The 41,593-nt window shown below is 57.0% G+C and carries 38 protein-coding genes, 1 tRNA gene and 3 pseudogenes; 30 read left to right on the top strand and 12 right to left on the bottom strand.

The features are described from left to right. Positions 1–1,114, bottom strand: a 1,114-nt coding sequence (locus tag NKH89_RS34100) for a calcium-binding protein (protein ID WP_352911705.1), incomplete at its 3' end; no start/stop codon positions are given. 734 nt (positions 1,115–1,848) lie between these two features. On the opposite strand from NKH89_RS34100, the gene NKH89_RS34095 reads away from it, so the two are divergent. From NKH89_RS34095 to NKH89_RS34085, 3 genes are all read left to right on the top strand, one after another. After that, complete coding sequence (locus NKH89_RS34095; RefSeq protein WP_352911703.1) at positions 1,849–2,547, top strand: IS3 family transposase; 699 nt, start codon at positions 1,849–1,851, stop codon at positions 2,545–2,547. Beyond that, the gene (locus NKH89_RS34090; protein ID WP_352911701.1) at positions 2,544–3,149 is read left to right on the top strand and encodes an IS3 family transposase; all 606 of its coding nucleotides are present in this window, start codon (positions 2,544–2,546) and stop codon (positions 3,147–3,149) included. Before NKH89_RS34095 ends, NKH89_RS34090 begins: the two co-directional genes overlap by 4 nt. Positions 3,150–3,306: 157 nt before the next feature. After that, entirely contained in the window at positions 3,307–4,494 is a 1,188-nt protein-coding gene (locus NKH89_RS34085; protein ID WP_502896984.1) for an integrase core domain-containing protein, read from the top strand. A 37-nt stretch (positions 4,495–4,531) separates the two neighbouring features. Here NKH89_RS34085 and NKH89_RS34080 read toward each other — a convergent pair. Further along, positions 4,532–4,606 (bottom strand) — tRNA-Gln (locus tag NKH89_RS34080). 121 nt (positions 4,607–4,727) lie between these two features. Further along, positions 4,728–5,065, bottom strand: a pseudogene (locus NKH89_RS34075) (VOC family protein). A gap of 192 nt (positions 5,066–5,257) precedes the next feature. Between NKH89_RS34075 and ppdK the strand changes: the two are divergent. From ppdK to NKH89_RS34050, 5 genes are all read left to right on the top strand, one after another. After that, a complete protein-coding gene (ppdK, locus tag NKH89_RS34070; RefSeq protein ID WP_352911695.1) occupies positions 5,258–7,954 on the top strand; it encodes a pyruvate, phosphate dikinase in 2,697 nt (898 codons plus the stop codon). A 5-nt stretch (positions 7,955–7,959) separates the two neighbouring features. Then, positions 7,960–8,304 (top strand): hypothetical protein, encoded by a 345-nt coding sequence (locus tag NKH89_RS34065; protein ID WP_352911692.1) that lies wholly within the window; start codon positions 7,960–7,962, stop codon positions 8,302–8,304. Between the two features lie 140 nt (positions 8,305–8,444). Then, a complete protein-coding gene (locus NKH89_RS34060) occupies positions 8,445–8,627 on the top strand; it encodes a hypothetical protein (RefSeq protein WP_031194824.1) in 183 nt (60 codons plus the stop codon). A 180-nt stretch (positions 8,628–8,807) separates the two neighbouring features. Continuing rightward, entirely contained in the window at positions 8,808–8,975 is a 168-nt protein-coding gene (locus tag NKH89_RS34055; protein ID WP_352484420.1) for a hypothetical protein, read from the top strand. 159 nt (positions 8,976–9,134) lie between these two features. Further along, positions 9,135–9,305, top strand: a complete 171-nt coding sequence (locus NKH89_RS34050) for a hypothetical protein (RefSeq protein ID WP_352911689.1) — start codon at positions 9,135–9,137, stop codon at positions 9,303–9,305. Positions 9,306–9,545: 240 nt separating this feature from the next. On the opposite strand, the gene NKH89_RS34045 is transcribed toward NKH89_RS34050, so the two are convergent. Further along, positions 9,546–9,671 carry a hypothetical protein gene (locus tag NKH89_RS34045; protein ID WP_352911687.1) on the bottom strand — a complete coding sequence of 42 codons (126 nt, stop codon included), beginning with the start codon at positions 9,669–9,671 and terminating at the stop codon, positions 9,546–9,548. A 430-nt stretch (positions 9,672–10,101) separates the two neighbouring features. After that, entirely contained in the window at positions 10,102–10,386 is a 285-nt protein-coding gene (locus NKH89_RS34040; protein ID WP_352790585.1) for a hypothetical protein, read from the bottom strand. 47 nt (positions 10,387–10,433) lie between these two features. On the opposite strand from NKH89_RS34040, the gene NKH89_RS34035 reads away from it, so the two are divergent. Next, the gene (locus tag NKH89_RS34035) at positions 10,434–10,682 is read left to right on the top strand and encodes a glycosyltransferase family 9 protein (protein WP_352494391.1); all 249 of its coding nucleotides are present in this window, start codon (positions 10,434–10,436) and stop codon (positions 10,680–10,682) included. A gap of 345 nt (positions 10,683–11,027) precedes the next feature. Then, positions 11,028–11,765: a polysaccharide deacetylase family protein gene (locus NKH89_RS34030; protein WP_352911685.1), complete on the top strand. Its 738-nt coding sequence runs from the start codon at positions 11,028–11,030 to the stop codon at positions 11,763–11,765. On the opposite strand, the gene NKH89_RS34025 is transcribed toward NKH89_RS34030, so the two are convergent. Together NKH89_RS34025 and NKH89_RS34020 are read right to left on the bottom strand one after the other, a co-directional pair. After that, the gene (locus NKH89_RS34025) at positions 11,766–12,155 is read right to left on the bottom strand and encodes a DUF427 domain-containing protein (RefSeq protein WP_352911682.1); all 390 of its coding nucleotides are present in this window, start codon (positions 12,153–12,155) and stop codon (positions 11,766–11,768) included. Between the two features lie 126 nt (positions 12,156–12,281). Then, entirely contained in the window at positions 12,282–12,668 is a 387-nt protein-coding gene (locus NKH89_RS34020; RefSeq protein ID WP_352484425.1) for a hypothetical protein, read from the bottom strand. A 178-nt stretch (positions 12,669–12,846) separates the two neighbouring features. On the opposite strand from NKH89_RS34020, the gene NKH89_RS34015 reads away from it, so the two are divergent. Continuing rightward, complete coding sequence (locus NKH89_RS34015) at positions 12,847–14,475, top strand: fatty-acid--CoA ligase (protein ID WP_352911679.1); 1,629 nt, start codon at positions 12,847–12,849, stop codon at positions 14,473–14,475. A gap of 83 nt (positions 14,476–14,558) precedes the next feature. Continuing rightward, complete coding sequence (locus tag NKH89_RS34010; RefSeq protein ID WP_352911678.1) at positions 14,559–15,344, top strand: DUF1499 domain-containing protein; 786 nt, start codon at positions 14,559–14,561, stop codon at positions 15,342–15,344. 12 nt (positions 15,345–15,356) lie between these two features. Here the strand turns inward: NKH89_RS34010 and NKH89_RS34005 are convergent, their stop codons facing one another. Continuing rightward, a complete protein-coding gene (locus tag NKH89_RS34005; RefSeq protein WP_352911675.1) occupies positions 15,357–16,265 on the bottom strand; it encodes an MBL fold metallo-hydrolase in 909 nt (302 codons plus the stop codon). A gap of 114 nt (positions 16,266–16,379) precedes the next feature. On the opposite strand from NKH89_RS34005, the gene NKH89_RS34000 reads away from it, so the two are divergent. The 18 genes from NKH89_RS34000 to NKH89_RS33915 all read left to right on the top strand — a co-directional run bounded on the left by NKH89_RS34000 (position 16,380) and on the right by NKH89_RS33915 (position 38,498). Continuing rightward, complete coding sequence (locus NKH89_RS34000) at positions 16,380–16,970, top strand: biotin transporter BioY (RefSeq protein WP_352911672.1); 591 nt, start codon at positions 16,380–16,382, stop codon at positions 16,968–16,970. 446 nt (positions 16,971–17,416) lie between these two features. Continuing rightward, positions 17,417–17,980, top strand: a complete 564-nt coding sequence (nusG, locus tag NKH89_RS33995; RefSeq protein ID WP_352911669.1) for a transcription termination/antitermination protein NusG — start codon at positions 17,417–17,419, stop codon at positions 17,978–17,980. A 145-nt stretch (positions 17,981–18,125) separates the two neighbouring features. Continuing rightward, positions 18,126–19,445, top strand: a complete 1,320-nt coding sequence (locus NKH89_RS33990) for a UDP-glucose dehydrogenase family protein (RefSeq protein ID WP_352911667.1) — start codon at positions 18,126–18,128, stop codon at positions 19,443–19,445. 40 nt (positions 19,446–19,485) lie between these two features. Then, positions 19,486–20,763, top strand: a complete 1,278-nt coding sequence (locus tag NKH89_RS33985; RefSeq protein WP_352911664.1) for a sugar transferase — start codon at positions 19,486–19,488, stop codon at positions 20,761–20,763. 114 nt (positions 20,764–20,877) lie between these two features. Next, on the top strand, positions 20,878–22,383 hold the full coding sequence (locus tag NKH89_RS33980) for a lipopolysaccharide biosynthesis protein (protein WP_352911661.1): 1,506 nt from the start codon (positions 20,878–20,880) through the stop codon (positions 22,381–22,383). Further along, entirely contained in the window at positions 22,380–23,771 is a 1,392-nt protein-coding gene (locus NKH89_RS33975; protein WP_352911659.1) for a hypothetical protein, read from the top strand. The genes NKH89_RS33980 and NKH89_RS33975 overlap by 4 nt, the downstream gene beginning before the upstream one ends. A gap of 58 nt (positions 23,772–23,829) precedes the next feature. Next, positions 23,830–24,792 (top strand): glycosyltransferase family 17 protein, encoded by a 963-nt coding sequence (locus NKH89_RS33970; protein WP_352911656.1) that lies wholly within the window; start codon positions 23,830–23,832, stop codon positions 24,790–24,792. A 47-nt stretch (positions 24,793–24,839) separates the two neighbouring features. Further along, entirely contained in the window at positions 24,840–25,526 is a 687-nt protein-coding gene (locus NKH89_RS33965; protein WP_352911653.1) for an FkbM family methyltransferase, read from the top strand. Between the two features lie 123 nt (positions 25,527–25,649). Next, positions 25,650–26,405 (top strand): FkbM family methyltransferase, encoded by a 756-nt coding sequence (locus NKH89_RS33960; RefSeq protein ID WP_352911651.1) that lies wholly within the window; start codon positions 25,650–25,652, stop codon positions 26,403–26,405. 42 nt (positions 26,406–26,447) lie between these two features. Further along, the gene (locus NKH89_RS33955) at positions 26,448–27,614 is read left to right on the top strand and encodes a glycosyltransferase family 4 protein (protein ID WP_352911650.1); all 1,167 of its coding nucleotides are present in this window, start codon (positions 26,448–26,450) and stop codon (positions 27,612–27,614) included. A gap of 58 nt (positions 27,615–27,672) precedes the next feature. Continuing rightward, positions 27,673–28,713 (top strand): CgeB family protein, encoded by a 1,041-nt coding sequence (locus tag NKH89_RS33950; protein WP_352911648.1) that lies wholly within the window; start codon positions 27,673–27,675, stop codon positions 28,711–28,713. Positions 28,714–28,746: 33 nt separating this feature from the next. Further along, on the top strand, positions 28,747–29,763 hold the full coding sequence (locus NKH89_RS33945; protein WP_352911645.1) for a glycosyltransferase family 4 protein: 1,017 nt from the start codon (positions 28,747–28,749) through the stop codon (positions 29,761–29,763). A gap of 30 nt (positions 29,764–29,793) precedes the next feature. Next, a complete protein-coding gene (locus NKH89_RS33940) occupies positions 29,794–30,960 on the top strand; it encodes a glycosyltransferase family 4 protein (RefSeq protein ID WP_352911642.1) in 1,167 nt (388 codons plus the stop codon). 14 nt (positions 30,961–30,974) lie between these two features. Then, a complete protein-coding gene (locus NKH89_RS33935; protein WP_352911640.1) occupies positions 30,975–33,104 on the top strand; it encodes a bi-domain-containing oxidoreductase in 2,130 nt (709 codons plus the stop codon). A gap of 8 nt (positions 33,105–33,112) precedes the next feature. After that, entirely contained in the window at positions 33,113–34,210 is a 1,098-nt protein-coding gene (gene wecB / locus NKH89_RS33930; RefSeq protein ID WP_352911639.1) for a non-hydrolyzing UDP-N-acetylglucosamine 2-epimerase, read from the top strand. Next, positions 34,200–35,843 carry a heparinase II/III family protein gene (locus NKH89_RS33925; protein WP_352911638.1) on the top strand — a complete coding sequence of 548 codons (1,644 nt, stop codon included), beginning with the start codon at positions 34,200–34,202 and terminating at the stop codon, positions 35,841–35,843. Before wecB ends, NKH89_RS33925 begins: the two co-directional genes overlap by 11 nt. A gap of 34 nt (positions 35,844–35,877) precedes the next feature. Next, complete coding sequence (locus NKH89_RS33920; protein WP_352911636.1) at positions 35,878–37,131, top strand: glycosyltransferase family 4 protein; 1,254 nt, start codon at positions 35,878–35,880, stop codon at positions 37,129–37,131. Between the two features lie 17 nt (positions 37,132–37,148). Next, a complete protein-coding gene (locus tag NKH89_RS33915; protein WP_502896983.1) occupies positions 37,149–38,498 on the top strand; it encodes a nucleotide sugar dehydrogenase in 1,350 nt (449 codons plus the stop codon). Between the two features lie 161 nt (positions 38,499–38,659). On the opposite strand, the pseudogene tnpB (NKH89_RS33910) reads toward NKH89_RS33915, so the two are convergent. From tnpB (NKH89_RS33910) to tnpA, 4 genes and pseudogenes are all read right to left on the bottom strand, one after another. Then, positions 38,660–38,779 (bottom strand): annotated as a pseudogene (tnpB, locus tag NKH89_RS33910) (IS66 family insertion sequence element accessory protein TnpB); the annotation flags it as partial. Between the two features lie 265 nt (positions 38,780–39,044). Further along, positions 39,045–40,575 (bottom strand): annotated as a pseudogene (gene tnpC / locus NKH89_RS33905) (IS66 family transposase). Between the two features lie 48 nt (positions 40,576–40,623). After that, positions 40,624–40,980 (bottom strand): IS66 family insertion sequence element accessory protein TnpB, encoded by a 357-nt coding sequence (gene tnpB / locus NKH89_RS33900; protein ID WP_263791208.1) that lies wholly within the window; start codon positions 40,978–40,980, stop codon positions 40,624–40,626. After that, positions 40,977–41,423 (bottom strand): IS66-like element accessory protein TnpA, encoded by a 447-nt coding sequence (gene tnpA / locus NKH89_RS33895; protein WP_352483797.1) that lies wholly within the window; start codon positions 41,421–41,423, stop codon positions 40,977–40,979. Before tnpA ends, tnpB (NKH89_RS33900) begins: the two co-directional genes overlap by 4 nt. Positions 41,424–41,593: the final 170 nt, after the last annotated feature.

The following is a 41,593-nucleotide window of genomic DNA, read 5'->3' as shown; positions in this document are numbered from 1 at the left end:
TGTCGTTGCCGCCATAGCCGATCATCCTGTCGGCACCTCCGCCACCATTGATGATGTTCGCGCCGGCATTGCCCTGGATGGTCTGAGCGAACTCGTTGCCGGTCAGATTGATTGCCGTTGTGCCGGAGGGGTTCGCAGTGGCGAGAAGTTCGATTTCCGAGCCGGCCGCAAGAGCATGGCTCACCGACGCGAGGACTCTGTCGGTACCGCCGGCTGCTGCCTCAATCTCCTTATCGCGGACATCTTCGACATAATAGGTGTCATTGCCGCCATAGCCGATCATCGTGTGGCCGCCGGCTCCGTGGAACACATCGTCGCCGCTGGTGCCGTACAAGGTGTCGCTTGTGTCGACGGGGGGCGGAGCGGTCCCAATCGTTGCGAGGTTGTGTTGCCGGAAAACGGCCTGCAGTTCCGACGAGCTCTCCAACGCTGTGTCGCCTCGCTGCGAACCCCAGGCGTATGCGTAGTCGAAGGCGGGTGACGGAACCAGCCTGGCCCAGTGTTCCATCATGGTTTCCATCTGGGCGGCGGTGGGCACGACATATTTGCCACCCATGTCGGTGTTGTACTCGCCACCTCCAAACGCCTGGTAGCCCGGAATGATCTGGCTCGTCGGGATGCCCGATGCCTGAGCGGCGGCCACGAATTTATCGATCATGTTGTAGTCGACCGGGCCATCCGTGCGGACGGGATAGACATCTATGCCGTAGTAATCGATACCCGTATTGGCGGGATTGTACGTGCCCCTAAAATCCGGATTCGCCGACGTCCCCAAGCTCATCATTGTGATGTAGGTCTTGGCGCCTGGAAAATGCTCATGGATCCAGTCGGATTCTGCCTTCAGATTCGCGGCAGAGGCGTAGGTACCCCATTGGCCGGTGGGATCCGGCTCGTCAACCAGGAAGAACCCAAATACGTTCGGATTGCCGAGGAAAGGAGTAACCTTGTCGATAAAGGATTGGGTTACGCCGTTGGCCTCGTCGAGGTAGACCAAGCCTTTCATGCCCTCTGGCAGCTCGTTGACCTGGTCAACATATTGCACGCTAGCCAGATTGAATCCGGCTTTTGCAATGTCCGTGCCCGATCCACCTGACGTGTAATGGAGAGTCGCCATCCATAATCCCTCTTTTTGATTCGATAGCGCCCCGCGGATGTCTGCCTACTAGAAGGTGTATATTAGCGCCAAATCACATACCTGCACGCCCTGATAGAATGGTTGATCGGCGGCAGGATTGTCACATTGCGGATAAAAATATACTTCTTTGCAGTCGGAGTTGTTGATAAGAAGCAAATTAAATTTCAGGGATATTCCCGCGTTGTCTGAGAGATGCTAATCGATAACCTTCAAACAATCCGATTTTCCGCCGACAGTACATAATAACCTGCTTTGCAGTTATTAATAAATAAGCTAACTGTTATAAAAAAAATTTATCATACACTTACGCAATTTGTACAAAAGAACAATTGGACGTATTGTAACTCTGAAGAATGGAGAAAAACTTGAATATTTTTTACTATGAAAATCTTCTGACTATAAGATAGTGCCAGAGCGCGGCCAGAAACACAGCTTTCATTCACGAGATGCATTTGTATGCCGGCCAATTGAGTCGACATTAAGCTAAGATGCCAGCCGGATCGCGCTCTCTTCCGGCGACACCAATTTGTTGTGGACAGATGCCGCAGGTGCCAGTCCGCGACCAAGGTGTCTGCAACTGAGATTACGACTCGGGAGATCGTCAGAGATCTGAGCGACCCGAGACATAGGTGACGTTTTGTATCGGACACATGGTGTAGTGCACCCCTGAACTGAGACACAAAAAGGGTAACAGTTCTCCGCAAGGAGGACTGATGAGGAAAGAGGATTCGGGGCGACGGTTCAGTCGCGAGTTGAAGCTTGCCGCGGTGCAGCGGATGGCGATGGGCGCGAACGTGAGCAAGCTATCGCGGGAACTCGGCGTCTCGCGCAAGGGTCTCTATCAGTGGCAGAAGCAGTTTCGCGTTGGCGGGTCTTCGGCGCTGCGTGGTGCTGGGCGTCCGCAGCGCGTCGAAGCGGTGCGGCGGCAAGCAATCGATCCTGCAGTGCCTGCGCCGTCGGATACGTCTGACGAGCGTCGAAGGCATTGGCTCGCATCGCCGATTTGGAACGATTGGTCGGACAGAAGACCGTCGATCTCGATTTTTTTCAGCAAGCCTTGCAGCACGTCGGGGAAGAACGCCAGCAGAGCGGCGCGCCTGGCGGGGACGGTCATCCAGGCGATGATGGCGTCCGGGCTGCAAGGCGTGATCGGGATCGAGCGGATGTGCAGGCTCGCGGGCGTGAGCGGCACGGGCTACTATCTGCATTGGCAGGTATCGTCTCCACGCCGTGAGGAGGCAGGTCTGCGTGATGTGATCCAGCGCCTGGCGCTGTCCAATCCGCATTACGGCTATCGCCGGATTGCCGTGCTGCTCGGCCGCGAGAGCTGGCGGGCAAACCACAAGCGCGTGCTGCGGCTGATGCGCGAGGACAATCTGTTGTGTCTGCGCAGGCAGGTTTCGTGCCGATGACGACGGATTCCAGGCATGGCTGGCGGGTCGTTCCCAATCTGGCACGAGGCCTCCAACTGACCGACATCGACCAGCTCTGGATCGCCGACATCACCTATGTCCATCTTGCCGAGGAGTTCGCCTATCTGGCGATCGTGCTTGACGCCTACAGCCGCAAGGTCATCGGCTGGGCAATGGCAACCCATCTCAAGGCCGAGCTGGCGATCGCTGCGCTCGACCAATCGATTGCGGTGCGCCGGCCTCCGCCGGGCAGCGTCATCCATCACAGCGATCGCGGCGTGCAATATGCCTGCGCTGAACACGCTGCACGACTTGCGGCGCATCGCATCCAGCCGAGTATGAGCCGGATTGGCAATCCCTGTGACAATGCCAAGGCTGAGCGCATCATGCGAACGCTAAAGGACGAAGAGGTCGATGGCCGAGCCTATTGCGACATCATCGATGCCAAGAAAAGCATCGGCGAATTCGTCGAGCGGGTCTACAACAGGCATCGCCTGCATTCAGCGCTCGACTATCTCTCGCCGGATGAATACGAAGCCGGCCTAACGCGATTGCGCCAGGATCCCCCAGCCGCAATGCAAAACCTGGAGAACTGTCCCTAATTAGTGTCTCACCCAAGGGGTGCAGTCCACAATTGTCTTAGGTACATTCTGTTACCCATGTCTCCGGGCCGTACTATCTTGCCCTTCCCGAGAGATGGGTGACAGTTCATTCCGGGCACATGGGTTACACAATCGGGGCTTTTTGCGGGAGAGCAAAATGCCCTGGAAGGAGTGTAACCCGATGGATGAGCGTCTCAAGTTCGTCGCCCGCCTACTGGACGGCGAGAAGATGGCACAGCTATGCCGTGAGTTCGGCATCTCACGCAAGACCGGCTACAAGATTCTTGGCCGCTACAATGATTGTGGGCTGGAAGGGCTGACGGATCGCTCGCGCCGACCTTACCGCCACGCCAATCAGCTTCCTTTCCCAATCGAGAAGCTGATTGTGCGTGCCAAGCAGGACAAGCCGAGCTGGGGCGCGCCGAAGATGAGGGAGCGGCTGGCTCGGCTCTACCCGGATGTCCACACGCCGGCGATCTCGACGGTGCACGCGGTGCTCGACCGCCATAGCCTGGTCAAACGCCGCAAGCGCCGCCGCAACAGGGCGCAAGGGACGGCGCTCTCGCATGGCTGCCAGCCCAACGACCTATTGTGCGCCGATTATAAGGGCGAGTTTATGCTGGCCGACCGGCGTTACTGCTATCCGCTGACGATCAGCGATTTCGCCAGTCGTTATCTGTTGGCCTGCGCGGCGCTTCACACCACCAAGGAGGCCTATGCCTTCACCGTGTTCGAGAGAGTTTTCAAGGAGTTCGGCCTGCCCAGCGCGATCAGGACCGACAACGGTGTGCCTTTCGCCAGCCCCAATGCCCTCTTCAACCTGTCCAGGTTGTCGGTCTGGTGGCTGAGGCTCGGCATCGAGATCGAGCGCATCAAGCCCGGCAATCCCCAGCAGAACGGCCGCCATGAACGCATGCATCTGACGCTCAAGCTCGAAACCACCAAGCCGGCCGGAAGCAACTTCCTGCAGCAGCAGGCTAGGTTCGATGACTTCGTTCAGGAATTCAACACCGAACGCCCGCACCAGGCGCTCGATATGGCTTGCCCAGCCGAGCGCTACAGCGCCTCACCACGGCCCTATCGCGGACTACCCGACCTCGAGTATCCCTTCCACGACAAGGCCGTCACCGTCACCACCTGCGGCCGCATCTGCTTCGACCGTAAGAAGATCAATCTCAGCCTCGTCTTCGCTGGCCAAAAAGTCGGCATCAAACAGGTCGACGACCGAATCTGGCTGGCTAGCTTCATGGATTATGATTTGGGATACTTCGACGATGAGACATGCAGGCTCGAACCACTTCAAAACCCCTTCGGGCCAAAAGTGTTACCCATGTCTCCGGTATAAACCGTAACCTATGTGTCCAGAATGGACCTCTGAGAATTGGCTGGGGCGCCAGGATTCGAACCTGGGAATGTCGGTACCAAAAACCGATGCCTTACCACTTGGCGACGCCCCAACAGCCGGAGCGTGCCCGCTGTGCGCGCGGCCTTATAGGACGAGCCGGGAGAAAGCTCAATGCCGACATATCGACTATGCGCGACCGATTCACCAGTTTTGCAATCGTCACTTTGACGGACCTATTCACCCCAGACAGCCATTTCATTGCCGGCCGGATCGACGAACTGGAACCGCCTGCCGCCGGGGAATGAAAAGATCGGCTTCACGACTGTGCCGCCGGCATTCTCGACGGCGCTTAATGTTTCCTCCAGCCTTCGGAATAGAGCACGGGCAGCGGCTTGGCCGGCGCATCTTGGCCATCCGCCTGAAAACCGCCGTCCAGCCCTTCGGCAAAAGCTGAATAGGTCGGCCCGTAATCGGTGAACGACCATGAGAAGGCCGCGCTGTAGAAAGCCTTCAAGCTGTCCAGCGTTCCGCCTGTCGCTGGCATTTCCAGATAATCGAGCTTGCCGGTCATTCTCGTCGTTCTGCCCTTTGTTCTCGTTATGTTCTGCAACAAAGCCTTCCAAAAAGCAAGTCTTTTCGACGCCGCTTTTCATTAATCGATTGTAGAGGCCGGCCGGCTTGGTCGATGCCTTGCCTTTCGCACTGCAGCATCATATCGCTCGATTTGTCAGTATTTCCAATCTCCTGCAACCGGGGAGCAAGCATGACCAAGTGGGTCTACATTTTTGGCGACGGCGCCGCGGAAGGCCGTGCCGGCGACCGCAATCTGCTCGGCGGCAAGGGCGCCAACCTGGCCGAAATGTGCAGCCTGGGCCTGCCGGTGCCGCCGGGCTTCACCATCACCTCCGAGGTCTGCAACGCCTATTACGCCAACGGCCACACGTACCCGGCTTCGCTCGAAGCGGACGTTGCGGTCGCGCTCGAACATGTCGGTCGGCTGACCGGGCGCCGTTTCGGCGATCCCTCGAAACTGCTTTTGGTGTCGGTTCGCTCAGGTGCGCGCGCCTCGATGCCAGGCATGATGGACACCGTGCTCAATCTCGGCCTGAATGACGAGACGGTCGAAGCCTTGGCCGCCGATTCAGGCGATCCGCGCTTTGCCTATGACAGCTACCGCCGTTTCATCCAGATGTATTCCGATGTCGTCATGGGCCTCGACCATGAGGTGTTCGAGGAAATCCTCGAAGACCAGAAGGGCGGGCTTGGCCATGAGCTCGACACCGAGCTGACAGCCATCGAATGGCAAGGCGTGATTGCGCTCTATAAGGCGAAGGTCGAGGAGGAGCTCGGCAAGCCGTTTCCGCAGGATCCGCACGAGCAGCTTTGGGGCGCCATCGGCGCGGTGTTTTCCAGCTGGATGAACAACCGCGCGATCACCTATCGGCGCCTGCACGACATTCCCGAAAGCTGGGGCACTGCGGTCAATGTCCAGGCCATGGTCTTCGGCAATATGGGCGATACCTCGGCCACCGGCGTTGCCTTCACGCGCAATCCGTCGACCGGCGAAAAGCAGCTCTATGGCGAGTTCCTGGTCAATGCGCAGGGCGAGGATGTCGTTGCCGGTATCCGCACGCCGCAAAACATCACCGAGGCGGCGCGCATTGCGGCCGGCTCCGACAAGCCGTCGCTGCAGAAACTGATGCCGGACGCCTTCCAGGCTTTCGTCAGTATCTCCGACCGCCTGGAAAAGCACTACCGCGACATGCAGGATCTCGAATTCACCATCGAGCGCGGCAAATTATGGATGCTGCAGACCAGGTCCGGCAAGCGCACCGCCAAAGCGGCGCTGAAGATTGCCGTCGACATGGCCAGGGATGGACTGATTTCGAAGGAGGAGGCCGTCGCCCGCATTGATCCGGCCTCGCTCGATCAGTTGCTGCATCCGACGATTGGTCCGACGGCGGCGCGCGACATCATAGGCGTCGGCCTGCCGGCTTCGCCGGGTGCTGCCACCGGCGAGGTCGTCTTTTCCTCCAATGACGCCGAGGAGGCCAAGGCGCAAGGCCGCAAGGCGATCCTGGTGCGCATCGAGACCAGCCCCGAGGACATTCACGGCATGCATGCGGCCGAAGGCATCCTGACAACGCGCGGCGGCATGACCAGCCACGCCGCCGTGGTGGCGCGCGGCATGGGCAAGCCTTGCGTTTCGGGCGCGGGCTCGCTGCGCGTCGACTACAAGGCCGGCACGCTGATGGCGATGGGCGCGACCTTCCGCAAGGGCGACATCATCACCATCGACGGCTCCAACGGCCAGGTGCTGAAGGGCGCCGTGCCGATGCTGCAGCCCGAACTCTCGGGCGATTTCGCCGCCATCATGGAATGGGCCGACGGCGCGCGCCGCATGAAGGTGCGCACCAATGCCGAGACGCCGGTCGATGCGCGCATGGCGCGCTCCTTCGGCGCCGAAGGCATCGGGCTTTGCCGCACCGAGCACATGTTCTTCGACGGCGATCGCATCATTGCCATGCGCGAGATGATCCTCGCCGATACGGAAAAGGACCGGCGAACGGCGCTGGCCAAGCTGTTGCAGATGCAGCGCTCGGATTTCCTCGAACTGTTCGAGATCATGGCCGGGCTGCCGGTGACGATCCGACTGCTCGATCCGCCGCTGCACGAATTCCTGCCAAAATCCGAAGAGGAGGTGGCCGAGGTGGCCGCGGCCATGAACGTGTCCCCGGACAAGCTCCGGCGCCGCACCGAGGCGCTGCACGAGTTCAATCCGATGCTCGGCCATCGCGGTTGCCGGCTTGCCGTCTCCTATCCCGAGATCGCCGAGATGCAGGCGCGCGCCATTTTCGAGGCGGCCATCGAGGCCGGCAGGAAGGCCGGCGCGCTGGTGGTGCCGGAGATCATGGTGCCGCTGGTGGGGCTGGTGAAGGAACTCGACTTCGTCAAGGCTCGCATCGACGCCGTCGCCAAAAGCGTGATGCAGGAGACCGGCGTCAGGATCGATTATCTGACTGGCACGATGATCGAACTGCCGCGTGCCGCGATCCGCGCCCACGTCATCGCCGAGGCGGCCGAATTCTTCTCCTTCGGCACCAACGATCTGACCCAGACTACGTTTGGCATCTCGCGCGACGATGCGGCTTCGTTTCTCGAGACTTACCGGAAAAAAGGCATCATCGAGCAGGATCCGTTCGTGTCGCTTGACATAGACGGCGTCGGCGAGCTGGTGCGGATGGCGGCAGAGAAGGGCAGGGCGACGCGGCCCGACATCAAGCTCGGCATTTGCGGCGAACATGGCGGCGACCCGGCGTCGATCCATTTCTGCGAAAAGGTCGGCCTCGACTACGTCTCGTGCTCGCCCTACCGGGTGCCGATCGCCAGGCTGGCTGCCGCGCAGGCGGCGGTACTGGCTGCGAAAGCCAAATCTGATCGAAGGGATTCGGACAGATAAGCACGGTGACCACGGAAATTCTTGCTGCCTGGCGCCGAGCTTGGGGCATCGCGACCCTTTGGATGCACAGCAAGAATATTGCACAGCATAGTGGATCCCTCCGCGCAGCAAGCAAGGTTGATGTTTTCGACCCGCCGTGTGAAATGGGGCGCGGGATGGTGAACATGTCTGATGATGAACAAACCGCTGCGGCCCGCTGGACGGTGAAGGCCGAACTCCGCGCGGTCGGCCGCGACAAGCCGCTGCTGCTGGTGCTGGCGGCGATCCTCTGCCTCTATTGCGCATTTGTCGCCGGTCCGATCGTCTATGTAGTGCTGGCCATCAACGGCATTGCGGATTTCTTCAAATGAAGCCGGTTCCGGCGATCTCGCTGTGGTCCGGCGCGCTGCGTCTACCGGCCCCGAAATTGCTCGACCTGGACGAAATTACTTAGCCGGGATGAAACCGTTCCCGTCTATCGTTCGTACCTTGGGGGGTACGGGGAGGACACGTGACGATAAGAATCAGGCTTCCGGGCGGGACTTTGAAGATCAAGAAGAGGGACGAGCTGCGGCGTCGCGAGCAGAAGCGCGAGGTGCCGGTTTGGCAGGTCGGCAATTATTTCGTCATCTGGTGGCCGAGCGGCATGTCCGATCGCCCATCCTCGCCCAACAAGTCCTCGCCCAGGAAATAGCCCCCGCACCCGACGATCCCGGCTGGGCATGAGGCCCCGGTGCAGGATCAGGGACCGCCGTGCGCGCCAAAAACGTCCGGGACCGCTCGACTAACCCCAGAAATAGTCCGCGGACAGGCGTTGACTCTTCCGAGACGGAAGGTCTCTTGTGCTGCATTGCACAATGGGGCGGCGGAATCGATGGCGGTGCGTATCAGGATGCCTGGCGGCACGCTGAAGGTGAAGGTGTATCGCGAATTGCGCGATCGCGAGCGCGCCCGCCGCATACCCGTCGTCAAGATCGGCCGGGTTTATTTTACTTGGTGGTCGAACCGCCAGCGCCTGATTGACGATCAGTCGCCAGGGTGACGCCCCAATTCTTTCGGCCTGGCATGCGCCTGCCCGCCCGCCTGCGCGGGCCAGCTCGCAAAATAAGTTGATGATGATGCTGTTGACTCTTCCGTAACGGAAGGTCTCTATTCACCGCATTGCATAAAATTGCTGCGTTGCACAACGGGAGTTGGACCGATGGCAGTGCGTATCAGGTTGCCGGGCGGCACTCTGAAGATGAAGACCTATCGTGAGTTGCGAGCCAGGGAACGCGACCGCCGCGTGCCTGTGATGAAGATGGGATCGCTGTATTTTGTCTGGTGGTCGAAGTCTCAAGGCCAACAAAAGCCACAGGACAACCCTCGGTAAACTAACAAGTCTGCAACAGGATCAGCATCAGTGCCGGCTCATACGACGGCAGGTTTGAGCCGGCGCTTCGGATGGCAATAGTCTGTCGTGGAGCAGGTTTGATCCATTTTATAGTATGCGTGACCAAGGAACTGGCAGTGAGAACAAAACCTGCGTCTGACGACTTGGGATCGATCGGATGTTAGCGCGGTGACGAGAGCCTTTAACGCACGGTTGCTGACTTGCAGCACGCACTGTGACCTAGCGCCGTGATGGCGCTTTTGGGATCGCTGCCTCGACTTTGATCTGCTCGATCTGGAACAGATGCGCCGCGCAATCGGCGGCGCAGGCTGCAAAGAACGGCTGCGGATCAGCGTTGGAATCCACCAGCTTCTGTCCTTACCAATTCGTAACCAAATTCACGCGAACGTTCGCGTGACGGCTCCAAATCCCGACATCATTTCTGCCCAGTTTCCAGGCCCCAAACCCGTCCCGGTGCCAGAAACAGGTGTTGCAGTACCCGCCCACGCACGTCCGCTCGATTCCTCCAGACGAATTCATTGGCGATCTTGTCCTCGCCTCCGCGCTCGCCAGTAACCTGCGCCTCCAATATCCAAGGGCCAGGATCGTGTTCCTTTGCGAGGCGGACTTTTGCCGGTGCCTGATGGCTCATGGCGTCGCCTCGGACGTGGTGGCGTTCCGGCGCGCACGGATGCGTTGCACTCCTGTGCAGCGTGGTCGCGAGCCTTACACGTTGGCGCGCGCTCCGCGCCGGTTACAGTTCGATCTGACCATCGACGTGGCCGATTCCAAAATCTCACGCACCATCGGTCAGGCTCGTCAATGCCAAGACCCGCGTCGGATACGATCCTCCCGAAAGCCGTTGCGCTGGCTGGAACGCCAGCCCGCCAACGTCGCAGCCAAGCCGTTTGGCTTTGGTGGCCAGTATTATCTCTACCGATATCTTTCGCCGCTTGAGGCGCTTGGCGTGGAGTTGCGTGCGCAGGTCCCAACGATTGAGCCGCTGCCGTTGGAGACCGCCAGGGCATTGGCGCTTCTCGACCGGGATCATAATCGGCGTAACGCCTTCATAGCCGTTCATGCGGGAGCGAGCTTCCGGGGAGGCAATGGCAACCGGAACGTTTTGCGCTGGCGATCGACGAGATCTCGCGACAGACCGGGTTGGACTTCCTGCTTGTCGGCGGCCTCGATGAACGGGCATCTGCCGAGCGCATCGCCGCCAAGGCCGGTTCGCCGGTCGTCAACGTGGTCGGGGCTCTGTCACTGGCAACGCTGCTGGCTGTCCCCGGCCAAGCACGCCTGTTTCTGGGGCACGAGAGTGGCCCAAGCACATGGCCGCCGCCGCGGGAACGCCGGTTGTCGGTCTCTTCGGCCTGACCGACCCGGCCGTCTGAGGTCCTGTCGCCGTGGCCAGGGTTACGCCGCGGCCCTCGATACTTGCGAGTCCATAGCCAGGAGCCTGTGCCGCCGGACCGATGCGAGCAAGGCTTGCGGCGTCTGGCGACTTGAGGTCAAAGCGGTTGCCGGCGCGGTGCGCACGATCCTTTCACGTACGGTTAAGGACGTGGAGCACGCATTGTGACCTCGCGCTTGCCAAAGCTCAGGCCGGCGGTCAAATTGCCGCTGCAGACGCTTTTGCAGGGGCATCGTCCCGATTTCCGCCTTGATGCGGGTCCTGGGGTCGCCGCTTCACTCTTGATCTGGCCGACCCGGAAACAATCAATGCGCCTGTTCCAAAAGCATTTTTGCGTGGTTGCGATATCGCTGTCGGCTATCTCGCCTGGCAACGCCCAGTTGCTCGTCGAACCGACGCTGCACATCAAGTCCGAGGCAGGTAGCGGCCGCGTCGCGCTGACGCTCGATGCCTGCGGCGGAAAGACCGACACACGGATTCTCTCGGCGCTGGTGGAAAACGAGATTCCCGCCACCATTTTCGTCACCGGCATCTGGCTGAAGCACAACGCCGCCGCCATCGAGATCATGCGGGCGCATCCCGAACTGTTTGAATTGGAAAACCATGGCGGCCGCCACATCCCGGCCGTCGACACGCCGCAAAAGATCTACGGCATTCGCAGTGCCGGCAGCCCGGAGGCCGTGCTGGCCGAGGTCGAATCCGGCGCCGCCGCTCTTGCCGTGACCGGCGAGCCGGTGCCGAAATGGTTTCGCGGCGCAACCGCCGAATACAGCTCGTCGGCAATCGCGATGATACGCAAGCTTGGCTTCAAGATCGCCGGATTCTCGGTCAACGGCGACGGCGGCTCATTACTTGGCGCAAAGGAAACCGCCAGGCGCATCGCCGCGGCAAAGGACGGCGACGTCATCATCGCTCACATCAACCAGCCGACCCATGCGGCCGGCGAAGGCGTAGTGCAGGGGCTTCTGGAGCTGAAGGCCAAGGGCCTCACCTTCGTGCGGCTCGACGATGCCGACGGTGTCGGCGATGAGGGCACCACCGACTGATCAGTCGGGCGTGGCCTCGATGGTCACCTTGCTTGGATAGAACGCGCCGTGATCGCGGATATCCGCCATCTCGTCGAAAGGCCGCTCATAGGCCCACATCGCATCCTTGCCTGCATCGCCGGCGGGCAGCACGCTCCAATAGCTGGCATCGCCCTTGTAGGGGCAATGGGTCGAGTGCTCGGTCTTGCCAAGCTTGTTGAAGTCGATGTCGTCGAACGGAATGTAGAAAACGGGGGGATAGGGCGATTCGGTCAGCACCTTGACCATTCTGGACGAGGCGATGACGACATCGCCGGCGCGCACCGTCACTGTGCCCTTGTAAGGCTCGACGGGCATAATCTTGCCCGGATTGCGCTGAAAGCCGGGTGACGGGTTTGCGATCTGGTCCATGTCGGATCTCCTTGCCTCAACCCCAAATGTGTCTGGCAAGCGCGTTGTGCAAGACCTGCCTGCCGCGACGCCAAAGCGTCGACCGCGGGGGCAAGTCTCACCTCTTTCTTCCGCTTCGCCGAAAACTCAGGCGGCGGCCTGGAATGCGTCCATCAGCCCGGCATAGGCGGCGGCAATGCCGGCCACCGGATTGGTGCTTTTCGAGGTGGTCTCGACCTTCAGCGCACCACCGCTGGCAGGCAAGGTGAGCAGCAGGAACTGGCGATTGCCGCCATCGCCGACGCAGGCGGCAGCGACGTGCTGGCTTTCGCCCTCGTTCTCGACGCACATCTTGAACAAGAGCGTGCCGCCGACCGCTTCGAGAGCGCCACCGACGACCTCGACGAATTCATCTTCGGAAATGGTTTTGGCGTCGGGCACCAGATCGGCCTGCGCGCCATCGGCCGCCACCAGATCGGTCAGACTTTCGGCAAGCGTATTTTCGAGGGCTTTGTCGTCGAGCTGCGCGTCCATGCGAACCTCTTTCATTCGCCAATCGCGCCCCGCCTGTTAATCAACGTTAACGCCGAGCATGGCCGGATTGTGGCGAATTCGCCCTCGTTTGGCTCTATGCACCGCTTCAGCCCGGTTCTGGCTAGACAATCCGCCGATTCGTCCCACAATGGCGCAAAAAAATTACGGGAGGAGCACGATGCTCGGGCTGATGCAGGAATGGCCGCTGCTTTGCCACAAGCTGATCGACAACGCCGAGCGGCAGCACGGCAGCCGCGAGATCGTGTCGCGTTCGATCGAGGGGCCGATCGTGCGCAGCACATACGCCGAAATCCATGATCGTGCCCTGAAGGTCGCCGAGCGGCTAGAGCGTGACGGTTTCGGGCTTGGCGACCGCATCGCGACCCTGGCCTGGAACACCGCGCGCCACATCGAGGCGTGGTACGGCATCATGGGTGTCGGCGCGATCTATCACACGCTCAACCCGCGGCTCTTTCCCGAGCAAATCACCTGGATCATGAACAATGCCGAGGATAAGGCAATCTTCGTCGACCTGACCTTCCTGCCGCTGCTTGAAAAGATCGCCGGCGCGGTCAAGTCGCTGAAGCAGGTTATCGTGCTGACCGACAAGGTGCATTTGCCCGAGACTGCGCTGCCCAATGTCGTTGCCTATGAAGAATGGCTTGCTCAAGCCGACGGCAACTTCGCCTGGAAGACAGTCGATGAAAACACCGCCGCCGGCATGTGCTACACCTCCGGCACGACGGGCGACCCGAAGGGCGTCCTCTACAGCCATCGTTCGAACGTGCTGCACGCCATGATCGAAGCGATGCCCGACGCCATGGGCCTGTCGTCGCGCGATACCATATTGCCGGTCGTGCCGATGTTTCACGCCAATGCCTGGGGCCTTGCCCAGAGCGCGCCGATGATTGGCGCCAAGCTGGTCATGCCCGGCTGCAAGATGGATGGCGCTTCGATCTACGAGCTGCTCGACACCGAGAAGGTGACCTTCAGCGCCGCCGTGCCGACGGTGTGGATGATGCTTCTCCAGCATCTGGAAGAGACCGGCAAGAAACTACCCTATCTGCAGAAAGTCGTCATCGGCGGCGCGTCCTGTCCACGCGCGATCACGACGAAGTTCCAGGACAATTACGATGTCCAGGTCGTCCACGCCTGGGGCATGACCGAGATGTCGCCGGTCGGCACGCTGTGCACCCTGAAGCCGGACTATGCTGGGCTGAAGGGTGACGCCCGCCTCGCCGTCCAGCAGAAGCAGGGCTTTACGCCGTTCGGCATCGAAATGAAGGTGACGGACGACGCCGGCAACGAACTGCCATGGGACGGCAAGACCTTCGGCCGACTCAAGGTCCGCGGGCCGACCGTCGCGCGCGCCTATTATGGCGGCATCGGATCCGAACAGTTCGATGAAGACGGCTGGTTCGATACCGGTGATATCGCGCATATCGATCCCGGCGGCTACATGCAGATCACCGATCGCGCCAAGGACGTCATCAAGTCGGGCGGCGAATGGATCTCGACCATCGAGCTCGAGAACCTCGCGGTCGGCCATCCCGATGTGGCGGAGGCCGCCGCCATCGGCATTCCGCATTCGAAATGGGGCGAGCGGCCTTTGCTCGTGGTCGTCCGCAAGCCGGGTAGGGAGCCGACCAAGACGGATATTCTCGCTTTCATGGACGGCAAGGTGGCGAAGTGGTGGATGCCGGATGACGTCGCTTTTGTCGGCGAAATCCCACACACCGCTGCCGGCAAGATTCAGAAGATTACCCTGCGTCAGCAGTTCCGGGATTATCATCTGCCGACGGATTGACTGGAGATGCGGCGTCTTTGTGCCTTCAAGCCGCCGCTGAAAGGCACTATGCCTTTGTTCGGGTTGGGGCAGCGCGGAAAGCAATGACGGTAATTGCCGAGCGACAGACATCGAGGGCTGCCGGTTGGTCGCGGCGCACCGGCGCTTTTTCGGCGGTCCTGCTGCTGACGGTGCTCATCGGCTACCGATATGACCTCGTCGACACGCCGACAATCCTGTGGGTGCTCGGCATTGTCGCGTTGCTGGCGGCGTTTGCGCTTCTGTTCGCCGGGTTTGCCTTCGCGCGATTGTGGAACTTCGGTGATCGTGGCGGCCAAGACCTGACCGCCGGCGCCTTGCTGGCGCTTCTGGTGCTCATCCCTTACGCTGTCGGGGCCTATTGGGCGGCGACCTATCCGCCGCTGCGCGACATCTCGACGGATTTCGACGACCCGCCGGCGCTCGATATTTCTACCCGGACAAAGGATATGAACGAGCTTTTGCCGCCGACGCCGGGCGAGCAGCGCCTGCAAACCGAAGCTTATCCGCTTGTCACCGGACGCAGCTACAGCTTGCCTTTCGATCGCGTTCTGGAGGCGGTCAAAACCGTACTCGATCGGCGGGGCTGGCAGCTCGCGGGGCCATTTCCCGAGGCAATAGGGCAAAGCGACGTGACGATCGATGCGGTGGCCAAGAGCTTGCTGCTTGGCCTTCCCGCCGATGTCGCCATCCGTGTGACCGACGACGGCGATGCGGTCATCGTCGATATGCGCTCGGCCTCGCGTTACGGCCGCTACGACCTTGGCGACAATGCAGCGCGCATCACCGATTTCCTTGCCGAACTCGACCAGGAAGTCGCCGGCCAAGTGGGCGTGGCGCCGGCGGAATGATATTTGATCGTGTTACTTTGCCGGCGCAAAAACGCCGTCGATAACCGGCGCGCCATCGGTGTGGACTAGGCCGCGCGCCACCAGATCTTCCAGATGGGCAAGCACCGACAGGCCGGCGGCGCCATGCAGGCGCGGATCGGTATCGCGATAGATCGCCTCCACCATCGTCCTGATCGTGCGGTCGCCGCTGTTGATCCGCTTCAGAATCGCCCGTTCGCGCATCTTGCGATGCGTTTTCAATCCGCGCATGAAGTTGCGCGGCTCAGTCACCGGCCCGCCATGACCGGGCAGCAGCAGCCGGTCGTCGCGCTCGATCAGCCGATCGAGCGATGTCATGTAGTCGGCCATGGCGCCGTCCGGCGGCGCGACGACCGTCGTTGACCACGCCATGACGTGATCGGCCGAGAAAAGAATGCCGGTCCCCTCCAGCGCGAAGGCCGCGTGATTGGCGGTATGGCCGGGCGTCAGCACCGTCCGGATCGCCCAGCCGTCACCGTCGATCACCATATCGTCCAGCAGCGCGATGTCTGGAACGAACTCGATATCGGCACTGGCATCGAGCGGATTGACCTCGCCGGTGCGCAGCGGCCGCGCTGGGCGATGCCGGCCTTCCGCCAGAACCACCGCACCGGTATGCTGCTTCAGCCGCGCCGCCAGCGGCGAATGGTCGCGATGCGTGTGGCTGACCAAGATATGGCTGACCGGCCTGGTCCCGATCGCTTCGAGCAGCGTTCGAAGATGCGCCTCGTCATCCGGACCCGGATCGATAACCGCGAGCGTCTCGCGTCCGACGATATAACTGTTGGTTCCGTGAAAGGTGAACGGGCCTGGATTCGGGGCCGTGATCCGAAGCACGTCTGCCGCAACGGCCACGCCCTGGCCGTAGGCCGGGTCGAAGCTGGTATCGAATTTCAGCGCCATGCGAACGTCGCGACCTTTTTTGGGGCGAGGGCAAAACCGATTGCCGCATAGCACGGAAGCCAATATAGGAAAACGCAAGGCCGCGTTCGGCGGCAATCCGGAACGGGGAAGACCATGGCAATTGCAACGACGATGCGTCCGCTTATTTCTCTCGCTCTGCCTGAAAAGGGCGCGGCCCGGCTGGCGGGCCAGCTTTTGCTGGCGATCGCCGGAACGCTGCTGCTGATCTTGTCGGCCAAGACGAAGGTTATCCTCGGACCGGTCGATATCTCGATGCAGACGCTTGCTGTCTTGCTGATTGCCGCCGCGTTCGGCATGCGCCTCGGCGTCGCCACGCTGCTTCTCTACATGGCCGAGGGCGCACTGGGCGTTCCCGTCTTCCAGAGCACGCCGGAAAAAGGCATCGGCATTGCCTACATGCTCGGTTCGACCGGCGGTTATCTAGCCGGCTTCGTCGTCATGGCAGCGATCGTCGGTTGGGCTGCCGACCGTGGCTGGGATCGCCATCCCATCAAGCTGTTCAATGCGATGCTGGTGGCCGAGATCGTCATGATGGCGATGGGCTTTGCCTGGCTGGCGCTGTTGATCGGCCCGGAAAAGTCGTGGCAGTTCGGTGTGCTCCCCTTTATCGTCGGTGATCTGATCAAGGTTGCGCTGGCTGCGAGCCTGGTGCCGGCTGTCTGGTCGCTGCTGAAACGTTCGTGAAGCCGCTCAAGAATCGGCATCGCTGTGCCATGACCTCGGTCTCGCGGCTTACTGGCAGTTGTGTCTCAGTGACGGCCTGTCGAAACAGCTTTTTATCGCAAACCGGAATGGCTCCGCAGGTATCCTGCCGCCGGCGGGCGCGACGACATGCCGGCGACCCGTCACATTAGCTTCAAGTCGGTCGACTAAGCACCAGAACAACCGGGGTCGCCGCGCCAATGTAACCAAAGAGCTACGCGTCACAGTGAATGCCGGCTATCGAACATCGGGCAGCTGAAAAAGAAAACGGCCCGATGACTATTTAGGCACAGCTAATTTCATGGACAATTCGCGGACCATTTTTTTGATGAACCGTTCTGATTCTCGCGGCATGGTTGCTTGCTGGCATCGACACACTGTCGTAACCCTTGGCGCCGATATACCCGCCCGCCCTGAGAGGGAGACACGTGATTAGCGCGGAAAAAACAACGAGCAAGGCAACAACCCTCTCGCCTGAGCTGACCGCCGCGCCGGCAACTCGCTGGTACGCGGCCAGCGTTTTTCCTGGAAAGGAGCATGTCGCCGAACGGCATCTCCGGATCCAGGGATTTCAGCCGTTTGTGCCTCGCTGCGAGAAAACCGTGCGTCATGCCCGGCGGCTCGAAACACGAGCTGCGGCTTATTTCCCGGGCTATATGTTCATCGCCCTTGACGTGGGCCTGCAACGTTGGCGGTCCATCAACGGAACATTCGGTGTGCGCTCCCTCGTCATGCAAGGCGACCGGCCTTTGCCGGTCCCCTCGGGTCTGGTAGAGCGCCTCATTGCGTTAACCGGCAGGCACGGCCTGCTTGATTTCAGCGGCGGCCTCGCAGCCGGTGCTTCGGTTCGAATCCTTTCCGGCCCTTTCGCGGAAATGATCGGTCGCCTTGATCGACTCGATCCAGCTGGAAGAGCCCGGGTTCTGGTTGCCATCATGAGTGGCGAGGTCCCCGTCGACTTGGATGCCAGGGATCTCGTCGCAATCGCGTAGCCGCAAACATCAAGGCGGCGTCGTGATGTAACTTGTTGTAGGATGCGCTCTCGGGTTTCACCCGGGAGTGCGGTAGCCGTAGTTCGGTGGGACTAGGTGCTGTCTGGCGAGATCGTCTCATCGGCGCTAATTGAGAGTACGCGATATGCGAATAACAATGATTGGTGCCGGCTATGTGGGGCTCGTCTCGGGCGCCTGTTTCGCCGACTTTGGCCATCAGGTCTGCTGCGTCGACCGTGATGCGGAGAAGCTTGCCATGCTCAAGCTCGGCAAGATACCGATCTATGAGCCAGGGCTCGACGACCTTGTTACGACCAACACTGCGCAAGGTCGCTTGCGTTTCGACGACAATCTGGCCGATGCCGTTTCCCAGTCGGATGTCGTCTTCATCGCCGTGGGCACGCCGTCGCGGCGTGGCGACGGTCATGCCGATCTGTCCTTCGTCTACGACGCGGCCGCCGAAGTCGGCCGCGCGCTCAAGGGATTTACAGTCGTGGTGACGAAGTCGACCGTCCCTGTCGGTACCGGGGATGAGGTGGAACGAATCATTCGCGAGCAAAATCCCACCGCCGATTTTGCGGTGGTCTCCAATCCGGAATTTCTTCGCGAAGGATCTGCGATCGAGGACTTCAAGCGGCCCGACCGCATCATTGTCGGGACCGATGCCGAACGGGCCAAAGCCGTGATGGGCGAGATCTACCGGCCGCTCTCTTTAAATGCTGCGCCGATATTCTACACGAGCCGGCGTACGGCTGAGCTTACCAAATATGCCGGCAACGCGTTTCTGGCCATGAAGATCACGTTCATCAACGAAATTGCCGATCTCTGCGAGCGGTTGGGAGCCGATGTGCAGGACGTCGCGCGCGGCATCGGCATGGACAACCGCATCGGCGCAAAGTTTCTTCATGCCGGGCCGGGCTACGGTGGCTCCTGTTTCCCGAAAGATACGCTGGCGCTGGTCAAGACCGCGCAGGACGCGGCAAGCCCCATGCGGCTTATTGAAACGACGGTCTCGATAAATGACCAGCGCAAACGGGCGATGGCGCGCAAGGTGATCGAGGCCTGCGGCGGATCGGTTCGCGGCAAGACCGTCGGTATCCTCGGCCTTACGTTCAAGCCGAACACCGACGACATGCGCGATGCCCCCTCATTGGCCATCATTCAGGTACTCCAGGATGCAGGTGCTTCGATCAAGGCTTATGATCCAGTGGGCATGGAGCAGGCACGCAAGATGATCGAAGGCATTGAATTCGGGGAAAGCGCCTACGCGGTGGCCGACGGCGCGCACGTGATCGTCATCGTCACCGAGTGGAATGCGTTTCGGTCACTGGATCTCAAACAACTTCATGCTGTTATGGCGACGCCAGTCATGGTCGACCTTCGAAACGTCTACCGCGGCGAGGACGTCGTAAGGGAAGGCATAGCCTATTCGAGCGTTGGCCGAGAGACGCGTCTTGTCAAGTAAACGGCCAGGTCTTCATAGGACCAGGTTCGCGGGATTCGATTTGAACACAACCACCATCCAACTGCCCAGCCGAAGGCATCTCTTGCTTCGGATGCGTTTTCAGCTGCTTGGCGGATTGACGTTCGCGATTCTGCTGCCGGCGCTGATCCGCCTGTCGTTCGACCAAGAGGTAATCCGATCACCGAACCTGCAGGTTACGATTATTGCGGCATTTATCGCTCACACGACAGGTTATTTCTTTTATAAGCGCATCGGCAATTTCCCGGGCGTTGCTGCGGCTGGGTACATCCTGCCAACCTTCGCCCTGACCTACGGTCTGGTGTTCGTGACTATCTTCTTCTTCAGGTTCGACTACAGCCGGTTCCAGGCTGCAGCTAGCTTCATTCAATCAACGTTGTGGTATTTTGGGTTGAGCCTGGCTACCCGGCGGCTCGATGCACATCGGCTGGCGATAATTCCCGGCGGAGACGTGAACAGGCTGGAGAGCATACTGGGTGTTAACTGGCACAGGATTCATTCGCCTGACACAGTCATCGAATACGCGACTGGCGTGGTGGCGGATCTTCGAGCAGACCTTTCACATGAGTGGGAGCGGTATATTGCCGACCGCGCGCTCTCAGGAACACCAGTCTATCATGTCAAGCAAATCAGCGAATCGCTCACCGGCAGGGTAGAGATCGAGCATCTTTCTGAAAACACCCTAGGCTCCCTGAATCCAAACCAAGCATACTTGAAAATAAAGCAGGGGATAGACTGGGCATCTGCGCTAATTGTACTTGCTGTTTGCTCGCCATTGCTGTTCTTCGTGGCGATTGCTGTAAAGGTCGATTCGCCTGGACCGGCGCTGTTTAGACAGAAGCGAATGGGCTACAGAGGGCGTCCCTATGAGGTCTACAAGTTTCGAACGATGAAGCTCAGCGACACAGTTGTTGACGAGAAGGAAGCGGCCATCACGAAAGCCGGCGACGAACGCATCACCCGCTTGGGACAGTTCTTGAGAAAGTCCAGGATTGACGAGTTGCCGCAGGCCCTCAACATCCTGCGTGGCGAGATGAGTTGGATCGGTCCGCGCCCGGAAGCACTCGTCCTGTCGAAGTGGTATGAGGCGGAGCTGCCATTCTATCGATACCGGCACATCGTGCGACCTGGCATTACTGGATGGGCGCAGGTGAATCAGGGGCACGTAGCTGCGGTTGATGACGTGCACGAAAAACTACATTACGATTTCTACTATATAAAGAACTTTTCACCGTGGTTGGACTTTCTCATCGTTATGAGAACTATCAAGACCGTTTTCACGGGGTTCGGCGCTCTATAATGTGCAGGCGTTTTCTGAAGGTTAAATTGTGGCATGCTTCTAGCGGCCCGTTAGGGTTCTTTGGACTGCCCTTGGGCAAGGCTGTTAACATTCCACAATTCGTTTGGAACTGAAGTGACGAAACGGCGCCAGCTCGCAGGCAGTGGGGATCGGAATCTAGACGGTCCTCCCCAAGGAATAACTAAGAAGAGAACAATAGTCGCTGTCTTCTGGAGCTCCTGTGACGCATTCACTCGAATAGGTCTGCAATTTATTGTTTCGATAATTTTGGCGCGGATACTTACTCCGAACGAGTTCGGCACGATTGCGCTGCTATCAATGTTTGTTGGCATTGCAAACGTCTTTGTTGATGGGGGATTCACGTCGGCATTGATACAAAGCCAAAATCACTCATATGATGATGAATGTACGGTCTTCTGGTTTAACATGCTCGTAGGTGTGTCTGCAGCTGCGCTCCTGATTCTGTCTGCACCCACAATAGCTATATTCTATAGCATCCCCGTTCTAATTCCACTGACCCAGCTTGTTGCTGCGAGCGTCGCGCTGAGCGGTTTGTCAGCCTTGCACGTGACGCTCCTGAAAAAGAAGCTTGATTTTCGGCGGCTTATGGTAATCGGGGGAGTGGCTTCGCTGGTTTCGGGTACTGCGGCCGTGTACCTGGCCGTGAGAGGCTATGGTGTCTGGGCGCTCGCAGCGCAGACTGTAGTTGCATCCATCGTCACCACTCTAATGGCGTGGTTGATGCACCCCTGGCGGCCGAGTTTCCTTTTCCGCCGGGCCTCTATTGTCCGTTTGTTCGGATTTGGCGGATACATGCTTGCTGCTCGGCTGTTGGATGTCGCTAACCAACGGCTTTATACGATGACCATAGGCAGATTTCACGGGCCAGCTGAGCTAGGTATCTATCTGCGCGCGGAAAACACAAGGCAGATGCCGGTTGGTCTGTTCACCGGGATCCTTTCAAGCGTTGCATACCCCGCATTCGCGAACATAGCGGGTGATCGCGAGAAGCTCAAACAGGCTGTTAGGCTTTGCGTTAGGTCCATAATGTTCATCAACGTACCGTTGATGCTTGGGCTGGCCTTGGCCTCTGCTCCGGTGATCGAATTGCTATTTGGACCCAAATGGCGTTCGTCGGCCCCGTTATTGCAGATCCTTTGCCTCGCCGGAATTCTATGGCCTTTGCAGGTTATCAGTGATAGTGCGATTCTGGCCGTAGGTCGATCCCGTACCTACCTGAAAGCCGGGACTGTTAAGAAAGTAATTGGTCTTGGAATGGTTATATGCGCCTCATACTACAGCGTCACCCTTATTGCGTATACGCAAGCCGTTCTGTCCATTGTCTATTTTGTAATAACCGCGAGAATAAACCAGAATGTGCTTGGGTACAGCGTTAGAGATCAGGTAATGGACTTTCGCGGTGTGCTGGTGGTGGGATCTGCGGTTAGCGCTATGATGTACTACTTACAGTCTAAAATTGCTATGCATCTCGGGCCCGAGCTTTTCATGCTGGCTATCGGTGCCCTGGTTTATGCTTGTCTTTGTCTAACTCTGAAGCTGGTGCGGCTCAGTGAGCTGGAGGGTCTTTTTAGAAGACCGAATAGGGTTAACTCGGCGTGACCGTCGATTATCACGTTTTAAATTGGCTAGCAGTTGCGCTTGCGGCGTTTGCAGCAATTCGCGCGTATCAAGGACTACGTGGCCCGTTCGCCTGGTTTTGGGCCATGCTGGCATTTGGCATAAGCTCGACCGTGTTGGTGACGTCGTTGTCAAGCCTTGGGCTAATTGCCGAATTGAAGCGAGCGCCGGACGAGTCTTACAGCCTGATGTATCAGCTCGTTCTACTTGAGTCAGCGGCGATGTGTGGTGCTCGCTTTCTGCTTGGGGAATACATTCTCTCGCGGTTGGTATCCGCCAATATGCCGGTAATATCGATCCCACCGAAAGCCATTGTTCGAATAATTACGACGCTAACGATAGCCGCGGCTGTTGTCCAGATCGGCTTGCAGTTAACCGGATACACGGGGTACTTTCGCGCGGCCGAATATTCAACCGATCCGCCTCCTTGGTTGGATCTGGTAAAGAAGATTATTTCCATCGGCTATGGCCTATTTTTCATCCTGTCAATTGTTTGGCAAGCTCAGAACCGCAGACGACTCCTATATGTAGTTTGTGGCTTGTGGGTTTTTAGCGGTCTGTTATCCGGCTATAAATCCGCGGTCTTTTTGCCAATCGCGATGATCGGAATAGCTAGCTGGATGATCGGGCGGTTCCAGGCGCGGTTCATCGTTTGGACTTTCCTGGCGGTTCTGGCCGCCTACTCGATCATAGAGCCCCTGCGCAAGTATCGAGACGACGTGGGAGGTGTTGGAGCCTCGTCGGCATTCGCCCGACTCAGCGAGAGTGGCGAGGAGCTCAATATGTTTTCAATTGAGAACCTAACGGACAGAGTTATCAGAAGGTATGATTATAGCGATATAACTGCACGAGCGCTGCTATACTCGGAGGTGGGGCAGCTACCGACCTACACTCAGCGTCTACAAGAAATGTACCGTCGCTGGTTTACTATGGCATTTATCCCCCGATACTTTTCAAAAGAGAAACCCCTTGCCAACCTGGGCTCGGTACTGTCATACGAAATTACGGGAAATGATCAGAATTCAATTGGTGCAATTAGATCGGCAGGGGTGTTCATAGCAGGAGGATACCTTGCTGTATTGGGTGCGGGTTTTGTCGTGGGATCACTGCTCACTCTGGCAAGTGTTCTGATGTATTTGTGGTTGAAGAGCCCAATCAGACTTGTTCCGTTATTCCTTCTTGCGCTTGCGCTCTCTAGGCCAAGTGATATCGCCCTATTCAGTTTCATATCGGCTGGACGGTCAATCGCGACATTCGCAGGCTTTGTTGTGACAGGTAAGGTCTTTGGGTTTGTAGTAAGTCATAGGCCAAACGGGTTGTTTGGCAATCGTACTTCACTTCCGCGGCTTGGCGGCGAGCCGAGTGCTTAACAAAATGTCCGCCATGGACCGGTCGGCCTGGTGTGCAGCAGAATAATGGTGGCGGATTTTGGGCCAGAAACGACGCGTCTTTGACTGCTTCTTGTTTAACGATGAAAGAGAGCTGCTGGAGGTACGCCTTCAGCTGCTTAGCACGCTAGTAGATCAATTTGTAATTGTGGTGTCCGATCAGACTTTTACCGGCCTTCCGAAATCCAGCAAGTTTCCATGGGACAGCCCCATTGTTGATCGATTTCGTGACTCGATAAAATTGGTACATCTAGAAAGTTTAGTGGGTAGGGACGCGTGGGCTAGAGAGGCCTATTCCAGAAATTCTATTCTAAATGGGGTTCCAAACGGCGATCCTTGGGATTTGCTTATTGTCTCAGATATCGACGAGATACCAAGGCCAGCAAGTATTGAAGCTGCAGCGCTCCTATCGGATGATGCGTTTCCTGTTGTGCTCTGCCTCGACTACTTTAATTTTAAATTTAACTACAAGATGACGATCGGAATGCAAGCGGTCTGGGCGGGGCCGGTAATTACAACTGTTAGGGCAATGACTACACCGCAGAAGCTCAGGTCCGGACGGTGGGCAGGCCTCCACCGGGGGTCGGGTGTAATCTATAACGCCGGTTGGCATTTTAGCTATCTGTCTGCGGGAGATGACGTGAAGAAGAAGCTGGAGAGCTTTTCTCACCAAGAGAAACACATTCAGGCGAGGGGTTCTGTAAGGGTCGACAAATTAATTGCTCTGAGAGAGGGATTCCATAGTCATCACTCGCCTTGCGCAGTATGGTCAGTTGTCCCTATTCATTCACTGGATTGTCATAAATTGGAAGAACTTGTGCTGCGATATCCTGCACTGACCTTATCTGAAGGGATAGATGATCAAGGTGAAATTGAACTTCGGAAAAAGTTGTCAGTGAACAAAATGGCAGTTTACGAACAAGAAAAGATTCTTAGAATGTGTGCCACTCGTCATATTTTCTTCGAGCTTGCACGGCGAGTGGCTCGACGCATTCATCGCTAGAATCCAAATCTCGTGCTAGAGCAAGAAAGGCAGCGACGAGCAATCAAATGACAGGCAAGATGCAATTAATTAATGAAGGATACACGAGCGCTTGGCTCAAGTGGCACTTGTTTCGGAAGTTCCGGAGGCGGCGTGGTGATCTCTATCAAGGCGCCCTTCTGCGGCTTCGCCACTTGCTTGCTACTCTGCCGAGGAAGTCTCTCGTAATCGATTGCGGGGCTAACGTCGGAAAGGTAACTCGATATTTTGTGGAGCACGGCATGAAGGTGATCGCTTTCGAGCCTGATCCCGTAGCACGTAGTCGTCTGCTAGTGGAGTTCTCGGCTCACCCTGATGTCCTTATAGAGGCAAAAGCGGTCGGCTGTGAGGACGGCGTAATGCCATTCTACCAGTTGCCCGACCTTAAGTCTGGTGGAATAGAACAGACTGAGTCATCTTCAATAGTACAGCGGAATGTACACGCAGCCGAACCGATAGGCCGTGTTGATGTGATTGACATCGCCGCATATATACAAGCGCTATCCGAGCCCGTAAGGATATTGAAACTGGATATTGAGGGATCTGAGGCTGACGTACTCGAACGACTTATCGAGAGCGAGGTCTACCGAACTATAGACCTGATTCTGGTCGAAACTCACGATAGGTTCTCAGACTCGCTAGCTTTTCGTTTGCAAGCGATACGAAAGAAAATTGTAAACCATCGCATCCGCAATATTAATCTGGATTGGAGATGACATGTCTCTAGCAGGGGCTGAGCGTTGAAACACATGCGTGATCTGCCGTTGGTACGACGGTCACTGTGGCGAGTTGCCAGGTGGCTATATTGCTTCGCGAGGGGTGAACAAAGCACCAATGACATGAGCCGCAATGGTGAGCTTTACCTACAGCGCGAAGTCGTTCGGGCAAATTGGGGCGTCCGGGACTTCGTCGTGTTTGACATAGGTGCCAACCGAGGCGATTGGAGCGCATCGCTTTTGCAGAATATGTCCTCGGCACCGTCTGATTGGACCGGAGCTAGATGTTTTGCGTTCGAGCCGATTTCTGCCACCCGAGTGCGTTTGACCATTCGGTTGCAGGCCGATGAAGGAAGACGGATTGAGATTGTTCCTGGAGCTGTTTCGGATCGACCTGGAAGAATGAGAATGGCAGTCATGAGTCCCACGGGCGGGACCAACTCCCTTGTGTTCGACAAGGAGATGGAGAGTGCAGCGCTCGGCTTCGAGGACGTGGAATTGGTTACAATAGACCAGTTCTGCAAAGATAGGCAAATTAATCACATCCACCTTATAAAATGCGACACGGAGGGTAATGATCTCAACGTCTTGCGTGGAGCGTTAGCCCTACTAAAAAATGGCTCTATTGACGTCTTCCAGTTTGAATATAATTATCGCTGGATAAACGCTGCTGCGTTCCTTAAGGACGTCTTTTCTCTTGTCGAGGGCACACCATACGTAATCGCACGAGTTATGACGGACTATATTGAAGTGTTTGATCGGTGGCATCCAGAGCTGGACAGGTTTTTTCAATCAAACTACGCGCTTGTCCATTCCGCCAAGGTTAAGTTGTTCAGAGCGCGTCAAGGTACGTTTGATAAATCAAACACCTACGCCTGAGATGCGAGTTCCGAAAAAAATGGACGCCTTGCGAATCCTGCTATGAAGAAAGTTGCTGTCGTAAATAGCCACCCAATTCAATATTTTGCTCCTCTCTATGCACGAATTGAAAAGTCTGCCTGTTTTGATCTGACGGTATTTTACCTTTCGGATTTTTCCCTACGTGGAGCTTTCGATGCGGGCTTCGACAGGCCGGTTAAGTGGGATATTGACCTGCTGAGAGGCTACAGCAGTGTGTTTGTTGGCAGGAGTTACCAAAAGGCGACGCCATCATCATTGAAAAATTCAGTCATTCCCGGACTATTTTGGCACCTGGTTAAGGGTCGCTTTGATGCCGTGGTGATCCACGGCTATCGGCCGTTTTACAATATTACCGCGATAATCGCTGCTAAATTGGTCGGCGCGAAGGTATTGTACAGAAGCGATACAAACATTGTTCTCGAGCGGAAGCGGAAGAGGAAAATAAGAGACTTTTGCGCAAAGGTGGTTCTTCGGCGTTGTGACGCGCTGCTGGCGATAGGTAAAAACAACGCCGACTATTATTCGTGGATGGGCGTGCGACCAGGAAAAATTGTTCTGGCGCCGTTCGCTGTAGACAATGATAGGTTTGCCCGTGCACGGAATTCGAGGCGTGAAGATCATGATGCCACGCGGCTGAAGTTTGGCATCTCATTAGACCGGCCGGTAGTTGTTTTTGCGTCAAAATTAATACGGAGGAAAGGGCCCCAAATAGTTCTAGAGGCTGTTCACAAATTGAATAGGGAAGGATCCGACGTTGAACTTGTAGTTGTTGGGACAGGCGAGATGGAGGCAGAACTGCGTTTGCAAGCGAATACGTTTGCTCACCTTCGGGTCACGTTCACCGGCTTTGTCAACCAATCTGAACTGCCCTCTCTGCTTGCGTGCTGTGATGTCTTGGCCTTCCCGACAAAGGACGAGCCATGGGGATTGATCGTGAACGAAGCAATGGCCGCGGGTCTGCCGGTGGTCGTTGGCGATGACGCAGGATGTGTCCCCGACTTGGTAAAGGACGGTGTCAATGGTTTTGTCGTGAGACCAGATGACGTTGAAGCATTGAAGGTGGCTCTAGCCAAGATCGTTAACGACCCCAAGCTCAAGAATGAGATGGCGGAGGCCAGCGCAAGGATAATAGAGAGATGGACTTTCAGCGAATGCATTTCTGGCTGGCAGAGGGGCCTGGAACGGTAAAACCTACCTCAAAGTGGGAGGGAAGCGCACCTTGACTGGGCGAGTAGCTGGCAGGTTAATGAAAGCTGTGTTTGTCGCACAGCTCGGCGTCGGTGACACCGGAGCCGGTTTGGCTCAGGGGTTTCGCGAGCTTGATTGGGCAGTTCAAGACGTTGATATCCGGCAATACATTCCAAGAGCAACTAAAGCTTGGCAATCACGCTTGGCGGCCCGTCTTCTCCGTGGGTCAGTAATACGAGAGTACCAAAATACAGTGCTGGACGTCTGCAGATCGTTTAGACCGGACGTCATGATAACGGTGAAAGGAGACGCCATTTCGTCACAAACGGTGACAACATTGCGGACCATGGGAATAAAGAACGTGCTGTTCTATCCCGACGTGGACTTTGATCATCCCGGCGTTGACGAGGAGAAATTTCGGGAATTTGACCTAATTGTAACGACAAAGTCGTTTCACATCCCTTACCTCGAACGCAAGCTCGGGTCGGGCAGAGTTGCGTTTGTTCCGCACGGTTTCTCGCCAGCGGTACATCGACCGATATACCGCCGAATGTCCGACTCTGAACGAACAAGCGATGTGTTGTACGCTGGTAACCATTCTGCCTATAAGCAACTCTGGTTAGAAAATTTGATTCGCGCGAACGACCGGGTAGGCCTCACTATTCTTGGATCGCGGTGGAAACAGAGAATCCTAAAATCTCCACTCTATGGTCAAAGAGTACTGGGGGCACTTCATAATGCGGCGTACGCCGAGGCTATACAGGGCGCCAAGATAAATATTGCAGTTCATTTTGGAAAAACCAAGTCTGGATGGGAAGACTTAGTTTCTAAACGGTCATTTGAAATACCTGCATGTATGGGATTTATGCTTCATATAGATAATCCAGAGATTCGAGAATTATTTGATGTCGGCAGAGAGATTGATGTTTTTAGCTCAGTTGATGAATTGAGTGACAAGATTGACTTTTATCTCGCTCGTCCGGATCTTCGAGCTGACATGATAGAGCGCGCTTTTAGGCGTGCCGTGCCAGGTTATTCATTTAGCTCAAGAGCGGAGCAGATCGTTTCGTTGCTTCGCGACTCAGGTCTAACTGGTTGACTTAGCGCTGATCGTGGGAGAACCGGTCAAAGGATGAGTGAGCACTTGGCAAGAGTCAGAGTCACGCAATTCATGCGTCGCCCTCGATCAAACGCTTTCAGTCTGGAACGAATTTTCGATGACCTCCAAGAGAAGCTAATTTGTGAGCACAATTGTGACGTAAGCCGTTACGTCTGTAGGAATCCTTCAACAGGTTTTTGGGGGCGCGTTCAGGACGTTTGGCTCGCGAGACAGGCTCAAAGCGAGGTGAATCACGTTACCGGGGATGTCCATTATCTGACGTTCCTCTTACCGCGCCGGCGCACAATTCTGACCATACATGATCTTGTGTTGCTCGCCCGATATTCCGGCTTGCGGAGGTGGCTAGTTTGGCTTCTCTGGTATTGGGTGCCCGTTCAGAGGAGTAAATACGTCATTGCGATCTCAGAAAGTACGAGATGCGAGTTGTTGAAAGAGGTTCGCTGCAATCCGAACAAAGTTCGTGTTCTGCACAATGCTGTTTCGGGAGAATTTAAATATGCCCCGAAATCGTTCAATACCGATCAACCGAGAATATTGCAAATTGGAACAAAGGAGAACAAAAATCTCTCTAGAATTGCTGCAGCGATACAGGGTATGGATGTAGTGCTTGTAGTGGTAGGAAGGATGTCAGAGGAACAAACGTTACTCCTGAGACGTTTTGAAATAAAATTTGAAAACTATTTTGACATTTCTCGTCAGGAATTGGTGGAACATTACGTGGCCTGCGATTTGTTGGTCTTTGCCTCGACTTATGAAGGCTTCGGCCTCCCTATTGTTGAAGCAAATGCTGTGGGTCGGCCGGTTGTAACTAGTGCTGCTTGGTCGATGCCCGAGGTGGCTGGGGGGGCAGCCTGTCTTGTCGATCCCCACGACGTAAAATCGATTCGTGCCGGCATTGAAAGGATCATTGTCGACGAGGACTATCGCACGCGTTTAATTTGTAGGGGGCTGCGCAATGCGGAGCGGTTTTCGCCATCGTCAGTTGCCGCTCGTTACGCGGCCGTGTACCGGGAAATAGCCGACAAGTAGTGCTGGCAGAGTGATCAGTGAGCAGAAAAGATGATGAAACCTGTGGTGCTCTTGTTTGTTCGACATTACCTGCCAGGGTTCAAATCTGGGGGGCCGATTCGAACAATTCAGAATTTGGTGGATCATCTTTCTAGTGAGATCGACTTTAGGATAGTGACGTCGGATCGTGACGCTACTGACACGGAGCCATACAGAAATATAGTCAGCAACACATGGCTCGAGCGTGGAGGGGCGAGGGTATTTTATTGCTCGCCGGAAGCAAAGAAGTTCTCGAAAGTCCGCGAGTTAATCGCGGGAACGCCGCACGACATTATGTATTTGAACAGTTATTTTGACCCTGTCTTTACAGTAAAGCCCTTGGTAGCTCGGCGGTTTTTTAATGGAGAGTTTCGGCCCTGTATCATTGCACCTCGTGGTGAATTCGCTGGATCTGCTCTTGCTCTGAAGTCGTTAAGAAAATCTGCGTTTATAAATTGTGCCCACGCGGTCGGGTTGTATAGTGGAGTTACTTGGCAGGCCTCAAGTGAAGCGGAAGCCCAGGATATAGCCAGAATATTGCCAAACGCTGAAAACTCAGTCGTCATATGTAATAATCTTCCGCCGTTAAAGAATGGAAAGATAGTCCGGAATCCGCGGCGAGATACGGCTATACCATTGCAAGTGTGTTTCCTGTCGCGCATTACGCCGATGAAGAACTTGGACTTTGCGTTGCAGGTACTTATGCGAGTAAAACACCCAGTACATTTTTCGATTTACGGGCCCATACGTGACGAACAGTATTGGGGGCAGTGTCAGACCCTGATTCGATCTTTGCCAGAATCTGTTACGGTGGACTTTGCTGGACCGGTTGCTCATAACGACGTTGCCGAAAAATTGAGCTGCCATGATCTTTTTTTTCTCCCGACAAGGGGAGAGAATTATGGCCATGTGATACTGGAAGCGCTATCCGCCGGATTGCCGATATTAATTGCGGACACCACACCGTGGTCCCACGTCGTAGAAAACGGCGCTGGGTGGGCACTTCCATTGAACAACATAGACGCGTTCGTTCAGCGGATAAATGAGATCGCAGTCCTTGATGCCGACAACCACGAGCTGATGCGGCGGCAGGCGAAAGCCCTTGCGTTGAGGCATCTCCACGACGAAGGAGCGGTCCCTTCGACACTTAAACTCTTTACGAATTCTTTGGGCGGCTGACGAAGGATACATCCTTGAAGCAAATACTCCAGTCTCTAAAGACCGGCGCGACCGAGATAGCTGATGTGCCTTGCCCTGCGGTCGGCCCTGGGCAGGTGTTGATTCGGTCGTCGCGCACACTTGTTTCAGCCGGTACGGAACGGATGCTAGTGGAATTTGGCAAAGCCGGATTGATAGGCAAGGCCCGGCAGCAGCCCGAGCGCGTGAAGCAAGTTCTGGACAAGATTCGGACCGATGGCTTGGCACCTACTCTTGAGGCTGTGTTTAACAAACTCGATCAGCCACTGCCGCTCGGTTATTGCAATGTCGGGACGATAATTGAAATCGGAGCAAAAGTGTCGGACTTTGCCGTGGGTGACCGAGTGGTATCCAACGGAAAGCACGCGGAGGCGGTCGCGGTGGCGGCAAATCTGTGCGCCAAGGTGCCAGATGGCGTGTACGACGACGAGGCTGCGTTCGCAGTCCTTGGTGCAATTGCCCTTCAAGGCATTAGACTGGTGCAGCCGACACTTGGCGAAGCCGTTGTTGTAACTGGACTTGGGCTGATTGGCCTGATGGCCGTTCAACTTCTGCGCGCGCATGGTTGTAGGGTGCTGGGGCTCGACTTCGATTCCGAAAAGCTCGCACTTGCTGAGCTTTTCGGTGCAGAAACAGTAAACCTGTCGAAGGGAATCGATCCAGTCGCGTCTGCTATGGCATTTTCGCGTGGCCGAGGCGTGGACGCGGTTCTCATCACGGCGTCGGCAAAAAGCAACGAGCTCATTCATCATGCAGCGCTAATGAGCCGAAAGCGGGGTCGAATTGTACTGGTCGGCGTGGTAGGACTCGAACTCTCTCGCGCTGACTTTTATGAGAAGGAGCTTTCCTTTCAGGTGTCGTGCTCATACGGACCGGGGCGGTACGATCCGAATTACGAAGAGAGGGGGCAGGATTATCCCGTAGCGTTCGTGCGGTGGACCGAGCAACGCAACTTCGAAGCAGTTTTGGATATGATGGCCGGTGGCCACATCGACGTGAAAGCCCTGGTTTCGCATCGCTTCAAGATCGGCCAGGCAGAGAAGGCCTATGCATTGATTGGTGGTGGTGGGCCATCGCTCGGCATCTTGCTCAGCTATCCTGGCGAGGACGAACTGCCGGCGCCCGCACTCACCAAACGTTCCGTCACACTTGGCTCGCCGCCACTGGCAATTGGAAAGGCGAGGGTGGGCTTCATCGGATCGGGAAACTATGCGACATCTGTGCTGGTCCCAGCTTTCAAGGCGGCTGGGGCACAACTGGTGACCATAGGGTCGAGCGCTGGGGTCAGCAGTGTCCATGCCGGCCGGAAATTCGGCTTCGAGAAAGCCACCACGGATACAGTCAGCATTCTCGAGGACTTAAGCATCAATGCGGTGGTTATTGCGACGCGGCACGACACGCACGCTGGGCTCATCTGCGAAGCTTTGAAATTTGGCAAGCATGTCTTTGTTGAAAAGCCCTTAGCTTTGTCACAGCGCGAGATTCAACGCATAGAGATTGCGTATAATGGTGCGCTTGCGTCAGGTCTCTCGCCGTTGCTGACGGTGGGTTTCAACCGACGGTTTTCGCCCCATGTGCGTAAAATAAAGCAACTCCTAACACTGGCGAAAGAGACAAAGAGTTTCGTGGTGACGGTCAATGCTGGAGATGTTCCTGCTCAACACTGGACACATGACCTTGCCGTTGGTGGCGGACGGATCGTGGGTGAAGCCTGCCATTTCGTCGACTTGTTGCGCTTTCTAGCCGCCAGCCCGATCACTAGTCACGCCGTGAGCAGTCTATCCTCGACAACACGAGACACAGTCACTATTCAGCTTGAATTTGGTGACGGTTCAATTGGCTCAATCCACTACTTTGCGAACGGTAGCAGGTCGTTCCCGAAGGAGAGACTGGAAGTTTTTTGCGGCGGCCGAATCCTGCAACTTGACAACTTTCGCAAGCTTCTCGGTTTCGGGTGGCCGGGCTTTTCACGGATGAGTCTTTGGAGACAGGACAAAGGCCAGAAGGACTGCGCCAAGATATTTGTGCGCGCGGTGGAAGAAAACGGATCGGCCCCAATTCCATTCGGTGAATTAGTCGAAGTGAGTTCTGTGGCAGTCGAACTGGCAGAAGCTTTGCGAAAATGACTCGACCGTTGATCGACATCATTGTGGGCGCGCGGCCAAATTTTATGAAGGTCGCGCCAATAATAAGCGAGTTGGAGAAGCGCAAGGCGGGCGGTGGTCGACTTCGTTACCGGCTCGTCCACACCGGCCAGCATTACGACGCACGAATGTCAGATGATTTTTTCGAGCAGCTTGGAATACCCCATCCTGACGTCAATCTAGAGGTCGGCTCGGGTACTCAAGCGGAGCAAACCGGCGCTATCATGACACGCTATGAGCGACTAGTTATGGAGAAACCTGGCAGTCTCTGTTTGGTTGTCGGCGACGTCACGTCGAGCATGGCGTGCGCAATCACTGCCCAGAAACTCGGCGTGCCCGTCGCTCATGTCGAAGCCGGAATTCGATCTGGTGATTGGGGCATGCCGGAAGAGATCAACCGTATAGTGACAGATGCTATTAGCGACTGGTTCTTCACTACGAGCGCGACTGCTAACGAAAATCTGATCAAGACTGGTGTCAGTGAAGACCGCATGTTTTTCGTCGGCAACACGATGATAGATACTCTGTTGGCCAATATGGAACGACTGCGTCGACCGCGTTTTTGGGATCGCCTGGGACTACAGCCAGGAGGGTATTTTGTCCTCACGCTACATCGTCCCTCCAATGTGGACCAGGGAAGGCAATTTGCACAGCTGCTAAGAGCGATCAGCGAGGGGATACGTGGGTTGCCGGCGGTGTTTCCGGTTCATCCCCGCACGAGGAAAACGTTGGACGCGCTGGGCTTCGATGCTCCAGGCATCCACCTGGTCGATCCACAGCCCTATTTGGAGTTTAACTACCTTGTACGCCACGCCAAGGCCGTTATCACCGATTCCGGGGGTGTCACTGAGGAGACAACCGTCATGGGAATCCCTTGCATGACGCTACGCGACTCGACGGAACGCCCCGAAACGGTCACTACCGGTACTAATGAGATCCTTGGTGTTGATCCGAACGCGATTCGGGCGGCTTTAGACCGGCTATTTTCTCATGGCTGGAAGAAGGGCGGAATCCCGGAAAAATGGGACGGGCGCACCGGCGAACGAATTGTCGCAGTGCTGGAAAGTCTGCTCCCTAATGATGCCTAACACGCAACTGCGCCTGCTGTGGCATACCGTCCGGCATCTGAGACCGATCCAGGTCGGTGCCCGTCTGTGGTTCCGTCTCTATCGGCCCAAAGTTTCAACAAAGCCGCTGCCAGTCTTCCGGGAAGCGCAATTCGTGTGGACACGGCCTTCGACCCGTCGGCAAAGCCAGTTCGGACCGAACACGTTTCGCTTCATTGGCGCTGACGGGACCCTCAGTGACGGTTGGGACGATGAACGCCGCGAGAAATTGTGGCGCTACAATCTCCACTATTTTGATGACCTCAACGCGCGAGGAGCATCGGAAAGAATCGGCTGGCACGAAAAATTGATTGAGCGCTGGGTCAAAGAAAACAGGCCGGGGAGCGGCACCGGCTGGGAACCTTACCCGACCTCGCTAAGAATCGTGAATTGGATCAAGTGGGTCCTCGCAGGGAACCGCCTACCGGAAACGGCAGTCAGTAGCCTTGCCACGCAAGCGCGATGGTTATCGCGACGCCTAGAGTACCATCTTCTTGGCAACCACCTCTTCGCCAATGCCAAAGCTTTGGTCTTTGCCGGTGTCTTTTTCGGGGGCAGTGAGGCCGAGAGTTGGCTCGCCAAGGGCTGCAAGATTCTACGAACGCAACTTCCCGAACAAATATTGCCGGATGGTGGGCATTTTGAACTGAGCACCATGTATCACGCTCTGGCGCTCGAAGACGTACTTGATCTGATCAATTTGTTTGGCATGTTTCCACAGATCCGAAGCGCCGATGCGCAGATGCTCTTGACCGTTTTGCCTGCCTATGCCCAAGCTATGCGGCGCTGGCTTGCGAGCATGTCGCATCCAGACGGCGGTTTCGCATTCTTCAATGACGCGGCTTTTGGAGTTGCTCCTTCGCCACAGGAGCTCAACGCTTATGCCGACAGGCTCGGTCTAGGCCAGCAGCAAATTCAAACTGGCACCATTTTACTTCCGGACACCGGCTATATCCGCCTAAACGCCGGGCCGTGCGTTGCGCTCATCGATGCCGCTCGGATAGGGCCGGACTACCAGCCGGGCCACGCCCACGCCGATACGCTTTCGTTCGAACTCTCATTCGGTACCAAACGTCTGCTGGTGAATACTGGTACGTCAGCTTATGGAAGCGGCGCCGAAAGGCTTCGCCAGCGCGGCACTGCAGCGCACAATACCGTTGTTGTCGCGGGCGAAAACTCATCAGAAGTGTGGGCCGGGTTCCGCGTAGCCCGCAGGGCGTTTCCCTTTGGCTTGAGGGTCGAAGACCAGGGCGGGGGCACAGTCGTGACATGTTCACATGACGGGTATATGCGACTAGAGGGAAAACCAGTCCATCAGCGGATTTTGGAGTTCGGGCCGGCGGGCGCCACAGTTCTGGACTCAGTGAAGGGCGGGAGTCATGCGGCAGAAGCACGTTTCCATTTCCATCCCGATTGGACCATTGCCACTGTCGGTGACGGGAAGTGCGGAACAGCAACGATAGCTGATGGCCAATTTGTGAAGTGGGAGGTCGAGTGCGGCGAACCGAGACTCGACAAAAGTTCCTATCATCCCGAGTTTGGTGTCGCCCTTCCCGCAACTTGCCTAGCCGTGAATCTCTCGTCGGGGAGGAGCAGGGTGCGTTTCATATGGTGACTCCCAAATCTGCAAAAAGCTGGCTTGAATCTCGATGCACATTCTTTTTCTGAGTGACAATTTTCCCCCCGAGGTTAACGCGCCTGCTAGCCGCACCTTCGAGCACTGCAGGGAATGGGTTGCCGCTGGCCACAAGGTCACGGTTGTGACATGCGTTCCGAATTTCCCAAAGGGAAGGGTTTTCGCCGGATATCGGAATCGGCTTTGGCAGAAAGAGGAGATGTCTGGAATCTGCGTCATTCGAGTTTGGTCCTACATCACCGCTAATGAGGGTTTTGCACGCCGTGTTGCCGACTATGTGAGCTACATGGTTAGCGCCTTGGCCGCTGCTCTGTTTGTGCGCAGCGCCGACGTTGTAATTGGAACGTCGCCTCAATTTTTCACAGCGTGTGCGGCCTATGGCATCGGCCGGCTGAAAAGGATTCCATTTGTATTCGAACTCCGCGATCTTTGGCCTGAATCGATTCGCGTCGTTGGGGCGATGAAGCGGTCGCTAGTGTTGGACCGCTTGGAAAAGCTTGAGCTATTCCTCTACCGCAAAGCTGCGCTGATTGTCTCTGTGACTTTTTCTTTCCGTGAAAACCTTGCCATGCGGGGTATCGACGGGGACAAGGTAAGGGTTGTCACCAACGGGCTCGATCTCGATCGTTTTAAGCCCCGCTGCAAGGACCAAACATTAGTGGAACGCCACGGTCTGGCGGGCAAGTTCGTTTCTGGCTACATCGGTACCCACGGGATGGCGCATCGGTTGGAAACTATTCTGGAGGCGGCAGAAATACTTTCTCGCCAGCCGGGCGGCGAAAAATACTGCTTCCTATTTCTCGGGGATGGCGCAAACAAGGAGGAGCTCGTCGCCCTTGCGGCGGCCAAAAGGCTAAAAAATATACTGTTCGTCGATTCCGTGCCGAAGGAAGAAGTGGTAAAATACTGGTCTTTGCTCGACGCTTCGATTATTCACCTGAAAAGGGATGATCTTTTCAAATCGGTTATCCCATCAAAATTATTCGAATCTATGGGAATGGGTATCCCGATCCTGCACGGCGTAGAGGGAGAATCAGCGCTTATCGTCGAGCGCGATGATGTGGGTCTTGCCTTTCAACCCGAAAACGCCGAGGAATTATCTCGCCGGTTGAGGGAGCTTTGCGAAAACGCAGCGTTGTGGCGGCGGCTGAGTACCAATGGTCTACACGCTTCACGGCGATATGACAGGAGGGTGCTTGCAGCTAAAATGCTGCAATACCTCGAGGATCTGGTCGCCGGACGGCAGCCGAAAAATGATGACCTTTAACGTGGACATAAAAACAGATGAACGAACACATTGGAATGAATGTCGAGACTAGGCTTGCTGGAAGGCTGAGAGATCGTTTGGCTGTTGTTGGTGTTATTGGCTTGGGATATGTTGGTTTGCCACTTGCCGCCGCATGTGCCCGTGGCGGCTTTGACACGGTCGGCTTCGACGTCGACCCCAACAAGATCGAGCAACTCAACCGGGGGCGATCATACATCGATGCGGTCTCGTCGGATGATCTAAACCAACATCGAAGGCAAGAGAAATTCCGCGCCACGGCGGAATTTTCCGAGCTCCCCGGCTGCGACGTGGTGGTCATCTGCGTACCAACCCCGTTAACACGCCACCGCGAGCCCGATCTAAGATATGTCAGCGCTACCGCGGAGACCATCGCTACCTATCTTCGGCCGGGCCAGCTGATCATTCTCGAATCAACGACGTTTCCCGGGACGACCGAGCAGGTAGTCAAACCGATACTTGAACAGCGTGGATTGAAGAGTGGTATCGATTTTTTCTTAGGATTCTCGCCCGAGCGCGAGGATCCGGGAAACGCAGATTTCCACACGACAACCATTCCGAAGGTAGTTGCGGGCGAAGGAGCGGCAGCCTCCTCCCTTGTCCAATCCTTTTATTCGGCGGTTGTTGAGAAGATCGTGGTTGTCTCTTCGCCAAGTGTAGCCGAAGCGGTGAAGATAACCGAGAATGTGTTCCGAGCAGTTAACATCGCACTGGTTAACGAGCTGAAAGTAATCTACGATGCGATGGGAATAGACATTTGGGAAGTTGTAAACGCCGCTGCGACGAAGCCATTTGGTTACATGCCGTTCTATCCGGGTCCTGGGCTTGGAGGTCACTGCATTCCGATTGATCCGTTTTACCTTACTTGGAAATCGCGTGAATATGGGTTGACTACCCGGTTTATTGAGCTTGCTGGTGAAATAAATCTTTCAATGCCGCGTTACGTAATAGGAAAACTTGAGCAAGCACTTGACCGTCGTCAGAAGATCTCACTCGGCTCCTCACGGGTATTAATCGTCGGATTGGCTTACAAGAAGAATGTGTCGGATATACGGGAGAGTCCATCTTTCGAACTCATGGAGCTCCTTGAAGATCGCGGGGCCCAAGTAGACTTCCATGATCCCTTCGCGTCTACCATCCCGCCGACTCGAGAGCATGCTGAATTTTCTGGACGGAAATCTGTCGAATTGGATGCCACTGCACTGCGAGGCTACAATGCCATCATTATAGCCACAGATCACGACACCGTCGACTATCAGCTACTAGCTGACAATACTCGGCTCATAGTTGACACTAGAAACGTGTTCGCTCGTAAGGGGATTAGTTCGGATACGATTATTAAGGCATAGCCTTCGTTCTTCTTCTCGACGTGCGGGAGCGGAAATGCTTTCGGATCCAGCGAAGAGTTCCGATTTTCCTCTCAAGGTGAAGCCCTGGGTGCTCGCGTGGTGGCATTGTTTGTGAGGCAAGTTCTGCCATCGTTGAGGAGGCCGATGAACGTATCTCCACGACGCCGCGCCCGGAAGACGTAGACGGCCCCGCTGAACGGATCGGCCCCCATTGTCTCTCGCACCAGCGCCGCTAATCCCTCCGCACCCTTGCGGAAGTCGACGGGCTTCGTCGCCACCATGACCTTGACCGCACCCGTCGGCCCGATCACGACGTCGCCTTCAGCGCGCGGATCACTGCGACCACCGTCTTGGTATCGGCGCCCCGGCCGACGCGCATCGCGATGCCGTCGATCTCAAGCTCGATCATGCCGGCATCTCGGGTGGCTTGCCGTTTCCGCTGCTTCGGTGAACGGCTGGCTACAGGTTCCGCCGCCGCCAAAACCGCCGGCACAAAGGCAGGAGAATCTTGCTGCACCGAAGCGGCCTGTTTGGTAACCGCTGTTCTCAGGCCACGGCCTTGAGCGGCATAGGTCTGTAGGCCCAAGGCAGCAGATCGTCGATCTGGCTTTGTGGATGGCCGGCGACGATCCGGGCGATCACGTCAGCGAGGTAGGTGTGAGGCTCGACGCCGTTGAGCTTGCATGTCTCGATCAGCGAAGCGATCGTTGCCCAATGCTCGGCGCCGCCGTCGGAGCCGGCGAAGAGCGCATTCTTGCGGTTCAGCGCAATGGGACGGATGGCGCGCTCGACGACGTTGGAGTCGATCTCGATCGTACCGTTGTCGAGGAATCTTGTCAGACCTTGCCAGCGCGAGAGCGCGTAGCGGATGGCTTCCGCCAGCTTGGTCTTCTGGCTGATAAGGGTGAGTTGCTGCCTAAGCCACGGCTCAAGGGCATTGATTACGGGACGGCTTCTCTCCTGCCGGACGGCGCGGCGTTCGTCGGCGGAACGACCGCGGATATCGCTCTCAACGTGGTAGAGTTGGGCGATGCGGGCGAGCGCCTCCGTCGCGATCGGCGCGGGGCCGGACTGCGCGAGCTCATAGAAGCGGCGACGCACGTGCGACCAGCAAAAGGCCAAGCTCACGGCGTTGCGTTCGGCCAGCGCCTTGTAACCCGCGTATCCGTCGACCTGCAGGGTTCCGACAAAGCCCTGAAGATGCCGGATCGGCTGTTCGGCCTTGCGGTCCGGAGCGTAGAGATAGGCGACGCCGGGTAGGTCCATTCCGCCCCAAGGTCGGTCGTCTCGGGCATAGGCGAACAACTGCCCCGTTTTGGTCCGCCCCCGGCCCGGATCAAGCACAGGCGCAGTGGTCTCGTCCGCGAAGAGCTTGTCTGAAGCCTTCAGCCGCTCGAACAGCCGCTCATGCACAGGGCGAAGCAGGAAAGCTGCCTTGCCCACCCAGTCGGCGAGTGTCGAACGGTCGAGATTGACGCCCTGGCGGGCGTAGATCTGGGGCCTGACGATATAGGGGAAGGTGGTCGGCATACTTCGACACCAGAACATGAGCCACCGTGGCCTCTGTAGGAATGCCGCCTTCGACGAGACGTGCCGGCGCTGGCGCCTGCACGACCACCTCTTCGCAGGCCCGACACGCATACTTCGGTCGACGGGTGACAATCACCCGGAACTGGGCGGGCACGATGTCGAGACGCTCGGAGACGTCCTCGCCCATAACATGCAGCTGGCCTTGGCAGCACGGGCAGATCTTGTCGGCGATGTCGATTACCTGCTCGACGCGCGACAGATGGGCGGGCAACGAGCCGCGGTTGGCGCGACGCTTACGAGCCCTGGCATCACGCTTTGAGGGGTCCGCGGCTTCCGCGCTGGCGAAGCCCTCCGCCTCTACCTGCTCGGCTTCCTCCAGGCCCAGAAGAAGCTGGTCCTCGGGCAGGCTCTCCGCCCTTCGCCCGAAGCGATGGCGCTGCAACTCCTTGATGATTTGGCGGAGCCTCTCATTCTCCGCACGCGCGGCCAGAAGCATCGCCTGAAGTGCATGAGGATCGTCGGGTAGGGCAGCGGCCGCGTCAGTCACGAAGCGGATTCAAGCATGGATTCCAGTGATTTGGCAATAATCCGATGGTCAGCTCGCCGTCGTTGGAACACGCATCTCGCGCGTTTCGTGCACACGCCGCCAGTCGAGGCCTTCCAGGAGTGCCTGCAACTGTGCCGCCGTCAGTCGCACGACACCATCGGTAATGCCCGGCCAGCAGAACTTGCCATCCTCCAGCCGCTTGGCGAACAAGCATACGCCCGTGCCGTCGAAGTAGACGAGCTTGATCCGGTCGGCCCGCTTGGCCCGGAACACGTAGACCGCGCCCGAGAATGGATCCGCGCCCATCGCCTCGCGCACGAGCGCTGCCAGACCTTCCGCTCCCTTGCGGAAGTCGACCGGCTTCGTCGCCACCATGACCTTGACCGCTCCCGTTGGCCCGATCACGACGTTGCCCTCAGCGCACGGATCACCGCTGCAACCGTCTTCGAATCCGCCCCACGACCCACCCGCATTGCGATGCCGTCGATCTCGAGCTCGATCACACCAGCGTCTCGAGCCGGCTCCCGCTTTCTTGGCTGTGGCCGATGCTTCGCCGCAGGCTTCGGAGGCGCTGCCGTCACCACCGCCGGCACGAACATGGATTCCAATATTGCTGCCTCCCCCATCGGCCGGCGAGCAGCCCGACGCCAAGTGAACAATTGCTGCGGGGAAAGCCCATACCGGCGTGCCACAGCACAAACCGTCTCTCCCGCCTCGTAGCTCTCCGCCACTATCCGGGCCTTCTCCTCCGGCGGCCACTCACGCCGCCGACCCGAACCAGTGAAGATTTCCAGCCGACGGACAGGCTCCTCGTCCCTGGACTTAAGCGTAAACTCTGAAATCGTCATATGTCGAAGCCCTCAAAGGCCTCGAACATCGTCCCTTACATCCACGCGCGAAAGGTGCCGCCGGGACTACGCTCTTCCAGACCGGCGGCTTTTTCGGCCATGGCAACAACCATCGCCTTGAGCGCGTCAACGTCGTCCGGGAGCGCGAGATCGGGTGCCGACATGGCCAA

Source organism: Mesorhizobium sp. M0923 (assembly GCF_040319365.1).
Lineage (GTDB): Bacteria > Pseudomonadota > Alphaproteobacteria > Rhizobiales > Rhizobiaceae > Mesorhizobium.
This window is presented reverse-complemented; position numbering and strand designations above follow the sequence as displayed.

What these genes read in the sequence shown, in the direction of transcription:
- NKH89_RS34095 (WP_352911703.1), top strand. Translation starts at nt 1,849, where the DNA reads ATGAGGAAAGAGGATTCGGGGCGACGGTTCAGTCGCGAGTTGAAGCTT.
- NKH89_RS34090 (WP_352911701.1), top strand. Translation starts at nt 2,544, where the DNA reads ATGACGACGGATTCCAGGCATGGCTGGCGGGTCGTTCCCAATCTGGCA.
- NKH89_RS34085 (WP_502896984.1), top strand. Translation starts at nt 3,307, where the DNA reads ATGCCCTGGAAGGAGTGTAACCCGATGGATGAGCGTCTCAAGTTCGTC.
- ppdK (WP_352911695.1), top strand. Translation starts at nt 5,258, where the DNA reads ATGACCAAGTGGGTCTACATTTTTGGCGACGGCGCCGCGGAAGGCCGT.
- NKH89_RS34055 (WP_352484420.1), top strand. Translation starts at nt 8,808, where the DNA reads ATGGCGGTGCGTATCAGGATGCCTGGCGGCACGCTGAAGGTGAAGGTG.
- NKH89_RS34050 (WP_352911689.1), top strand. Translation starts at nt 9,135, where the DNA reads ATGGCAGTGCGTATCAGGTTGCCGGGCGGCACTCTGAAGATGAAGACC.
- NKH89_RS34040 (WP_352790585.1), bottom strand. Translation starts at nt 10,386, where the DNA reads ATGAACGGCTATGAAGGCGTTACGCCGATTATGATCCCGGTCGAGAAG.
- NKH89_RS34030 (WP_352911685.1), top strand. Translation starts at nt 11,028, where the DNA reads ATGCGCCTGTTCCAAAAGCATTTTTGCGTGGTTGCGATATCGCTGTCG.
- NKH89_RS34025 (WP_352911682.1), bottom strand. Translation starts at nt 12,155, where the DNA reads ATGGACCAGATCGCAAACCCGTCACCCGGCTTTCAGCGCAATCCGGGC.
- NKH89_RS34020 (WP_352484425.1), bottom strand. Translation starts at nt 12,668, where the DNA reads ATGGACGCGCAGCTCGACGACAAAGCCCTCGAAAATACGCTTGCCGAA.
- NKH89_RS34015 (WP_352911679.1), top strand. Translation starts at nt 12,847, where the DNA reads ATGCTCGGGCTGATGCAGGAATGGCCGCTGCTTTGCCACAAGCTGATC.
- NKH89_RS34010 (WP_352911678.1), top strand. Translation starts at nt 14,559, where the DNA reads ATGACGGTAATTGCCGAGCGACAGACATCGAGGGCTGCCGGTTGGTCG.
- NKH89_RS34005 (WP_352911675.1), bottom strand. Translation starts at nt 16,265, where the DNA reads ATGGCGCTGAAATTCGATACCAGCTTCGACCCGGCCTACGGCCAGGGC.
- NKH89_RS34000 (WP_352911672.1), top strand. Translation starts at nt 16,380, where the DNA reads ATGGCAATTGCAACGACGATGCGTCCGCTTATTTCTCTCGCTCTGCCT.
- NKH89_RS33990 (WP_352911667.1), top strand. Translation starts at nt 18,126, where the DNA reads ATGCGAATAACAATGATTGGTGCCGGCTATGTGGGGCTCGTCTCGGGC.
- NKH89_RS33965 (WP_352911653.1), top strand. Translation starts at nt 24,840, where the DNA reads ATGACAGGCAAGATGCAATTAATTAATGAAGGATACACGAGCGCTTGG.
- NKH89_RS33960 (WP_352911651.1), top strand. Translation starts at nt 25,650, where the DNA reads ATGAGCCGCAATGGTGAGCTTTACCTACAGCGCGAAGTCGTTCGGGCA.
- NKH89_RS33955 (WP_352911650.1), top strand. Translation starts at nt 26,448, where the DNA reads ATGAAGAAAGTTGCTGTCGTAAATAGCCACCCAATTCAATATTTTGCT.
- NKH89_RS33950 (WP_352911648.1), top strand. Translation starts at nt 27,673, where the DNA reads ATGAAAGCTGTGTTTGTCGCACAGCTCGGCGTCGGTGACACCGGAGCC.
- NKH89_RS33945 (WP_352911645.1), top strand. Translation starts at nt 28,747, where the DNA reads ATGAGTGAGCACTTGGCAAGAGTCAGAGTCACGCAATTCATGCGTCGC.
- NKH89_RS33940 (WP_352911642.1), top strand. Translation starts at nt 29,794, where the DNA reads ATGATGAAACCTGTGGTGCTCTTGTTTGTTCGACATTACCTGCCAGGG.
- NKH89_RS33925 (WP_352911638.1), top strand. Translation starts at nt 34,200, where the DNA reads ATGATGCCTAACACGCAACTGCGCCTGCTGTGGCATACCGTCCGGCAT.
- NKH89_RS33920 (WP_352911636.1), top strand. Translation starts at nt 35,878, where the DNA reads ATGCACATTCTTTTTCTGAGTGACAATTTTCCCCCCGAGGTTAACGCG.
- NKH89_RS33915 (WP_502896983.1), top strand. Translation starts at nt 37,149, where the DNA reads ATGAACGAACACATTGGAATGAATGTCGAGACTAGGCTTGCTGGAAGG.
- tnpA (WP_352483797.1), bottom strand. Translation starts at nt 41,423, where the DNA reads ATGACGATTTCAGAGTTTACGCTTAAGTCCAGGGACGAGGAGCCTGTC.